This window comes from Lysinibacillus sp. TE18511 (genome assembly GCF_054062295.1).
Genome location: NZ_JBSSFD010000041.1, coordinates 1 through 42270 on the forward strand (window position 1 = coordinate 1; position 42270 = coordinate 42270).

27 protein-coding genes, 1 pseudogene and 1 riboswitch are annotated in these 42270 nt (G+C 37.7%); of the genes and pseudogenes, 19 read left to right on the plus strand and 9 right to left on the minus strand.

The features are described 5' to 3' along the window. Window positions 1–1284, plus strand: a pseudogene (locus ACVWXS_RS21220) (IS1182 family transposase); the annotation flags it as partial. 724 nt (window positions 1285–2008) lie between these two features. Next, window positions 2009–3484: a hypothetical protein gene (locus ACVWXS_RS21225; RefSeq protein WP_456960053.1), complete on the plus strand. Its 1476-nt coding sequence runs from the start codon at window positions 2009–2011 to the stop codon at window positions 3482–3484. Window positions 3485–3668: 184 nt separating this feature from the next. Here ACVWXS_RS21225 and ACVWXS_RS21230 read toward each other — a convergent pair whose 3' ends face one another. Beyond that, window positions 3669–4853 carry a CaiB/BaiF CoA transferase family protein gene (locus ACVWXS_RS21230; RefSeq protein ID WP_456960054.1) on the minus strand — a complete coding sequence of 395 codons (1185 nt, stop codon included), beginning with the start codon at window positions 4851–4853 and terminating at the stop codon, window positions 3669–3671. Window positions 4854–5234: 381 nt separating this feature from the next. Further along, a complete protein-coding gene (locus ACVWXS_RS21235; RefSeq protein WP_456960055.1) occupies window positions 5235–6137 on the minus strand; it encodes a CAP-associated domain-containing protein in 903 nt (300 codons plus the stop codon). Between the two features lie 426 nt (window positions 6138–6563). Between ACVWXS_RS21235 and ACVWXS_RS21240 the strand changes: the two genes are divergently transcribed. Together ACVWXS_RS21240 and ACVWXS_RS21245 are read left to right on the plus strand one after the other, a co-directional pair. After that, window positions 6564–8132 (plus strand): sensor domain-containing diguanylate cyclase, encoded by a 1569-nt coding sequence (locus tag ACVWXS_RS21240; RefSeq protein WP_456960056.1) that lies wholly within the window; start codon window positions 6564–6566, stop codon window positions 8130–8132. 712 nt (window positions 8133–8844) lie between these two features. After that, on the plus strand, window positions 8845–13158 hold the full coding sequence (locus ACVWXS_RS21245; protein WP_456960057.1) for an S-layer homology domain-containing protein: 4314 nt from the start codon (window positions 8845–8847) through the stop codon (window positions 13156–13158). A 356-nt stretch (window positions 13159–13514) separates the two neighbouring features. Here ACVWXS_RS21245 and ACVWXS_RS21250 read toward each other — a convergent pair whose 3' ends face one another. The 4 genes from ACVWXS_RS21250 to ACVWXS_RS21265 all read right to left on the minus strand — a co-directional run bounded on the left by ACVWXS_RS21250 (window position 13515) and on the right by ACVWXS_RS21265 (window position 17574). Continuing rightward, on the minus strand, window positions 13515–14912 hold the full coding sequence (locus tag ACVWXS_RS21250) for a nucleoside recognition domain-containing protein (protein ID WP_456960058.1): 1398 nt from the start codon (window positions 14910–14912) through the stop codon (window positions 13515–13517). Further along, window positions 14884–15609 carry a FeoB small GTPase domain-containing protein gene (locus tag ACVWXS_RS21255; protein WP_456960059.1) on the minus strand — a complete coding sequence of 242 codons (726 nt, stop codon included), beginning with the start codon at window positions 15607–15609 and terminating at the stop codon, window positions 14884–14886. Before ACVWXS_RS21255 ends, ACVWXS_RS21250 begins: the two co-directional genes overlap by 29 nt. Next, window positions 15606–15860, minus strand: a complete 255-nt coding sequence (locus ACVWXS_RS21260; RefSeq protein WP_402989379.1) for a FeoA family protein — start codon at window positions 15858–15860, stop codon at window positions 15606–15608. The genes ACVWXS_RS21255 and ACVWXS_RS21260 overlap by 4 nt, the downstream gene beginning before the upstream one ends. Window positions 15861–16269: 409 nt before the next feature. After that, entirely contained in the window at window positions 16270–17574 is a 1305-nt protein-coding gene (locus tag ACVWXS_RS21265; protein WP_456960060.1) for a hypothetical protein, read from the minus strand. A gap of 418 nt (window positions 17575–17992) precedes the next feature. On the opposite strand from ACVWXS_RS21265, the gene mntA reads away from it, so the two are divergent. After that, window positions 17993–18406: a type VII toxin-antitoxin system MntA family adenylyltransferase antitoxin gene (mntA, locus tag ACVWXS_RS21270; RefSeq protein ID WP_427498942.1), complete on the plus strand. Its 414-nt coding sequence runs from the start codon at window positions 17993–17995 to the stop codon at window positions 18404–18406. After that, a complete protein-coding gene (gene hepT / locus ACVWXS_RS21275; RefSeq protein ID WP_456960061.1) occupies window positions 18396–18803 on the plus strand; it encodes a type VII toxin-antitoxin system HepT family RNase toxin in 408 nt (135 codons plus the stop codon). The genes mntA and hepT overlap by 11 nt, the downstream gene beginning before the upstream one ends. 244 nt (window positions 18804–19047) lie before the next feature. Here hepT and ACVWXS_RS21280 read toward each other — a convergent pair whose 3' ends face one another. Further along, the gene (locus ACVWXS_RS21280) at window positions 19048–21228 is read right to left on the minus strand and encodes an S-layer protein (RefSeq protein ID WP_456960062.1); all 2181 of its coding nucleotides are present in this window, start codon (window positions 21226–21228) and stop codon (window positions 19048–19050) included. Between the two features lie 241 nt (window positions 21229–21469). On the opposite strand from ACVWXS_RS21280, the gene ACVWXS_RS21285 reads away from it, so the two are divergent. From ACVWXS_RS21285 to thiC, 4 genes are all read left to right on the plus strand, one after another. Further along, window positions 21470–23572 (plus strand): methyl-accepting chemotaxis protein, encoded by a 2103-nt coding sequence (locus ACVWXS_RS21285; RefSeq protein WP_423491106.1) that lies wholly within the window; start codon window positions 21470–21472, stop codon window positions 23570–23572. 197 nt (window positions 23573–23769) lie between these two features. Next, the gene (locus tag ACVWXS_RS21290) at window positions 23770–24699 is read left to right on the plus strand and encodes an AEC family transporter (protein WP_456960063.1); all 930 of its coding nucleotides are present in this window, start codon (window positions 23770–23772) and stop codon (window positions 24697–24699) included. Window positions 24700–24839: 140 nt separating this feature from the next. Beyond that, the gene (locus ACVWXS_RS21295; protein ID WP_456960064.1) at window positions 24840–25001 is read left to right on the plus strand and encodes a hypothetical protein; all 162 of its coding nucleotides are present in this window, start codon (window positions 24840–24842) and stop codon (window positions 24999–25001) included. A gap of 47 nt (window positions 25002–25048) precedes the next feature. Then, window positions 25049–25163, plus strand: a riboswitch (TPP riboswitch). A 140-nt stretch (window positions 25164–25303) separates the two neighbouring features. Beyond that, complete coding sequence (thiC, locus tag ACVWXS_RS21300; RefSeq protein ID WP_456960065.1) at window positions 25304–27082, plus strand: phosphomethylpyrimidine synthase ThiC; 1779 nt, start codon at window positions 25304–25306, stop codon at window positions 27080–27082. Between the two features lie 162 nt (window positions 27083–27244). On the opposite strand, the gene ACVWXS_RS21305 is transcribed toward thiC, so the two are convergent. After that, entirely contained in the window at window positions 27245–28750 is a 1506-nt protein-coding gene (locus ACVWXS_RS21305; protein WP_368638010.1) for a catalase, read from the minus strand. Between the two features lie 330 nt (window positions 28751–29080). Beyond that, window positions 29081–30535, minus strand: coding sequence for a helix-turn-helix domain-containing protein (locus ACVWXS_RS21310; RefSeq protein WP_456960066.1), 1455 nt, complete (start codon window positions 30533–30535; stop codon window positions 29081–29083). Window positions 30536–30739: 204 nt separating this feature from the next. On the opposite strand from ACVWXS_RS21310, the gene hutH reads away from it, so the two are divergent. The 9 genes from hutH to ACVWXS_RS21355 all read left to right on the plus strand — a co-directional run bounded on the left by hutH (window position 30740) and on the right by ACVWXS_RS21355 (window position 41582). Further along, window positions 30740–32254 (plus strand): histidine ammonia-lyase, encoded by a 1515-nt coding sequence (hutH, locus tag ACVWXS_RS21315; RefSeq protein ID WP_456960067.1) that lies wholly within the window; start codon window positions 30740–30742, stop codon window positions 32252–32254. Window positions 32255–32272: 18 nt separating this feature from the next. Continuing rightward, window positions 32273–33943, plus strand: a complete 1671-nt coding sequence (gene hutU / locus ACVWXS_RS21320) for a urocanate hydratase (RefSeq protein ID WP_456960068.1) — start codon at window positions 32273–32275, stop codon at window positions 33941–33943. After that, window positions 33940–35226, plus strand: coding sequence for an imidazolonepropionase (hutI, locus tag ACVWXS_RS21325; RefSeq protein ID WP_368638006.1), 1287 nt, complete (start codon window positions 33940–33942; stop codon window positions 35224–35226). The genes hutU and hutI overlap by 4 nt, the downstream gene beginning before the upstream one ends. Window positions 35227–35539: 313 nt before the next feature. After that, a complete protein-coding gene (locus ACVWXS_RS21330; protein ID WP_368638005.1) occupies window positions 35540–36340 on the plus strand; it encodes an NUDIX domain-containing protein in 801 nt (266 codons plus the stop codon). Between the two features lie 133 nt (window positions 36341–36473). Then, window positions 36474–37025, plus strand: a complete 552-nt coding sequence (locus ACVWXS_RS21335; RefSeq protein WP_374964165.1) for a cysteine hydrolase family protein — start codon at window positions 36474–36476, stop codon at window positions 37023–37025. Window positions 37026–37048: 23 nt separating this feature from the next. Continuing rightward, entirely contained in the window at window positions 37049–38506 is a 1458-nt protein-coding gene (locus ACVWXS_RS21340) for a nicotinate phosphoribosyltransferase (protein ID WP_456960069.1), read from the plus strand. A gap of 25 nt (window positions 38507–38531) precedes the next feature. Continuing rightward, a complete protein-coding gene (gene nadD, locus ACVWXS_RS21345; protein ID WP_368638002.1) occupies window positions 38532–39146 on the plus strand; it encodes a nicotinate-nucleotide adenylyltransferase in 615 nt (204 codons plus the stop codon). Between the two features lie 111 nt (window positions 39147–39257). Next, window positions 39258–39407, plus strand: coding sequence for a hypothetical protein (locus tag ACVWXS_RS21350; RefSeq protein ID WP_456960070.1), 150 nt, complete (start codon window positions 39258–39260; stop codon window positions 39405–39407). A gap of 321 nt (window positions 39408–39728) precedes the next feature. Continuing rightward, on the plus strand, window positions 39729–41582 hold the full coding sequence (locus ACVWXS_RS21355) for an SLC13 family permease (protein WP_456960071.1): 1854 nt from the start codon (window positions 39729–39731) through the stop codon (window positions 41580–41582). The last annotated feature ends 688 nt before the right edge of the window (window positions 41583–42270 follow it).

Genomic DNA, 42270 nt, shown 5'->3' on the forward strand with positions numbered 1-42270 from the left:
TATGAACCAACCTACCGCACAATCAACCGATTCCGTGTCCAACCAGAGGTGAAAGAGCTGATTCGTCAATGCTTCGTTCAATTCCGCTGCCAGCTAGTACAGGAAGAATTCATTGATCAGGAAGCTATTTTTATTGATGGAACAAAGATTGAAGCGAATGCGAACAAATTTACATTCGTGTGGAAAAAGTCGATTGAGAAATATCATAACGGACTAATTGAAAAGTCAAACCGGCTATACGATGAGCTGCTTGAAAAAGAAATCATGCCAGAAATTGAACGGGAAAATGAAAAGGAATTAGCCTTGGAAGACCTCGCTCAAATGGTCGAAAAAGTAGATGAAGTGATTTCTGAATATGATCGAAAAATTGAGGACTCATCGGATGTAGCAGAGCGAAAGGCTTTAAGAACGGAACGGAAATTCCCGAAGCAAGCTCGCAAACAATTAATCGACTATATTGAACGCAAACTAAAATATCAAAAAGGCTTCGAAATCTTTGACGAACGAAATAGTTATTCGAAAACAGACCCGGATGCGACATTTATGCGTATGAAAGATGACTATATGAAAAATGGTCAATTGAAGGCAGGTTATAACATACAAGTGGCAACAGAAGGTCAGTATGCGCTTGCCTACAGCATTTTTCCGAACCCAACGGATACACGTACATTAATCCCATTTTTAGATGAAATCGAACAACATTATTTTAAGTTACCAAAACACATCGTTGCAGATGCCGGATATGGCAGTGAACAAAATTATAATGATATCCTCTCGAATCGTAAGCGAGAAGCCTTAATCACGTACAACATGTATTTAAAAGAACAGAAGAAAAAGTATAGGCAAAACGAATTCAATACAGCGAACTGGGATTATGATGAAGAACATGATCGATACACTTGCCCAAACCAACAACAGCTTGTATTTAAATATCGTACCACGAAAACGGATAAGTATGATTTCACGCGTGAGTTTAAGGTATACGAATGTGAAGACTGTTCCGGATGCCCCCTCCGTTCATTATGTACAAAAGCAAAAGAAGGAAATAATCGTAAGTTAATGGTGAATGAGAAGTGGGAACAACAAAAAAAATATGTGCGAGCAAAGCTTTCAGAAGAAAAAACGAGTACCATTTATCGTCAACGCAAAATTGACGTGGAACCAGTTTTTGGATTCTTGAAGGCTAATTTGCGTTTCACTCGATTTTCTGTACGAGGAAAATCGAAGGTTGAAAACGAGATGGGCCTCGCATTAATGGCCGTGAATTTAAGAAAATTCACAGCCATTAGCTAAGAACTATATGGAGACAACATAAAAAAAGAGAAATCCGAATTTGAATTCATTCAAATTCGGATTTCTCACTAATTGAAGCTAGTTATGTCCCAGCCTCATTTAAAACCTTTTGCCCCTGTCGCTATGCTTTCGGGGCAGAAAAACATTTTTGCATCTGTCGCTACGCTTTCGGGGCAGAAAAACATTTTTGCATCTGCCGCTACACTTTCGATGCAGAAAAAATACGTCAAAAACTTTGACGTATTTTTTTGTAACTATTTAGATGGTCGTTCGTCTACTGTTGTGAGAATGCTTTTTTACTCGATTATATTGGTGAATAGTGCATAGTTTTTATTAGTTGTGCGTTTTATGGCGCTAGCTTTGACTAGCGTAGGCAATGAGCTATTTGTGACAATACAAATGGGCTACCAACTTATGAGTGATTGTCCAATGCTCATTTGCCGTTCTTTTTTTGGATATTTCATAGCAGCAAGCTTAATCTTTTAACCCATCTAGAAGGTATTTGTACCTTTATAGATGGCTTTTTTTATGCTGTTGTAGCCAAAATGTTGAATTTGCACAAATACTTTTGTTGTAACTTCTTAATGCATATTACGATTTTTTTAGCATATGTTGGATAAGATTTGTTATATTGAAGAAAGAGTGTTTACGGCACGTATTTTACATGATAGGGGAAGATCTTTGTTGGTAGAATTTGATAGGGGGCTTCAGTTGCATGCTGTTGGATTGTGATGAGCAGTTATTCATGACATTTAAACATAGTGGTGAAAAGGGTGCTGAAAAGTTACTTTCGAAATGGTTGGAGGCAGAGACTGACTCTCAGGTAGACCCGAAAATACTAGGTACTGCACTTTCACCAAATTTATTTTTAGTGAATGAAGAAACAGCGATGAATATTGCGTTTTCAACTGCACGAAAATATTGGGGGCGCGTCACCGGAGATATGCAAACGTTTTTTAACAAGCATGGTTTGGATACTAAATTTGTAAACGACCGTCTCGATGCTTTTTTTTATACGCAAAAAGGCAAGGAAACTTTTTTTGAGCAGCTTTTTGCACAGCATACAATGGACTTAGAACGATTGATCTGGCTAATTTTTGGGAAGCGAATGCAAATTACAATGCCAGTTAACGAGCTACAAACTATATTTTTATATAAATTTGAAAATGTATATTTGGTGCATATGATTTATAAAGAAGATGCACAATTTTGGCATTGGCTTTTCATAAAAAAAGTTTATTCACTGTTTATCCACAAACCTTTAGAACAATTCACATTTATCCATGAAATGATGGGTCATATTGAACGATCCGCACGAAAAACTTATGCACATGTGAATAACTTTGTGAATAATTACAAAAAAACTCTGGATAAGTGTATAACTTATGTGGATAACCGTAATTCTACTTGTTTAGCAAAAAAACAGCTACATCTTTACCAGATTGTCACGCACTATCGTTTATCAGAAGGGGATTATCGATGTGTTAAAGCATTAATTACTTCCTTTGAAGCGGATTGGCGTTATTCGATGTATGCATTAACGGAGAAAGAAAAGGTTCTGATTGCATATCTTCTTTTTCATATAGCGCATCAGGAGAAGAATGATGAAAGTGTTATTCAATACGGTGAGTATTTGTTAGCGGATGAACGGCTTAATAATTACGCGATAGAGATTTTGTTGGAATATAAGGAGTTATTGCCTAATCGTAAGCCAACACCACCGGCCATTATAAAAAATTATGAACTTAATTTTTTAGAAAATTTATATGCTGTATTGCTTGATCATTATGTAAGAATGGAGCGTTATCAAGAAGGGCTCCTGCTTTTAAAAGAACATGTACTAGCATCCAATAAAAAAATACATGCCACTTTAGTCCAGAAAAACTATAGTAATGAGCAATTTATCGCGATTGAGGCGTCAGTTCAGCAAGATATTGCTCTCCATGTTAATAATTCATTACAGCATATAGGTTTGTCAGTGGAAGAATGGCGCCAACATTACCATCATCCAGATACGTCTTATTATTTGGTAGCACAGAGCGCATCCTTGCATATGCTAAATATTTTAAAAGTTTTATTTGTGACGGAGCAGTATGAGGTTTTTGAAAAATTAATGGAGATTTATAAAAAATATTTACTCATTGACGATCATTTCGAAAAGCTACGAGTGTTTGTAAGTGCGTATGTTTAACTCCAGTTACTGTCGCTGCGTTAGCACTGCGCTTTCGCACAAAAAACATCTGTTGGGCTAAAGCCTCCGGACGCAATTATGCCGAGGCATAATTGATTAGAAGTCAAAAAAGAGTGTCTAATGTGTTTTCAATGACAGCATTAGACACTCTTGTTATTTATTTCGTGTTGTTGGCGTAATGGTGCTAATCTAAAACCCCTTTGTCCTTTAAGTCAGCAATTTGCTCGACACTATAGCCAAGTGAAGATAGAACTTCTGCATTATGCTCTCCAAGCTTGGCACCGACATGCTTGTACGCGGGCTTGGCACCGTCAAACTTAAAAGCAGATGCAATTTGTTTTTGTGTTGTACCATCGCTTTTTGGAATATCCACAATCATGTCACGAGCCTTAAGCTGTGGATGCTCGCATGCTTCTGGAAAAGTTAAAACTGGTTCGACACATCCCTCGAAATTCTCGTTAAACACTTCAAGCCATTCTTTGTAAGTCTTTGATAAGAACGCATCATGGACTGCCTCTTTAAAACGAATTTGTGTATAGTATGAATCATTGAAAGTATTATCAATAAGCTCAGGAATATCAAGTGCTTCACAAAGCAATTTGCGGAATTGAGGCTCAAGACTTCCTACTGAGAAAAATCGTCCATCCTTTGTTTTGTAAAAGTCATAGTAGCTTCCACCATTTAAAATTTCCTGTTCAGGCTGAGGCACACGACCACCGCCAATATAGGCAGACCCATACATAGCATTGAGTGAGAAGACAGCATCCGTCATACTTATATCAATAAATTGTCCTTCACCTGTTTTTTCACGATGTAAAGCTGCTGCGAGTACTCCAATTGCAGCGTGCATCGAGCCCCCTGCAATATCAGCGAGCTGAATACCCATTGAAACAGGTTTTTTATCTTGATGGCGTGAGTAATCAAGTAAGCCAGCTAATGATAAATAGTTATTGTCATGTCCTGGTCGATTGCTATATGGTCCAGTTTGTCCATAACCTGTAATAGCACAATAAATAACCTTTGGATTTATTTCTTTTAGTGCTTCATAGTCAATGCCAAGACGTTGCATGACGCCTGGTCGAAATCCTTCGATAATGACATCGTATTCTTTAACGAGTGACTTCACAATTTCTACAGCTTCAGGCGACTTTAAATTTAATGTTAATGATTTTTTAGAACGATTCAAATGTTGATGAATATATGCCTCATGATCATCATCGTAAGGTGGCATAATACGCGTTAAATCTACACGTTTTGATGATTCAACGTGAATAACCTCTGCGCCTAAATCAGCAAATACCATTGTCGCCATTGGCCCCGGTAGTAATGCAGAAAAATCGAGAATTTTTAGCCCCTTTAAAATACCCAAATCTCCCAACCCCTTTTTGTGTAGGCTACAATGCCATCTATATTAAGAAGGAATTGTAGCGCTTTTCTCATTATCCCCATTTTGTGAAAAGCGTGTACCATATCTGTATTAATACAGAATAACGTTGAATTTATCAGTATTATAACAGAAGAATTGATGGCTTGACTATGTTAATTTCAATTATAAATTAATTAGTCAGAAAATTATATGTCGGAATAACAATAAAAGTAAAAAAATTTTGAATAAAGATTATCTGTCAAATTTCAGATAATAATCTTCGTTTATCCGAAAATTCTGTCGCAACAAAGGTACAAAAAATCTCTATGCAATAGATTGCGCATAGAGATTTTTTTGTGCTAATGATTATTGTCGCCATTCAAATTACTTAGAATAGAAGTTCATCGTATAATAGGGTGCACCGTTATCATTAAAACAGACACCAACAAAAATATGTGTGAATTCTTTCCTTAAAATATTTGTACGATGCCCTGTCGAATTCATCAGAGCCTCATGGGCAAATATACTATTGTGCTGTCCATGAGCTAGATTTTCGCCATACCAGAAGTAATTAACGCCACTAACAGTGAGACGGTCATTGGAATGATTACCTATGTGATCCTTATGGCTAAAAAATTGATGTGAAATCATATTACTGCTATGCTGTCGAGCAATGTTATTACATTTTTTATCATAAATAAGTGGCTGTAATCCTTCTATAACTCGCTCATGGTTAATAAGTTCAACCATTAAATCTTCAAGCCCTGTTCGTAGTTCATTGGAAGGCTTGCCATAATAACCGCATTTACTTAATTCTGTTTTGGCATTAATCCAAATGATAGAACGAACCATATTATTTTTGTGTAAATCATAGAAAAAAGTAACATAGTGATGATCAATCAAATAGGTCCCATGTGTAGTACTACCTTCACAATCATTATAATCGAGCAAATAACTTGTATTTTGATAGTGTATGGCACTGAGTGGAAGACCATATTTTCTATGCACATCTGTTTGATTGGCACCGATGTGAATACCAAATACGCTATATCCAATGCGTGTTTCATATCCTCCAACCTCATTAGAATTATGTCTTCCTACGAGTGAGAATTGGGCGTAGTCTGTATTTACTCGATGCCATTTCATTTTGTATTCACTTTGAAAGCTGGATAGTGACAACGCTTTTTGTGTATTTGAATGGACTGTCTTTTTTTGATTAAGAGAAATATTAGCCCATAATGCCATACTGAAACCAAACATAATTGGAGCTGCTTTACGTAACAACATAGTTAAACCCTCTTCTGTAAATTTATAATAAAAATCTATCGAAATCTATCAAAAATATAGGAGATTCATAGATATAAAATACTATATTTTTATCCCGTTAACGATGCTAAATTTTTGGAACTATCCCTACTATATGGCTATCTCCATAACGGGGATTGATTTCAATTCCGACTGGGCGCGTCGAGACACTAGGGCCAACATTTGTTTTTTGCGCGAAAGCGGAGCGTCAGCAACAACACAATGTTGGGCACGAGGCGTTATCATAGGGTTTTAAAAACCCTATTTTGACAAATATTTTCTCTTAATATACGAAGTTATTCTTAATAAGGAATTTTTTATGCTTTAATAGATTAATAGAGAAAAAGTTAAATGGCGGTAGTTGGAAAAGTATTGATAAGAAATTACAAATTAGGGTAAAGGTAGACTATGAAATCAAAACATTTAAAGTTAAAGCATTTAATCATGGGAGTTGCGTTGGCTGCTTTTTTCTTAACGAGTATTGGTAGCATTTGGAGCGGTTACCGAATGAATGTTGCCTCCATTAAAGAAAATACGCTTGAAACAAATCGAGTATATGCGCAAAAATTAGCAACCACTGCAAGTTTGTATTTACAGGAAGCTTTTCAGATTTTAGGATATAGCGCCAACCATCTAGAGTCGAAAATGGATGATAAGAATGCATTGAATAGTGAAACAGAGCGTTTGAAAATGCAAGATAATATGTTTAACTCGGTTTTTATCACAAATGCAGAAGGTCTTGTACTATCTGTTACACCACCAGCTGAGGAGGTACAAGGTCAAGTATTGGCACAGGTTGAAACAGAAGAAGCGTTATCGAAAAAGGAGCCTTTTGTATCAAAACCTTATGAAGGGATTACAGGGCGTCTTCTTATTTTTATATCGTCTCCTATATTTTCAGAGACAAATGAATATTTAGGAATGGTAGCTGGAACAATTTATTTGAAGGAACGAAATGTTTTTAATGCGTTACTAGGGGAACATTATTATCATGATGGTTCGTATGTTTATGTAGTTGATTCAGACGGACGCGTTATCTATCATCAGGACCCAAGTCGTGTCGATGATATTGCTATGGGTAATAAGGTTGTTCAAGCGGTAGTTTCTGGAGAAAATGGAGCACAGCAAGTAGTGAATACTAGAGGAGTAGAAATGCTTGCTGGTTATAGTACCGTTCCTTTAACGGGGTGGGGAGTTGTTGCTCAGAGACCGTTAGATGTAGCATTAGAACCTTCATTTGATCGTGTACAGGATGTAATTATAAAATCTATTCCTCTTATGCTAATTTCAATTTTTATTGTACTTTGGGCGGCAGCACGTATTGCAAATCCTTTACAGCAATTAGCTACATTAACAGAGGAGAGCTTGGAAACGAAAAATGTAGAAGGGTTAAAATCTGTACGTGGTTGGTATTTTGAAGTTTATTATTTAAAGAGTGCACTTATTCGGAGTTTAACGTTTTTACAGGGACAGGTGTCCTATTTTAAGGATCAATCTACAACAGATCCATTAACAGGTGTAACGAATCGGCGTACGATGGATGCAATGCTAGCTGAATGGCTTGACAACAAGTTACCGCATGCCCTCATTTTACTTGATTTAGATCATTTTAAAAGTGTTAATGATACATATGGTCATGCGGTCGGGGACAAAGTATTACAATTTTTAGCTCAAAATATGCAAGCAGTCGCTCGTGATGGAGATGTTTGCTGTCGCTACGGTGGAGAGGAATTTGTTTTGTTACTGCCAAATACTACGGTTGAGGAAGCGGTACAAGTGGCAGAGCAACTGCGCCATAATTTGGCTCATACTATAAGTCCTTGTGGTCGCAAAGTGACATTATCTGCTGGAGTTGCTGTGTATCCACAAATGGCTGACACTGCGGAAAAGCTAATTGAAGCTGCGGATGGTGCGCTGTATCTTGCAAAACAAGCTGGACGAAATCAAGTTATGGTCGCTGGACAAGAAAATAAATAAAAAATGTATTGAAATAGGCTTATATCTTTTATTTTTTGGGTAAACGATTAATACGACAATCATTTGGGCAAGCTACTTTTAAGTCATTCCCCATATGACTTCTAAAGCATGTTCAAATGATTCGTAAACTCGGGACACATCTCTTGATCGACTTGACAAGATGTAAGGTTATCCCCCTTTCCCTTATGACATCACAAGTACGACAGATGTATGCCTATATATCGTTAAAGCCAAGCGAGCACCGATGCTCCTTGGCTTTTTTATGTGTGATATTAAAGGGATTTCATTAAAAAACGGTTAGTTAGTAGAACGGTTTGGATGACGAAGAGCGTGGAATGCCTAAACCGTTTTTTGATTCATCATTAGAAACTAGGTATAACATTTGTTAAAACGCATGCTGTAAATATAAGTTGATTGGAGTGGAGACTGGGCGACTCCTTGGGGATTAGCGTCACAGATGAGACCCTGGAGCGAGCAACGCGAGTGAAGCGGCCCATCGGACGCCCCCAGGAAAGCGCCTAGTCGGAACGGAAATCAACTCCACGTTATGGTGATGGGCCTTTAGTGTATTTACTGCTAGCCGTTATTAACGATTTTCTTCCATTATTTTAGAAATAGCTATGAAGGTTCACTGTCTACCTGTCGATATAAAGGGTATGATGAAAATGATATTTTGTACGTATCAAAATACATAATTGAAAGGAAGAGTGGGATGGATAAAACAAAAATCCAAAAAGTGAACAAAGCATTGATAGCAACTGTTTTCGCTACTAGTGGGCTTGCTGTTGTAGTGCCACTACCACAAAAGGCAGCGGCGGCTACTTCACCATTTACAGATATTGACCAATATTCAAGTCATTATGACAATATCTTGAAATTATATGCTCAAGGTGCGATTAGTGGGTATGCAGATAAAACTTTCCGACCAAATCAAAATGTAACACGTGGTCAGGCAGCAAAAATGCTGGCGACTGTTTTAAATTTAGATTTGAAAAATGTGCAAGATCCATATTTTAAAGACGTACCACAGAGCAGTGAATATTATAAGTATGTAGCCGCATTACAAAATGCAGGAATCATGTCTGGCTATTCAAACGGAACTTTTATGCCTAATGAAGTAATTACACGTGGGCAATTAGCGAAAATTTTAGTGCTAGGCTTTAAATTTGAGGTAGCATCTAATTACAACAATAGCTTCAAAGATGTAACAAGCCAAACGAGCAACGCCATCTATATTCAAACTTTAGTGGATTTAAATATTACAGCAGGAACAACGCCTGTCACATTCTCACCATTTGATGCGGTAACTCGTGGACAAATTGCATCCTTTATTGTGCGTTCACAAGAGAAAAAAAGCAATGCTACAACTTTCAAAATTACAGGTGTTGAAGACGATGTTGTCTACATAAACGGTGAACCATATTCAGTACCAGAAAGTCTTTCGCATATTTTTAATGAATATAATGCACCAGTTTTAAAAGGTGCGTTTATTGAAGGGGATCTTTCAGGCAAAACCATTCGCTCTGTCTCGAAGCTAACATTGAATGCGAGCGGGACAAGCTCAAGATTTCTAGAGTTTGATGGTGATCATGAGTCCTTCGGTGCGACAATCGTTGTTAATGGGAACTATATTGAATTTTCAAATGTTACATTGACTGGCACAATGTATGTGAACGAAACGGTACGTCCACCTTTACATATGAGTGTTTCTGACTATAATCCATTATCGATTGGCCGTATAGCAAGCAACAATTTTTCATTTATCGACTGGACTAATCCCGAAAATCCAAATGGTGAAAACCCACCCCCGTCCAAAAACGGTCCGACAACGGATTTTGAAAATTGGACAGATCAGAATTCAGACAAAAATCCTGATAAAAACAAGCCGTTTGAGAATTGGTCTAAAGATAAAGTGACGATGAAAAATGTTGAAAAACATATTGAATTTTATAACAGCACTGTATCACGCTTAGTCGTATCTCAAAGCGGTACAAAAATCGAAACAAATATGAAGTTACCACGCGTAGACATCATCAGGAATGTCCGTGAATTTGAGATTCAAGGAAATATTGGGACACTAAACCTGGATACAGAAACAAAGCTAACAATTTACGGAGATGGCAATATCGACTGGATTAACTACAATAGCTTTACAGATTTAGAGCTATATATGGACGGTCGTGTAGGTACTCTGTACGTTGATAATGTATATGGTTGGGTTGATGTTGGAGATTACACGTATATTGACAAAGTTATTATACCGAAGGGTGAGTCACCGAATAATATCTTCGATGATTTCCTAGAGGATAAAGATAATATCGGCATTATTACAGATCCAGACGGTAAACCGATTGATAAGGACGATTATGATAATCAAAAACCGACCGATAAAACGAAACCTTTAATTGACATAACGAAGGTAACAACATTAAATGGTAGCGATGCTCAGGTGGATTTTACGTCAGATGAAGTCGGCACTTACTATTATATAGTTCGTGAAAAGGGCGCTGATGCACCAACAAAGCGAGAAATGGTAGAACGTATTTCTACTGAAAATGCAGCAAGTGGAACAGGAGCAGCTGTAAAAGGCACAAATACTGTTAAAGTCACTAATCTAGGTGAGAAAAAAGAATATGTCGTTTATGTAATGGTGGTTGATGGAGCGAAAAATGCTTCAGATATTAAATCACAAGCATTCCAAATGAAGGATGGCTCACCGCCAGTCGTAAAGTCACTTACAGTAACACCACTAAATGGCGGAAAACGTGCGGAGTTAAAATTCACAGCGAGTGAACCAGGGGAGTATTACTACTATGTGCGTAAAAAGACGACTGCCGCAGATCCAACAACTGCAGACATTATTGCTAAGCCAACAGGTAAGGGCAAGGCAGTTGCGGGTAAACTTGGAATTACTGATATTTTAACAGGTTTAAACGCTGAAACAGAGTATCAACTTTATGTAGTGATGAAGGATGATTCGGGTAATAACTCGAAAGATCCAGCTGTTATGAAAGAGTTTACAACAAGTGAACTTGATAACATCTATCCGTTTGTAGAAAAGACGAAGCTAGAACCAGCAGGTCAAGAAAACCAGTTTTATGTATATCTAAATGAAGCCTTAGATCCTGAAAGCGCTCGTAATGTAAATAACTACGATTTATCAGGAACAGTTATCGTCAATACGACAGGGCAGCAAAAAATTAAACCTTCTGCTGTAGAGTATAAAGAAGGCGATAAAAAAGTATTATTAACAATTCCATCTGAAACAGGTTTTGTCTATGGTGATACATTACGTGTAACAGTATTACCTGGCGTTAAGGACTTAGCAGGCAATGAATTTGAAAATACCAATACTGTTGAACCTGGTAAAAATGCTCGAAACTATGCAGAATATGTCCATGAGAAATTTGTTAAACCAGAAATTTCTATTGAAAATGTCATTAATAAACCAGACGAATCTGATAATTTCAGACGAGTTGAAGTTGAATTCAAGCCAAATAAGGCTGGTACGTATTATTATATGGTTTTACCTGATACGATTGTAGACAATGGTGAAACAAAGACATTTAAGCAATATTTAGCCGACAAAGGGATTACAGAACGAGACTTTGTCAATGAATTTGCGAAGGATTCATCATTAAAATCGGGCTACTTCCAAATAGGCGGAAAAGATATTTATATTGAAATTGGCTCTGGTCCGGCTGATTTAGAGGCAGACACAAAAAAATTCCCTATGGCTATTTCTAAAGACAAACTTAATCCATTCTCAAGCTATTCTGTTTACATGGTCTTAAAGGACCGTGGTGGGGAAATTTCGAAAATGACATCAAAAGAAATTATTGGTGACACGAAAGCACCGTTAATTAAAGACTTAGTTGTAAAGCCTAAGGAAAAAGATGATACAAAAGCAATGATCAGCTTTAATACTGATGAGACAACTTTACTGCATTATTGGTTTGTACCGAAGAAAAATGCAGATGGGACAACGAATGATTCAGCTAATTTAAAGATTGATACACCTGCAGAGCGTAAATTCTTAGAGGACAAACTAAAAGGTAGCCCAAGTGTTAAGAAAAGTGGAAAAGGGGCATTCCCGTTAACTGAAGCACAGGGTGTAACTTTAAATCCACATACAGAGTATGTTGTATATCTAGGAGCAGAGGATACGTATGGTAATATTAGCGTCTACAAAGCTAATGATGCTGGGGATAATCATGATGAATCAAATGCTGGTTGGATGAAGCAAGATTTCTATTCCGATGGTACAGCGCCACGAGTAGAAGATCCTATCTTTAAACGAATTGATGGAAAAACATTTGAGGTTACATTCTCAGAAGCAGTCGGCGACCCAGCTAATCCAGGAAGTATTATTAAAAATGGTCAATCATTCTTTAATTTTACAAACTTAGATGGTACAACAGCGACTTTACCAAGTTATACATGGGCTTGGGAAGATGGTGCAGCTTTAAGGGAGACATGGAAACCTAGAAAAATGATTATTACGTTTAATAATCCGGTAAATCAAAGCTTTGCATTAACGGTAAATGCCGATATTACAGATAAAGGCAGTGCGATTATTGCCAATACACAAATACCGTTTGCAAATGGTAAACCTACAGCATCTTATATTTATAGAACTCTTACAACTAATATTGAAAGTGCTAAGCTTCAGGAGCCTATTTCTGTTGATAGAAGTAATAAGATTAATGCAACATTCGACTTTACCTTCTCAGATCCTTCAGTGGAACCTGGAGAAGAAGTCAACTACTATTACAAAGTATATAGTAAAACATATACACAAACAGAAATTGATAATGTTAAACCAATTGAGGTTATTGATCCAAATACTTCTGGTGCATTAACAAGTCTTAGCAATGGCAATGGCAAAACGCCGCTTAAAAACGGACGAACAGTGCAACCTATTACAAATAATACGTTCCCATTCATTGAGGGAGATTATATTGTAATTGTAATAGTTGATAAATATGGTAATAAATATCTTGTTCAAGATAAGATTTCAAAATAATAAATATGTATAAATGATAGAAATAAGGCTTTTAAATCGATAACAACCAAAAAATAACCAAGTGGATGATTTTCCACTTGGTTATTTCTCTTTCACAAAGAGCTTGAGGTCCAGCTAATTGATTCCGCATTAACGGGCAGTAATTAAATTGTACTGAAAGCGAAGCGTCAGGTACAAGACTCCCACCTCCAAATTCTGCGAAAGTAAAAAGTTAGGTGGGAGAATAATTGCTCGCAAAAAATAAATGGGGATAAAGAAAACTCCCGCTCAATAAAGTTTCACACTTTATTGAATACCTAGTTGAAACACAAATTTCGAAGAATAAAAAAGAGGGGCATTAAACAGCCCCTTCATCATCACACCCAACCAAACGCTCGAGCAATTGTTGCCGTTAGCCATGTTACGCCAATGGCAATGACAGTTGGAATCAAAAATGACATAAATGTCCATTTCGGACTTTTTGTTTCTTTATAAATGTTTACTAAAGTCGTTCCGCAAGGGAAGTGTAGAAGTGAGAATAACATCATATTTAAAGCTGTCAGCCACGTCCAGCCTTGGTCGATAAACACTTGCTTTAGCTTCGATAAATCTTCAATCTCAAGCATCGCTCCTTGAGATAAATACGCCATAATTAGGATAGGGACCACAATTTCATTAGCTGGTAACCCAAGAATAAAGGCGGCCAAAATAAAGCCATCCATACCAAGAGCCTGACCAAACGGATCTAAAAAGTTAACAAAATGCATTAAAATACTTGTATCACCAATGTAAATATTTGCGAATATCCAAGTCAAAATAGAGGCAGGCGCTGCAACGATAACCGCTCTTTTTAGTACATTCCATGCTTTATCAATACTTGCTCTTAAAATCGTATTCCAGAACTTTGGTCTACGGAATGGTGGAAGCTCTAATGTGTAATGAGTGGGTACACCCTTTAAAGCCGTTTTAGAAAGAACCCAGGATACAGTTAATGTTACAACAACACCTAACAGGACAAATCCCATTAAAATTGCTGCTGTCATAAATGTACCTGTTGCCCCTGTAAAACCCATTGTCATAAATAATGATGCTAATAAAATAAGTGTTGGCCATCTCCCGTTACAAGGGACAAAATTGTTCGTTAAAATGGCCAGCATTCGTTCACGAGGAGATTCTATTATTCTCGTAGATAGAATAGCGGCAGCATTACAGCCAAAGCCCATTGCCATTGTTAATGATTGCTTCCCGTGTCCTCCTGCTCGTTTAAATAAACGGTCCATGTTAAATGCTACGCGTGGTAGGTAACCGTAGTTTTCTAGTAAGGCGAAGATAGGGAAGAAGATAGCCATTGGCGGTAGCATAACGCTAATAACCCAACCGGTTCCTCTAAACAGCCCAAGCACTAAAATACCATGTAGCCATTCTGGTGCGTGCATTGCTTCAAAAATTATTGTTAGCTTACCCTCTAGATAGCCAAATAAATCCGCTAACATGCTTGATGGTACGTTTGCGCCAGCAATCGTAATGTAAAAGACAGTTCCAAGCAGAATAAGCATAATAGGGAATCCCCAAATACGAGATGTGAAAATTTCATCTAATTTATCGGATCTATATAGTCCCGGCTGCTGCTCCGACACTACTTTTTTACATAAAGATTTGCTTTTAGCATAAATATCACTAACGATTTCATCTCGAATATCCTCATTCGAGACTTCTTTCACTTCAGCCAATATGTCTTTTAGTAAGTTATGATTTAACACTGACTGGGGCTCCATTTGTTATCACCTCTCCTTGTCTATTATTTTTATGATTTTGTAGTTTTAAGATCAATTCCTCATCTCCATCAAGTAAACGAAGGGCAATCCATCTCGATGGATATTTACCATCAAAATAGCCTTTTATTTTCGATTCTACTTTTAAAATGGCTTCCTCTATTTCTTTCGAATAGGTCATACGATAAGGGGTCGTAACAATTTGCCCGTGCACTAGTTGATTTAATGTATCTAATAATTGATCAATTCCTTTTTTATTTCTGGCTGATATTTTTACGACTGGGACTCCCAGTTCACGAGCCAATTTCTTGTCATCAATTCGGATACCTTTTTTCTCAGCTTCATCAATTAAGTTGATACAAATGATGACATTGTTAGTCATTTCCAATACTTGGAGTGCGAGATTTAAATTTCTTTCTAATGATGTTGCATCCAGCACAACAATCGTTGCATCTGGTTGATCAAAAATAATATAATCTCTTGCGACTTCCTCATCTGCTGAATTTGAAAATAAAGAATAGGTACCGGGTAAATCCACGAGTACATATTGTTCACCGTTATGTTCAAAGGATCCTTCTGCATGGACAACTGTTTTTCCCGGCCAGTTTCCGGTATGCTGCTTCAATCCTGTTAATGTATTAAACAATGTGCTTTTACCGGTATTTGGATTACCTGCTAAAGCTATTCTATTTACGCTCACTTTATAGCCCCCCTAACGATTTCTCCTAGAATTCTAGAGCTTTCATCATTACGTAATGCAATTGTTGTATTGCTTACACGATAAGCAACAGGGTCTCCTAAAGGACTTTTACGAAGAACAGAGATTTCTGCTCCTTTCACAAAGCCTAAATCTAATAATCTTCTTCTTAAAGGACCTTCAATATTTATTTCTTTTATTAAAAAACAATCTCCAAATGAGCATTCTGAAAGTGGTCTCAATGTTTTTGTCATACGCCTTTTTTATTCCTTTCCTTAATAATCTTTCCCGTGCTTTATATTGTTTCTCTAAGGAAACTTTATTAAAGAATATGCTGGATTTATGACAGATGTCAATGATTTTAAAAATTTTTATGAAATGCGCGACAAAAGAACTAGTTAATTGAAGGGTGTGACATGGCATAAAAGGTTGCTGGACTAAGGGAAGTGGAAAAGAGGAATATGTTTAGGAAAACAAGGAAGAAGAAAGTCGTTGCTGTATTGCTAAGGCATAGTCCTCTTTATGGTATGTTAATAAGATTTTGTTACATGTGCCTAATAAAATTTTCAAGAGGGGTTTGATAATGTTAAACCCTCTGCTAATAACAAAGTATCGGCAGAGGGTTATGATTTTTTTAATCTTTACTGGAGATCATGAAGGGGATTAATTTCTAACGATCTGGAATGTACCTGGTGTAGATGTTTGAATAAAATGTTGATTTCCTTCTACAGTGTAATCAGCTGGCATCTGCTCGTTAAAGTCATAGGTACGAACGATGGAGGCATTCAGTGGTAAATTCTCGAGAATGATTTCCATATCTGCCTCAAATTCAACTGGTTTATTATTTAATGTTGCTTGGAATGTGATTCGATTCAAATTTCGTGTAATTTGAATTTCCATTACGCCAGTATCCTCATTAAGAAGAGTTCCTAGCGGTGGAATAATAACAGTCATATTGGATTTCGTTGTTAAAACAAAGCGCTCTGTACTATTTTCTGAGTCAGCAACATTAATTTTTGCTGTATAGGTATTTTTGTTTCTAGTCATAGCCGTGATTTTACCAGGTAAGGCTGCTTTGTCAGAAAAAGTCGGTGTTTTTTTCGCATTTCCTTTAGCCGGCAGATCATATTTACCATTTACATAGTCTGCTAATGTCCAGACATTTGGCACAAGCTGCTGTTGCACGGGTGTTAAAGCTTCGAAAGCTGTTTTGACTGCCTGTACATCTTGAGCAGTGGACGTTTTAGGCGATAAAGCTGCAATAGCATTTTCTACTTCCTTAGCCGCTGCTTTATCCTTCACAACAAGCTGTTCAGCATCTAATAAAATCTTTTCGACGCCAGCAGGTAATGAGACGTTTGTATGTTTGCGTAGTGCATTGAGCTCGGCTCTCGCATCAGCTACATCCTGATGGAAGCTAATACGAGAAGAGTTTAACAATTGGATTTTATTGACCACTTTATCGATAGATGTATTTGGCGTGATATAGGAATTCAGTATTCTTTGTGATTCAGCACTCACAAAGGTTTTTTGCGCTGCATTTAACGTATTGTACCAATCTTTCGTTTCTACGACGTTTTGGTAGTAATTAACAGAAGTTGACTCCACAGAGGCTAATTTCTCATCAATTTGTGCAGCAAGCTTACGATACGCTACTCTCGTTTGTTGATGATTTGATAGTGTTGAATAATTCGTGACGTATTGTTTTTCCGTTTCAGTTAACTCGTTGTAGGCTTTGAGGGCTGCCTCAAGGTTTGCTTGGAATGAGTAATAAGTATCGTTAATGTTCGAAATAAGTTGTACAACATTTGTAACGTTTGAGTTGTAGTAATAATTATTATTGTATATGTAAGCCGTTTTTGCATGTCCAGAAACATCAGCAGCCGATGCTGACGTAGTTGGTGCAGTATAGATCAGTGAAGGGACAGCAACTAGGGCGAGTAAAGCTAGTTTTCTTTTGTTTTTCATGATATGAGAAACCTCCTGTTGTTTTGAAAAGTGTAATGGTAAATCATAGGGTTTTTATCCTAGGTAAAACCTTTAATTGCCTTAAGAAACGATTAATTATTTATTTGCTGAAAAGGGTCCTGTCTAGACGGAATTATCCTAATATATGTTGATAAACCAATTTTATCATAGCTTAGGATTTTTTTATGTATATTTTGGGGAATAGGTAGATAGATTTTGCATTTTTTTTAAGATTTTGTGTCTTATGTACTTATGAGCTTACGAAATGTAAACAAGCAGATAAGTCCGTAGTCTGCTTTTTTCAATCGAGATGGATAGAACGATCAAACAAACGAACGGATAGACTCCTGGAACTGACGGATAGAACCCTCATACTAAGGATAAAGTTTTGTTATAATGATTTTAAGAAGGAGTGGGGGTGTTTTATTTGCAACGAAACTGGCAGAAGGTAGTTGTTGAAAAGTTAGCTACGGCTGTTAAACCAGCCTTTGTTATTGTTTTTGGTTCTTATGCGCGGGGTTCGGCACGTGAAGATAGTGATTTAGATATAGCGTATTTTGCAGATAAGCCTCTCTCAAGTTACGAACGTTTTCTATTAGCCGGAGAAATTGCACAGGCTTGTAATGTTGATATTGATTTAGTCGATATGAAGACGGTTGATACAGTGTTTGCAGCACAAATTTTTTCAAGTGGTATGGTCATTGATTGCCAAGATGAGAACACCTTTGTTAAAGAACGAATGAAGGCCCTATCAATGTATGTAACGTTAAATGAACAACGTGCGGAGATTTTGAGATCAATTGAAGAGAGGGGTAGTGTCTATGGTAACTAATGATGTTGTTCTAAATAAAATTGCTACAATTGAACGTTGTGTGAAGCGTGTCAACGAAGTGTATGGTAGTAATCCTGAAAATTTGCAAGATTTTACGAAGCAGGATAGTATCATTTTGAATATTCAACGTGCGTGTGAAGCTAGTATTGATTTGGCGATGCATATTGTTAGTGATTTAAAGCTTGGTTTACCTAAAACGAGTAGAGAAGCATTCAAGTTACTTGAGGAGAATAACATTATTGACCATGAATTAGCAAAAACATTAATGAATATGGTTGGGTTCCGAAATATTGCTGTGCATGATTATCAGGCTATTGAATTAAACATACTCCAAGCAATCATCGAGAATTATTTAGGCGATTTTAAAGCATATACAGCAGCAATATTGCTTGTATAACGAAAAAACAACAGGCTACGGAAATCTATTCCTGTTGTTTTTATTTTATAAACCGATAGAATGGTCGGACTGACGGATAGCCCCGATATCAATTAAAACACGTGAATGACTTGTCATAAGGGATCCTTTTGATATAAAAACTGGAAAAGGGAATATACAAAAGTTCAAATAGATGTTTTGGTCTAAGACTAGCTCAATATAAGAAATAAAAAGGACTCTCTCGGTGTAGAGTCCTTTTTATTTTCTATTTTTGATTACCGTAACTTTGGGCTTCCTTATAAATGCTGATTGCCTTGTCTAAACTGTTAATAGCATCTGTCACTTCGTACGAAGATGCATAGGAGTTACTGGCAACAGATTGAGCGTTTTGCACTGCTCTGTCTAAGTCACGTTTTGCTCTTTCTGTTGTCCACTTTTCATAATTGGGTACGTCAGTTCCATCTCCATTAGCAGAAGTCTTTACATACTGAACAGAATTAATGAGTGACGTTAGCCAAGATTTATCAACATAATTTCGATAATTTACACCGGATTTATGAGTACTTCTATACGTTGAAATAGCATTATATAAATAATTATATGCAGATGATATTTCTGACTGAGACGAGTAGCCATTATTGGCAACACTTTGAGCGTATGAAACCGCATTGACTAAAGCGTCTTTTTCGCTTTGTGTCGTCCAAGTGACATTAGAAGATAATTCAGATCCATTGACAGAAACGGTCACATATTGAACAGAGTTAATAAGTGATGAAAGGGCAGATCGATCGGCATTAGTTTGGTAAGTACCATATTTTTGTGCATTTTTATAAACAGTGATTGCGTAGTTTAAATTGCTAATAGAATTTGAGATATCAGACTGAGTTGAATAACTATTATTTGCAACAGACTGAGCGGATGAAACGGCAGAGACTAAAGCATCCTTCTCACTTTGAGTCGTCCACGGTGTATATGATGCTACATCATTACCGTTATTCCAAGAAACTGCAACATACTGAACAGAGTTAATAAGCGATAAAAGGGCAGATCGATCGGTATTAGTTTGGTAAGTACCATATTTTTGTGCATTCTTATAAACCGTGATCGCGTAGTTTAAATTGCTAATAGAATTTGTGATATCAGACTGAGTTGAATAGCTATTATTTACAACATACTGAGCAGATGAAACGGCAGAAGCTAAAGCATCCTTCTCACTTTGAGTCGTCCAAGGTACATATGAAGCTACATCATTACCATTATTCCAAGAGACCGTAACATACTGAACAGAATTGATAAGCGATTGAAGTGAAGATTTATCGCCATAAGTATATTTTGTTCCATTCTTTTGTGCGGCTTGATAAGCTACTAATGCGTTTTTATAGTGTGTAATCGCATTGCTCACTTGTTCCTGTGAGGCGTTGGGATTATTAGCTACTGCTCCTGCACTTGCTACTACGGATTCGAAAGCAGAACGCTCAGCTTGTGTTGTCCATTTTTCAGTTGTTAAAATGTCATTTCCATTATAAGAAACTGCAACATACGGAGGTGTAGACACTAATTTACTTAGCTCTGATTTATTCACGACTGGTAAAATTACAGAGGCCTTTTTATCATCCACCTGCACTTTGTTAATTTGATGTCCTGAATCTAAAGCTACCTTCGCTCCGTGTTTGACAATTACTTGCTCAATTTTACCTTCTCCATAAAGGCTAAAATCCTTTTCAACATCGATTATAAGTTTATCAACATTAGCCTTAACTTCAAATGTATTAACTTTACCTACCACATCGACTTTAGAAATAGGTTGGTCAGAAGTCACATTTATTTTAGAGCGTTCCACATTAATCTTTGAGGATTTAATATCTTTTAAAGAGACATATAACCAATTTACTTTTCTCGTCAGTAGAGGCTTGAATGTGATCGTCTCCTCAACATCTACTCCATCGATAGTAATTGCTTTCTTTACTCGGTTCGTTATGATAAATTCACCGTCAATATCAATATTTTGCACTTTAACATAATCCGCATTTACGGTTAGATTTCCTGCTATCTGTGCATCACCGCCATCAAAATACACTGTTTTTTTGTTTGTACCAGCTTTATTTAATGTTAGTGCTGTAACGCTTGTAATTTCACCGTTTTTCACTACGACTGTGGCTTCGGCATTCGTTAATGCAGTTTTATTCGATGTATTAAAGAGAGGCTTCAGCGACTGACTAATTTTAAATTGGCCATTGGATGTACTTACTTTATCTTTAGTGATATTGGTAATGGTAACGGTTTGACCTGATGGAACCTTTGTTTTGGCTGCAACTATCTGCTCATCAATTTGAATTGAGTGGTTTAAAGGTGAATCATTAGAAGCAGCGTTTGCAGTTGACGCTGGCAACACTAACGTTGCTGTAATAGCAGTTGCCATAAAAGTAGTGAACGCTTTATTCTTCATTTCAGTCACTCCGATCATTGTATTTAATGGATAATATATCATAGAATACTTTAATTTAGTATAAAAGTGGGTATATTTTGTTGTTTAGCATAATGAAGTAAAACAATAGTCCTTTTTTCGTAATACTTAATACTTTCCTGAAATTCCTCGATAAATTTATAAAATTCTACTTTATTCGCTAAATCTTTTATTGTGGTACAACATTCCATCCATTATTATGTTATAAAAAAGGGGTGTTGTGATGAAAAAATCTAAGAGTATTGCTTTAAAACTATCTTCCCTAATAATAGGGTTATTTTTAGTATTATTTATTACTTATACAACGATTACAGGCAATATTTTAAAGACTCAAAGTGTTGATGATGCGGAAAGTGCGACGCTTGAAACTGCAGAATATTCAGCAGCAAAGATGGGTGAACGTTTTGAGAAAGTAAATAATACATTACTGACAACGAAGCGGATAATTGAAAGTATGGAGAAAAATGGCGAGCTTTCTGCTAAAGGCGTCATAGATATGATGGAAAGTAATTTAGTTAATAATGAAGATTTACTTGGTGTAGGCGCTGTTTTTGAACAGAATTCCACAAAGATAGATCCGACAATTCATGCTACTTTAGTGGATTCAAAAAATCGCTTTGTCCCTTACTTAAGTAAAGATGAGAATAAAATAATAACTGCTTCTCTTGAAGGTCTAGAAGATAAGAGTGTTTCAGAGTGGTATTGGATACCGAAAGAAGAGGAGCGAGCAGTTTTAACGGAGCCTTATGATTATAATGTAAATGGAAAAACAGTACTAATGACAACGATTTCTGTTCCATTAGTCGATGCTTCAGGATCATTTTTCGGCATATTGACGGCAGATTTGGCTATTGATTATTTAACTGAATTGACAGAGTCCGTAAAGCCAGATGGTGGCTATGCTGCAATTATTACTAATAATGGGGTTTTAACTGCAAATAGCTTCGGTGAGGCTTTAAAGGGATTAAATATGCAAGATCATATGGATTGGACAAGCATTAAGCAAACTATGGATAATGGCGAGCTAAAAAGTATGTATATGGATTCGGCAGAACTTAAGGAAAATGCATTTAATGTTTTTGCTCCGATGATTTTAGATGGAATTGATGAGACGTGGACTGTACAAATAGTGCTACCTAAATCCAAAATATTAGAAACTTATAATCATGTACTTATTTTTACAATTATAGCCTCAATTATTATAGTCGTTTTAATGACCGTTGCTAGTGCACTATTTATCTATAAACTATTGAAGCCATTAAAGTTTTTACGTACTTCTATTGAAACGGCGGCAGAAGGAGATTTAACTCAAAAAGTGGATGAGAAATATATTAAGCCTGATGAGATTGGTATGGTTGCACTAGCTTATAATAATATGCTAGATCAAACGAATAGTGCCATTCAAACGGTTCTGAATTCGACGACATTGCTTAATCAATCATCCAATCATGTTCATGAAGCATTTAATGAAATAGTAGCTTCAAGTCAAGAGGTTTCTGTAGCTATTAATGAAATTGCACAAGGGGCATCAAAACAATCTGAGGATACAGAAGAAACAAATTATCGAATGATTGATCTATCCGATCAGATTGATGCCATTACATCGCTTTCGAATGAAATGGATGAGCTATCGAATAAAACGAAAGCAACTACAGATAAAGGAATGAAAGAAGTCGAAAGCTTACGTGAACGTAATGCAGAAACAAATACAATGAATGGGCGTGTTCAACAGCAAGTCGAGTCTTTGGCGTCCAATATTGCCAATATTAATCAAGTGATCTCGTCTATTCAAGGTATTACCGAGCAAACAAATTTATTAGCTTTAAATGCAAGCATAGAAGCTGCTCGAGCTGGTGAACATGGTAAAGGTTTTGCAGTTGTTGCAGAGGAAGTGCGAAAGCTAGCAGAGCAATCAAAAAATGAAACAGAGGTCATAAAGCGAACAGTAGATAGTATTCTTGTGAATTCTCAGCAAACAGTTGCTGTTATTGCTTCAAATGCGGGCTTAATAGAAGCTCAAAATGAATCAGTACAAGGCACGGAGCTTGCGTTTAAAGATAATAGTGAGCTTTCTAGTTCTATCGCAACTTCAATTAATGAATTAATGACTCAGCTTTCTCATATGTTAGAGCATAAAAATCAAGCGATTATGGCAATCCAAAGTATTTCAGCTATTTCAGAGGAGACTGCTGCATCTGCGGAACAGGTAAGTGCGTCTGCTATTGATCAGCAAGCGGAGCTACAAAAGGTTGCAGATTCCATTAATAATATGAAAGAGATTTCAAATGAATTACAAGCGGTCGTTAATCGATTTAAGCTTGCTTAATGTTAAAGGATGAATTTTAAGAAGGACTGCCTGATATTGGAGGCAGTCTTTTTTTGCGTTTTTTCCTGATAAAAAACACTGGATTAGTATTGTGCATTTCTGAAGAAAATACCTTTCATGAATGATGAGATAACATTGAGGTGCATTGACCGAGCGAAAAAACAGCACTACTATAGGAAGGGAAAGGGGGGATCACTATGATGTATCTCGGTATGATTTTCTTCCAGATTGTCGCTCCTATTTTGGTACTTCTAGTACTCGGCGCAGTTTTACAAAAGAAATTTCACTTTAATTTAAAGGCATTATCTCAGCTTATTACATATTGCTTTATGCCAGCAGCTGTTTTTGTGAATTTATATGAAACGCATATAGAGCTGCCAGTTCTTGTAGAAGTTGCATTATTTATATTACTCTTTATCGGCAGTCAAATGGTGCTTAGTCACTTTATAGCAAAGGGACTTGGTTTAGTAAAAACAGAGGCTGCGGTGTTTAAAAATAGTGTAGTCCTTATTAATTCAGGAAACTATGGTATTCCAGTCGCGCAGATGATTTTCGTGACGCAGCCGATTGGAGTAGCGATTCAGGTCATTCTCGTGATCTTTCAAAATATGACGACCTATACATATGGCTTGTACAATTTAATTTCTTCAACAAAATCAGGCATGTCTATTGTGAAAGATTTCCTCAAAATGCCTATTATTCATGCCCTTATTATTGGTGTAGCGATGAACTATTTTGATATCACTATTCCACAGTTTATAAAAATTCCGATAGACCATGTGGCAGATGGCTTTATCGCTGTAGCGTTAATAACGTTAGGGGCACAGCTATCACAGCTTGAAATCAAATCGATGTTCAATAAGACGGTATTTATTAGTTGTTTTACACGACTAATCATAGGGCCAGCTGTAGCTTTACTGATTATTTTTACACTTGGCCTAGATGGTGTCGTGGCACAATCTCTTTTTATAGCTAGTTCTTTCCCGACATCACGTAATAGCTCTAGTCTAGCATTAGAATATGGTGTGGAATCTGCAACTGCTGCACAAACTGTTTTATTCTCAACGATTGTAAGCTGTATTACCGTGACGATTGTGATTTATGTAGCGGAGCTGTTGTTTACCTAACTGCTGGATTTTATTTGGAATAAGATAGAGTGACAGCCTAGCTTGAGTAAGTGGCTATCCTTCTGATTTTTTAAAATAGGCTAATCACCAAAAAGTTAGTGATTATATTTTTTAAAACGTATGTAATGTAAATAGGTTGATTGGAGTGGAGGCTGGGCGACTCCTTGGGGATCAGCGTCACAGATGAGACCCTGGAGCGAGCAAAGCGAGTGAAGCGGCTCATCGGACGCCCCCAGGAAAGCGCCCAGCCGGAACGGAAATCAACCACACGTTTTGATGATAAGCCAAAAATTATCAAATGAAGCTTCCATCTCTTAGCAATATCTGCTACACTATCATCAAACTTAATAGCATTAACTAGGGGAGTCTGATGAGTCGGGCTGAGAGGGAAACGCATAGAGGTTTCTTGACCCTTTGGACCTGATCTGGCTCATACCAGCGTGGGAAAGTTAACCTTTATTGCAATATAAGCTCTTTGCGATAACTATACCTTTACATTCTTAGCCGGATCCAAAAAATTTTTGGATTCGGCTTTTGTTTTTTGAGGGGTGAGCTAGATTTGGTCCTTGTATAAAAATACGTAAAAACGGGAGCGAAATAGTTCATGACAACAGTTAGCGAAAAGAATATTACGATTATGTCAAATTTTGATGGAAGCAAAAAAGTGTATGTGGAAGGATCACGACCAGATATTTTAGTGCCAATGCGTGAGATTGCTTTAAGTCCAACGACAGGTAGCTTCGGTGAAGAGGAAAATGCGCCAGTTCGTGTTTATGATACGAGTGGTCCGTATACGGATCCTGCATATAAAGTAGATATTACGAAGGGATTGCCAGCTTTATGTAGTACATGGATCAGAGAACGTGGTGACGTCGAGGAATACGAAGGTCGTACAATCAAGCCAGAGGATAACGGTTTCCGTAATGCGGATGATCCACGTATTCAAGAAAATGTTTTTCCGGATTTATCTAGAAAACCTCTACGTGCTAAGAAAGGTGGTAATGTAACGCAGCTTCACTATGCGCGAAAAGGAATCATTACGCCAGAAATGGAGTTTGTAGCGATTCGCGAAAACATAGATCCTGAATTTGTGCGCTCAGAGATTGCGGCGGGTCGAGCTATTTTACCTTCTAATATTAACCACCCTGAGGCCGAGCCAATGATTATTGGACGTAACTTCCATGTGAAAATCAACGCCAATATTGGAAATTCAGCGGTGTCATCCTCTATTGCGGAAGAGGTAGAAAAAATGACGTGGGCTACACGTTGGGGTGCTGATAACATTATGGATTTATCGACTGGTAAGCATATTCATACGACGCGTGAATGGATTATCCGTAATGCCGCAGTGCCAGTAGGGACAGTACCGATTTATCAAGCGCTAGAAAAAGTAAATGGTGTGGCAGAGGATTTAACGTGGGAAGTGTATCGTGATACGTTGATTGAGCAGGCTGAGCAAGGTGTTGATTACTTCACAATTCACGCAGGGGTGTTGCTACGCTATGTACCATTAACGGCGAATCGTGTAACGGGTATAGTGTCCCGTGGCGGTTCGATTATGGCACAATGGTGTTTATATCACCACCAAGAGAGCTTCTTATATACGCATTTTGAAGAAATCTGCGAAATTATGAAAACATATGATGTTGCCTTCTCTTTAGGTGACGGTTTACGTCCAGGTTCTATCGCAGATGCTAATGATGAGGCGCAGTTTGCAGAGCTAGAAACGCTAGGGGAATTAACGCAAATTGCCTGGAAGCATGATGTACAGGTGATGGTAGAAGGACCAGGGCATGTACCAATGCATCTTATTAAAGAAAATATGGACAAGCAGTTAGAGGTGTGTAAGGAAGCTCCTTTCTATACTTTAGGGCCGTTGACAACAGATATTGCTCCTGGCTATGACCATATTACATCAGCTATTGGTGCTGCAATGATAGGCTGGTTTGGTACGGCAATGCTGTGCTATGTAACACCTAAAGAACATTTAGGGTTACCAAATCGGGAGGATGTTCGAGTAGGGGTTATTACGTATAAAATTGCTGCACACGCAGCTGATTTAGCGAAAGGGCATCTGGGAGCACAGCAGCGTGACGATGCATTATCTAAAGCACGCTTCGAATTCCGCTGGCGCGATCAATTCAACTTAGCGCTAGATCCAGAGCGAGCAGTAGAATATCATGATGAAACATTACCTGCAGAAGGGGCGAAAACAGCGCACTTCTGTTCAATGTGTGGACCTAAGTTTTGTAGTATGAGAATCTCGCAGGATATTCGTACTTATGCAAAGGATAAAGATATGAATACTACGGAAGCTATTCATAAAGGTATGCAGGAAAAGGCAGAGGAATTTAAAAAGGCGGGCAGTCAGATTTATCAATAATTCAAAGCGTAAGGCTTGTGTCTATTTTTTAGGCACAAGCCTTTCTTAATCATTAAAACGTAAAAAAACTCCATGTGAAGTTGCTCTTCGCATGGAGTAAAAAGTTGGATTTGGATATCAATAATAAGTGGAAAAAATCAATTAAGCCTAGGCTGAAATAAATTAAACGTTAGTTGGTTGTTTTACGTATGGGTTTGAAAGATCCATACCTTCTAATGAAAGACCCATCGCTTTTGCTACACCTTCACCATATGCTGGATCAGCTAAATAGCAGTGAAGGATGTGACGACGTTTGATGAACTCCTCAACTGACGCCATATCGTTAGCTGTAGTTTCGAATAGGCGTTGTTGCTCTTCTGCAGTCATTAGACGGAATAATTTACCTGGCTGCTCGAAGTAATTGTTGTCATCTTCACGGAAGTCGTGGATACCAGCATGACCGTCAATACGTAAGTCAGGTTCTTTATGATCTAAATTATGCTCCCATTCGCCGTAGCTATTTGGTTCATAGCCCAAAGTTGAACCAAGGTTGCCGTCGAAACGCATAGCACCATCGCGGTGGAATGAGCGGAATGGGCATTTTGGTGCGTTTACAGGAAGCGAGTGGTGGTTTACACCTAAGCGGTAGCGATGTGCATCAGCATATGCAAAGATACGACCTTGTAACATTTTGTCTGGAGAGAAGCTAATACCAGGAACAATGTTAGATGGTGCAAACGCTGCTTGCTCAACTTCTGCAAAGTAATTGTCTGGATTTTTGTTTAACTCGAATTCACCAACAGGAATTAGTGGGAAGTCTTTTTTATACCATACTTTTGTTAAGTCAAATGGGTTATATGGTAATTCACGAGCTTGTTCTTCTGTCATTACTTGAATGTACATTTTCCATTTAGGGAAGTCGCCTTTTTCGATTGACTCATATAGATCGCGTTGTGAAGATTCACGGTCTTTACCGATCAATTCCGCTGCCTCATCACCAGTTAAGTTTTGAATACTTTGCTCTGTACGGAAGTGGAATTTAACCCATACGCGCTCGTTTTCAGCATTAATGAAGCTATAAGTGTGAGAACCGAAACCATGCATATGGCGGTAGCCAGCTGGGATACCACGGTCAGACATAACTATTGTTACTTGGTGAAGCGCTTCCGGTAATAAAGTCCAGAAATCCCAGTTTGAATTTGCGTTTTTCATATTTGTACGTGGATCACGTTTTACCACGTGGTTTAAATCAGTAAAGTGTAATGGATCACGGAAGAAGAAGACAGGTGTATTATTACCAACTAAATCCCAGTTACCCTCTTCTGTATAGAATTTAAGCGCAAATCCACGAATATCACGCTCAGCATCTGCTGCACCGCGCTCACCCGCAACAGTTGAGAAGCGTGCGAACATTTCTGTTTTTTTCCCAACCTCTGAGAAGATTTTAGCTTTTGTATATTTAGTAATATCATGAGTTACAGTGAAAGTACCGAATGCACCTGAGCCTTTAGCGTGCATACGACGTTCAGGAATCACTTCACGGTTGAAGTTTGCTAATTTTTCAACTAACCATACATCTTGAAGTAATAGAGGACCACGAGGACCTGCTGACATTGAGTCATGGTTGCTTACTACGGGTGCACCACCTGCTGTTGTGAAGCGGCGGCTACGATCATTTGCATTTGTCATATTAGTTTACCTCCTGAAAAAAAGATGAGAGTTGAACTCTTCATGAATTACTATAACAAATATAAAATAGAATTGCTAGTAAATTATAATGATTATTGTTAAAGAATTTTTACATTAAGATATAAACTTTAAATTTATGTGTAAAATTATTAATATATGCATAGATTTTTGTGATATTTAAGCTTTTCTAAAACGTTATGAAGAAATAAGAAGATAAATGCTTCTATATTATGACGACTAAAGGTAAATAGAAATAATGAGAATCCTTGTGTTAAATCCTTTCAAATTGAAAAAAATTATGCTAATTGAAAAATTCTAGCGTACTTCTTTTCAAGCTTTACGATAACGGTTAGGAGTAATTCCTATTTGCTGTTTAAAAATTTTAATGAAGTAATTTGAATCATCAAAACCATTTAGTTGGGCAATTTCGCTAATAGCAAAATCGGTTTCTAAAAGCATTTTTGTAGCATTATGAATACGAACTTGCTGTAGATAGCGCTTAAAAGGCAATCCTTGTTTCTTTGAAAAGATGGTACTTAAATAATTGGGGCTAATCCCTAATTTATGGGCAACGAATGGTAAAGATAACCCGCTATCCTGAAATTGTTGATCGATAATTTCTATTGCCAGTTCTACATAGTCAGCTCGTTTTTCTAATCGTGCCTCACGAGCCAATTCAATAAGTCTTTGAGTAAACGAAATAATGCTATTTAGAATGGTATAAAATATCGGATGCTCGATGATTAAATGAAAAAGCTGGCGATAATTTTGCTCAATTGCAGCTTTCTCATGTAATTTATATTTCAGCATAAAGCGGCGAATTTGTGCCAATACACTCGTTAGATGAATACGTAAGTCATCTTGCTCATAATAAATTCCTTCATTAGATAGTCGATATAAAAATGCTTTGACGGTTTCAAGATTTCCGACCTCTAAACTACTTATTAGTAATTGTTGCTCCTCTGGTGTTAACAAAGGATCGAGAGGCTGCGTTTCAAACTGTTTGCTCGCATAGAAAATGTGTCCAAAGCCTTCATAAAAACTTTGATGAAGGGCACGCTCTGTTAATGTATACATATTCTTTATCGTTGTAGGTTCTCCATCATAAATCCCGATATTTAAAGAGCTATTGTGTGACAGCCACCATTCCTTCATTAATGTCCGAACATCCTTTTCAACAATTTTTAAATCATCCGTTTGAAATAAGCAGACGATTCTATCTGATAAAGGATAAATCTTCATATGATAAAAAATAGGTGTTTGCTGGAGCCAGTTGAACAGCTTGTTAAACATTTCTGAATGCTCAGGCTCGATCATGGTGAAATGTATATTTGTTTCTATTGAACTTGTCTTACTATCTAAAAATAATCGATAGTAAAAAGATTCATCAGAAGTTTCTTGATAAGCTACCTTTGGCTTTGGTGTACGAAGAGAAATAGCAGTGAGTTTTTGCTTTAATATTTCTAAATCAATTGGTTTAACAAAAAGATGTGCGACCTGTAAATCAATTGCCCTCAATGCATTTTTAAATAATGGCTCCGTCGTCATAGCTAGAATAGTTCCCGATTGTTTTTGCAAAACACGGTAAAGTGCAGTTAAACGATTATTTGAAATTAGGTCGATGTTCAGCAGTATTACCTCAGGCTCGAATTGCTGGATACTTTGAGGCGCCTCATTTATAGCTGTACACATTTCAATCGTTACATCTCCAGGAAAATACGTATGTAAAAACCAACGAATACCTGTAAGTTCAGTAGGATCTCGATCAATTAATAACACCCTCATGACAATTAATCTCCTTAAAACAATCTAGTTTCGTAAAAAAATACGATTATATTATTAAAAATAACAAAAAATCTGAAATAAATCATGTTTTTTCTTTTAAAATTCTCTATTTTCTGAAAAAGGTAGTTAGTACAATGTAAATAGAGTAATCGCTATTATAAAAAGCATTTTTTACATAGCACAGAAGGAATGGGAGGATATCATATGAAGTCGATCATTGAGCTGGATGGCAATACATTAACGAGACAACGAATAGAAGAAATTGTAAAAGGTCGTGCTACGGTTGCACTATCTACAGAAAGTGTGGAGCGTATTTGCTTAAGTAGAGAACGAATAGAAAAGCGTTTAGCTGAAGGGCAAACAATTTATGGTGTGAATACAGGGTTTGGAAAATTAAGTAATATAAAAATTAAAGAGGAAGACATTGAGCTTTTACAACTAAACTTATTGCGCTCAGATGCAACAGGTGTTGGTGCTCCATTTCCAACAGATGTTGTGCGTGCAATGATGGTTTTACGTGCCAATGCTTTAGCGCGTGGTTTTTCAGGGATTCGTCAGGAAACAGTGCAACTACTAGTGGATTTTATAAATAAGGGAGTGCACCCGATTGTACCATCTCAAGGCTCGGTTGGAGCAAGTGGGGATTTAGCGCCGTTATCACATTTGGCTTTAGTGCTAGTAGGTGAAGGTAAGGCCGAGTTTAACGGAGAGGTTATGAGCGGTAGTTCGGCTTTAGAGCAAGCAGGGCTAACGCCGGTTCGACTCCAGGCTAAGGAAGGGCTAGCGCTTGTTAACGGTACACAAGCAATGACAGGTATTGGTGTTTTAACGGTGAACGAAGCAGAGCGTATTGGGCTTGCGGCAGATATGGCAGCGAGTTTAACGCTTGAGGCGCTAAAAGGGATTACATCAGCGTTTGACCCAGCACTTTTAGCAGTAAGACCACATCCGGAATTAGAGCTTGTAGGCGGGCGAATTCGTAAGTGGCTTGAGGGAAGTAAACGTGTGACGAAGCAAGGTGAGATACGGATGCAGGATGCCTATTCATTACGTTGTATTCCGCAAGTGCATGGTGCTTCCTGGCAGTCATTTTTCTATGCACAGGACCGCGTGCAAACTGAGATGAATGCAACGACAGATAATCCGATTGTTTTAGAAAATGGAGAAGTGTTATCAGGAGGGCATTTCCACGGTCAGCCGATTGCATTAGCGATGGACTTCTTAAAAGTTGGTGTAAGTGAGTGGGCTAATATTTCAGAGCGACGTACAGAGCGAATGGTTAATCCGTATCTTAATGAAGGTTTGCCGCCATTTTTAGCGACAAATCCTGGTATTGAATGTGGACTAATGATTGCACAATATACAGCGGCATCTATTGTTTCTGAAAATAAAGTGTTGGCACATCCTTCTAGTGTGGATTCTATACCGACGTCAGGCAACCAAGAGGATCATGTAAGCATGGGTACGACATCTGCTCGACAAGTGCGTCAAATCGTCCACAATGCTGCTCGTGTCATAGCGATAGAGATGATTTGTGCATCACAGGCTATTCATCTAGATAAGGCAGAAGAGCAACTATCACCAACAACATATAAGTATTTGAAAAAGGTACGAGAATTTTGCCCACCGCTTTTATCGGATCAGCCGATTGGAGATGAAATTGAAGCATTAGCGGAATATTTATTAGAAAGTGATGATTTAGTGGAATTATCAAATTAAAACAAAGGGGATGGCAATATGAAAACAACAACTACAATTCATGCGCCAAGGGGAACGGTGCTTTCGTGTAAAGGATGGACACAGGAAGCTGCGATGCGTATGTTAATGAATAATTTAGATCCTGAAGTAGCTGAAAATCCTGATGAGCTGATTGTCTACGGTGGAATCGGTAAAGCGGCACGTAATTGGGAGAGCTATGAGCAAATTATTAAGTCATTAAAAGAATTAGAGAATGATGAAACACTTCTAATTCAATCAGGAAAGCCAGTTGCTGTATTCCGTACACATGAACATGCACCACGTGTATTAATCGCGAATTCTAATTTAGTGCCGGCGTGGGCAAATTGGGAGCATTTTTATGAGCTAGAGGAACGCGATTTAATGATGTACGGTCAAATGACTGCTGGTAGCTGGATTTATATTGGTGCACAGGGAATTTTACAAGGAACGTATCTATCATTCGTAGAGGCAGGCAAAAAAGTATTTGGCACAGCTGACTTACGCGGCAAATTCATCCTTACAGGTGGTATGGGGGGGATGAGCGGTGCACAGCCTCTAGCTGGGAAAATGGCTGGTGCTGTCATTTTAGTAGTCGAAGTGGAGCGTGCTCGAATTGAACGAAAAATAAAAGAGGGCTACTGTGATTATATTGTAGAGACAGTTGATGAAGCGATTGAATTAGTCAATAAACTCCGTGACAAAAAAGAGCCTGCATCCATCGGTCTTGTTGGCAACTGTGCAGATGTTAATCGTGAGCTATTGAACCGAGGTATTATTCCTGATTTTGTAACAGATCAAACATCTGCCCATGATCCGATAAATGGCTATGTACCGAATGGTATGACGTTTGAAGAAGCGCTAGAACTTCGTAAAAAAGATGTAAAAACATATGAGCGAAGAGCAAAAGAAACAATGGCTGAACATGTTCGTACAATGCTTGAATTCCAACAAGCAGGCGCAGAAGTATTTGATTACGGAAATAATATTCGCGCTTATGCCAAAGAGATGGGTGTAACAAATGCCTTTGATTTCCCAGGCTTTGTTCCAGCGTATATTCGTCCGTTATTCTGTGAGGGGAAAGGGCCATTCCGCTGGGCTGCACTTTCCGGTGACCCTGAGGACATTTATAAAACAGATGCACTTGCAAAAGAAATGTTTGCCCATGATGAAGGTCTAGTAAATTGGATTGATATGGCGCAAAAGATGGTGAAATGGCAAGGTTTACCGGCTCGTATATGCTGGTTAGGTTATGGTGACCGTCATCGTTTTGCACTGAAGGTTAACGAGATGGTTGCTAATGGTGAGCTATCAGCACCGATTGTTTTTGGGCGAGATCATTTAGATTCTGGCTCTGTTGCATCACCAAACCGTGAAACGGAGGGTATGCTTGATGGCTCTGATGCAGTATCAGACTGGCCAATTCTAAATGCACTTGTCAATACAGCAAGTGGTGCAAGTTGGGTAAGTGTTCATCACGGTGGTGGTGTAGGTATGGGTTACTCTCAGCATGCAGGTCAAGTGTTAGTAGCGGATGGATCAAAGCTAGCTGCTGAGAAAATTGCACGAGTGTTAGTTTCGGATCCGGGAATGGGTGTTGCACGTCACGCGGACGCTGGCTATGAAATTGCCATTAATACAGCCAAGAATAAAGGTGTGCATATACCAATGCTAAAGGATGATGCTAAGTGACGATTTTAATTAAAAATGCGAATGAAGTGGTTACGCTAAAAAGTACTGTACAAGGTCCTCGTATAAAAGAACAAATGCGTCAAATTGCAGTAGTGGAAAAAGGCAGCGTATTAATAGAAGGAAATCGCATTGTAGCAGTTGGGGCTTATGAACAGCTAGAAGCGGATTTCCCTGATTTAGTTAGGGTAGCAGAGGTTATTGATGCTTCCGGTAAAATTGTTATGCCGGGTCTCGTAGATTGTCATACGCATTTAGTTCATGGAGGTACACGTGAGCAAGAATTTAATATGCGGCTCAATGGTTCCACATATATGGAAATCATGAATGCAGGTGGTGGGATTCATGCCACGACAAAGCGAACACGAGAAACTAGCTTTGAGGATCTATATGAAAAAACGATGCATCACTTAGACGTGTTTTTAAAGCATGGTGTCACAACAGTTGAAGCAAAATCTGGCTACGGCTTGGATTGGGAAACAGAAAAGAAGCAGCTCGAGGTAGCAAAAAAATTGCAAGCTACACATGACATTGATGTCGTTAGTACCTTTATGGGGGCTCATGCAGTGCCCCGTGACTATAAAGGACGTGAGGATGAGTTTGTAGATGTAGTGATTCATGACATGCTGCCGCAAGTGGCCAAGTTAGAGCTTGCAGAATTTAATGATGTTTTTTGTGAAAAAGGTGTATTTACTCCAGAACAGTCGCAACGTATTTTAGAGGCTGGAAAAGCGCATGGATTAACAGCGAAAATTCATGCTGATGAAATTGAGCCCTATAAGGGAGCGGAGCTTGCTGCGGAAGTAGGGGCGATTTCAGCTGAGCATTTGCTAGTTGCTTCTGATGAAGGTATACAGAAAATGGCGGAAGCTGGCACGATTGCCGTGTTGTTACCTGGAACAGCATTCTTCTTACGAGCTCCATTTGCAAGGGGGCGTCTAATGATTGATGAAGGGGTACCTGTAGCTATTTCAACTGACTTTAATCCTGGCTCATCTCCAACGATGAGTCTGCCCTTTATCATGAATTTAGCTTGTATGCATATGGGTATGACACTAGAAGAAGTGTTAACAGCGACAACCATTAATGCAGCATACGCACTGAACCGAGGCCATCAAATTGGGTCACTTGAAACGGGCAAACAAGCTGACATCATTATATTGGATGTTGCCAATTACAAGCAGCTACAATATTTCTATGGCATGAACCATACGAATACAGTTATTAAAGATGGGCGAGTTGTTGTACAAGATGGTATTCTCTTGAAAAATCAACTAGTAAATTAAATAATCCAAGGCATAAATAAGGCAGTAAATGCTTTTATTTATGCTTTTTTTAATTCAATTACACTTCTCAAAATTTTTTTTATTAAAAGAGTTGAAATGATTGGAAGGAACAGTTATCATACTAATAAATAGTAATTCTTGAATTACAAATTACTTAAACGATTTAAATTAATGCAAGGATAGATGAAATGCGCGCCGGGAGAATATCCGCGGAAGTGAAGCAAATACCCGCGCGTTCCCAGAGAGTCATTATGCTTCATATGCATCTTGATCATTAATTTTGCAAAATATTGTTTCAAAGGAGTTACATTCAATGACAAAATATCGTTCACAAGAAGAAGTTCTTGCGAATTATGATTCTTCTAAATATCTAACACCTGATGGCTATACGTCAGATATTGCGATTTTTACAATAACATCTGAAAAAGTAGAAGAAAAAGCACCGCCGATGATGACGCTTAAAATCATGTTGATTAAACGAGCGGATAAAGATAATGAGGGGAACCCTAATATCGAAGGAGGAAAATGGGCGCTTCCAGGAGGATTTGTAGATGCGACTCGAAAGGAAACTGCATATATCGCTGCTAAAAGAGAGTTAAAAGAAGAAACCAATGTAGAGGGGTTACATGTTAAACACTTTGGTGTCTACGATGAAATAGATCGCGATCCTCGTGGTTGGATGATTTCAAACGCCTTTTATGCGATTGTTCCGGAAGTTTATATCGATCAACGTCAAGCAAACGATGATGCAGCGGAGGTAGAACTGTTCGATTTAAATGAAGTGTTTAAACTCGAGTTAGCTTTTGATCATCGAAAGATTATTACCGATGCGTTAGATTTTATTAAGAAAGATATGATTCAAACAACGGTTGCTAAAAATTTTTTGCCAGAAGAATTTACTTTATCTGAATTACAAAGAGTTTTGTTGACAGTGGGAGATGATCCGCGCATTTCAAATGATTCTGTGTTCTTCACAAAAGCACCTAAATTGCCTTTTATTGATAAAGTAGTAGATGAAGAAGGAAAACCAAAGAAAACGAAAAGAAATTCATATAGACCGTCACAATTATATACTTTCAATAACTTTGAAATTGTAGAGTCGATTTATCATTAGGAAAGCACCTGTCTTTCCTGATAATTTTTAACTTCTTTCAGTAGGTGGCGAACGCAATTATGCCGAGGCATAATTGATATAAAAGTAATTTGTAATTTTTTAATTACTAATTAATGAAGTGGAGTGTTGGAATATGCCGAAACGTGCATTGATTAATATTGATTATACAGTGGATTTTGTAGCATCAGATGGAGCTCTAACTTGCGGAAAACCGGGGCAACTATTGGAAGAAGTAAATACACAATTAACAAAGGAATTTATCTCAAAAGACGATTTTGTGGTTTTTGCCATTGATGTTCACGAAAAAGATGATTGCTATCACCCAGAAACAAAGCTTTTTCCTCCTCATAATATTAGAGATACAAAGGGGCGAGAACTATATGGCTCCTTAAAAGAATTATATGAAGAAAATAAACATTTAAATCATGTCTACTATTTGGATAAAACAAGATATTCTGCTTTTGCTGGGACGGATTTAGAGATTAAATTGCGTGAAAGAGGAATTACTGAATTGCATTTAATCGGTGTATGTACAGACATTTGTGTTCTTCATACAGCTGTGGATGCTTATAACAAAGGATTTAACATCGTTATTCATGAAAATGCTGTTGCGTCTTTTAACCAAGCTGGACATGAATGGGCGCTAGGACATTTCAAACATTCACTCGGAGCCACTATTATTTGATTTTATGAATGGGGGAAAAGGGAATGAAATATACAGACGATAGCTTCATGTTACACACGGATTTATATCAAATTAATATGGTCGAAACGTACTGGCGAGATGGTATCCAAAATCGCACAGCGGTGTTTGAACTGTATTTTCGAAAGCTTCCGTTCGGTAATGGCTATGCGATATTCGCAGGCTTACAAAAGATCATGGAGTTTATTAAAAGCTTTGGGTTTTCGGATAGTGATATTCAATATTTACGTGAGGAAGGAAAATATTCAGAGGAATTTCTTAAATATCTTCAAAACCTCAAATTTACGGGTACCATTTCTGCTATGAAGGAAGGTGAATTGGTATTTGCGAATGAGCCCATTTTACGAATTGAGGCATCATTAGCGGAAGCTCAATTAATTGAAACACCTATACTAAATATCGTGAATTACCAAACCCTTATTGCAACGAAGGCTTCACGTATTAAACAAGTGATTGGAAAGGATACGGCGATGGAATTTGGTACACGTCGTGCTCATGAATTTGATGCAGCTATTTGGGGAACTCGTGCTGCTTATATTGGTGGATTTTCTGCTACAAGTAATGTAAGAGCTGGGAAGTTATTTGGCATCCCTGTGTCAGGTACTCATGCACATGCGATGATACAGGCTTACCGTGATGAATATACGGCATTTACAAAGTATGCAAGTACACATAAAGATTGTGTTTTCTTAGTAGATACGTATGATACATTGCGTTCGGGTGTTCCTACCGCTATTCGTGTAGCAAAGGAATTTGGAGATAAAATCAATTTTGTAGGAATCCGTTTGGACAGTGGAGACTTAGCGTATCTCTCAAAAAAGGCAAGGGAAATGCTAGATGAAGCTGGCTTCACGGAAGCGAAAATTATAGCATCTAATGATTTGGATGAATATACCATTATGAATTTAAAGTCTCAAGGAGCTGAAATTGATGCTTGGGGGATCGGAACAAAGCTCATTACTGCTTACGATCAAGCTGCACTTGGTGGGGTATACAAATTAGTATCGATTGAAAATGAAGACGGTGAAATGGTAGATACTATTAAAATTTCTGCAAATCCCGAAAAAGTAACAACACCAGGACGTAAACGTGTCTATCGAATCATTAACAAAGGGAATGGTCATGCTGAAGGAGATTATATAGCGTTAGACTATGAAAATCCTCAACAAGAAGAACGCTTGAAAATGTTTCACCCTGTTCATACTTATATCAGCAAATTTGTTACGAATTTTGCAGCTAAAGAATTACATGAAGACATTGTAGTGGATGGCTCTATCCTTTACAAGGAACCAACGCTTAGGGAAATACAAGCATATGTAGAGGAAAATTTACATCTACTATGGAGTGAGTACAAACGGACGATGAATCCAGAAGAGTACCCTGTAGATTTAAGTCAAGCGTGCTGGGATAACAAAATGAAAAGCATTAAGGAAATTAAAGAAAAAATCACAAAGTCTGTATGAGGGAAGTTAAGGGGAGGGTTATATAATGGCGAGAATAGGTATTTATGGTTCGTCTTTTGATCCAATTACAAATGTTCATCTTTGGACGGCAAGCACAGTGGCACACCGTTGCAAATTAGATAAGGTCATTTTTTTACCTTGCTCCAATAAACGTAAGGATAAAGAGATAAAAACAAAGGATGCTCATCGGTGGAATATGCTACAGCTGGCTATTGCTAAGGATAAGCGTTTTGTTGCAGATTCATATGAGATGGAGCAAGAAGGTTGGAATATTTACACATATGACACGATGAAATATTTTAGAGAACAGCACCCCAATGATGAAATTCATTTTATTATGGGAGCGGATTTATTAGTTGATATTGGGGCAGGGTTGTGGAAACAGGGAGAATCGTTAGTAGCTGAAAATAAATTTATTGTAATGGCGAGGCATGGCATTGATATGTTATCAACGATCAGCCGTTCCCCTATTTTGAGGAATAATGATGATGGAAGATTTCATTTAATCGACAAAGGCTTAGCAATGGAAATTAGCTCTACCTATATTCGAGAAGAATTCGCAATGGGCGGCGAGCCGAAATATCTATTGCCTAGCGCTTGTTATGACTACATTAAAGAGCATAACCTTTATCAAAAATAATCATATAGATTCAATTCATGACAATAGATACCATTTAGAGTGTGGGTTAATTACCACACTTATTTTTATTTAGTTCGTTACCAAAAAACGTATGCCATGTATATAGTTTGATTGAAGCGGCTCATCGGACGCCCCCAGGAAGCTTTGCTCTGTGCGAAAGCGAAGCGTCAGCAACAAAGCGCCCAGTCGGAACGGAAATCACCCCCTCGTTATGTGATAAGTCTTTTATTTCGAAAAGACGGTGAACTTTCTCATATGTAGCTCTTGGTAAGATATAATAAGAATAAGTGATATAGCAAACAAGCAAGATGTTACAAGTACAAAAGGTTTGATTTTCATCAGGCGTGTTGATTAGGAAAAAATAGGTTTATTATTGAGCGATAAAAGGATTTTTTTGCTATCATATTCCCATTTTTACTGATTGTAGTGTAGGGCTACTCGACTCCCTCGGGAAAGCGAGTAGCCCGTAGCGAAAATCAGAGCCTTCTCATTAATTCTCATGGATAAAAATGGTTAAACAACACACCTGATTTTGTATATCACCTTCAGTAAAGCATAATGATTAATGTTAGAAAGGAATTCTTGGATGTGCAGCTTACATTAACATTTCTTATTTTAGGAGCGACAATTTTTGCGTTTGTGACCAATAAAGTACGAGCAGACCTCGTTGCGATTGTGTCACTCCTAGCATTTGTTATTACGGATATTTTAACACCCGCAGAGGCACTAGCTGGTTTTTCAAACTCTGTAGTATTAATGATCGCGGGGTTATTTGTCGTGGGTGCAGGGATTTTACGCACAGGGCTTGCCGGGATGGCAGGTCAATTATTACTGAAATGGTCAGGCAATAGTGAGCTGAAATTATTTGTATTACTACTCATTATTGTAGGTTCTGTCGGTGCATTTATGAGTAATACAGGTACTGTAGCTTTGATGATGCCAATAGTCGTTAGTATTGCGATTAGTATGAAGGTAAGCCCGTCAAAATTCTTACTCCCACTCTCATACGTTGCAAGTCTTTCTGGGCTTATGACACTTATTGCTTCTCCGACAAATTTAATTGTTAGTCAGCTATTGGTCGATCGCGGCTACAATAAACTAGGCTTTTTCGAAGTGACACCTATTGGTATTGTAGGGATGATCACTGGTATTACCTATTTAGTACTCGTACGAAATATACTATTACCAAATGATAAAAACCGTACACAAACTAATGCTGGTTATAAACTTTCTCCAAAGAAAATTATTAAGCAATATGATTTGAACAATCGTTTGTTCAAAATATTTGTACCGGAGGATTCCCCGATTATTGACACCACATTGGCAGAGTTAAAACTTCCAGCCACATATGCGCTCTGTATGATGAAAATTCATCGGAAAGCACAGGAGGGCATCAACTTATTGCCTATGACATATCAAGAAATGGCAGGACCGACAAGTGTCATACATGGCAAGGACGAACTATATATCCAAGGTGAGGAAGAGGATGTTCGTCGCTTTACTACAGATTATCATCTACAGATGCAGGAGTTAGCTGAAGGAGAGGCTGATGAATTGGTATCGAAGCATCTTGGCATTGCAGAGGTATTATTAACACCAAATTCTAGCTTTATTAATGAAACCGTTAGCTCTCTTGGATTCCGAGAAAAATATAATCTAAACATTATCGGCATTAATCGCAGAGGTGGCTATAAACTTCAAGATATGATTACACATAAATTGAAATTCGGAGATGCCATTTTAGTGCAGGGAGCATGGGATGAAATTCTATTACTAGCAAGGGAGACGCAGGATGTCGTTGTTGTTGGTCAGCCGAAGGAGCATGCGAGTGTTGCAGCAGCCACTGGTAAAGCCGGTATTGCTGGTGCTATTATGCTTTTAATGATTTTGTTAATGGCTTTTGAAGTTTTTCCTGCAGTTATATCCGTTATGATTGGTGCTGTACTTATGATCTTGACAGGATGTTTACGTAACATGGAGGATGCATACAGCAATATGAATTTTGAAAGTATTGTACTTGTAGCAGCAATGCTCCCTATGGCGACAGCATTAGAGAAAACAGGTGGAATGGCTATCTTATCTGATGGTATTATCAATGCGCTCGGTGACTATGGACCTTATGGGGTATTAATTGGAGTTTATATTTTAACAGTTATCTTTGGTCAGTTCATTAGTAATACGGCCACTGCTGTATTATTTGCACCAATCGCTATGAATGCAGCGATTGCAATGGAAGTTAGTCCGACGACATTCATGATTGCTGTTGCTGTGGCCGCGAGTATGGCGTTTGTCACACCGATTGCTTCCCCAACGAATGCACTTGTGATGACAGCTGGTGGTTATAAATTTATGGATTTTGTAAAGATCGGAATACCATTGCAAATTGTCATGTTTATTGTCATGATGTTAGCAATTCCATTTTTCTTTCCGTTTTAAAAACTCGGTTTCTATACCGAGTTTTTTTGTTCAATTTTTTTAATATCTATTATTTTTCTTATTAAGGTTATGATAGAATTCTAGTTTAGGCAGGAATTTAAAATTGAGTTTGCTTGAGATGAAGAGTTTAACTTCTTTCAGCAAATGTCGTTTGTAGCGAAAGCAAAGAGTCAGCTACAGAAGTCTCCCACCTCTATAGGTGGTGAGATGAATGCGATTTTAAGTCGCTTTTCAGCGGGTGTCCAAACATCCGCTGAAAGAAGTTAAAGCTTCCGGCCGATTCCGGACGCAATTATGCCGAGGCATAATTGATTACTATAGTTTTTTTGCGAGCATTATATAGGAAGCTTTTCGATGAAGTGAAAAAGTATAAAGTTTTTTTGGAAAAAGTGTTGACCTTTTAAAAATAAGGGTGTAGTATTATACAAGTCGTTAAGACAACTACTGAAAAACAATTAAGTTAAATAAATTAGTTGTTGACATCTAGTTGATAACGTGATATTATATAAGAGTTGCTGCTGAAATAACGGCAACGAAATGAACCTTGAAAACTGAACAAGCAAAACGTAATCAATAAAGTTTTTAGTAGCTAGCCTTGAGTTAGTGAACGAAACAAAATTTTGGACATCAAACATGATGCCAGCAAAACAATTTGAGCTAATCAAATTTCTTTTTATGGAGAGTTTGA

What these genes read in the sequence shown, in the direction of transcription:
- nadD (WP_368638002.1), top strand. Translation starts at nt 38,532, where the DNA reads ATGGCGAGAATAGGTATTTATGGTTCGTCTTTTGATCCAATTACAAAT.
- ACVWXS_RS21260 (WP_402989379.1), bottom strand. Translation starts at nt 15,860, where the DNA reads ATGACAAAAACATTGAGACCACTTTCAGAATGCTCATTTGGAGATTGT.
- hutU (WP_456960068.1), top strand. Translation starts at nt 32,273, where the DNA reads ATGAAAACAACAACTACAATTCATGCGCCAAGGGGAACGGTGCTTTCG.
- ACVWXS_RS21245 (WP_456960057.1), top strand. Translation starts at nt 8,845, where the DNA reads ATGGATAAAACAAAAATCCAAAAAGTGAACAAAGCATTGATAGCAACT.
- ACVWXS_RS21310 (WP_456960066.1), bottom strand. Translation starts at nt 30,535, where the DNA reads ATGAGGGTGTTATTAATTGATCGAGATCCTACTGAACTTACAGGTATT.
- ACVWXS_RS21250 (WP_456960058.1), bottom strand. Translation starts at nt 14,912, where the DNA reads ATGGAGCCCCAGTCAGTGTTAAATCATAACTTACTAAAAGACATATTG.
- hutH (WP_456960067.1), top strand. Translation starts at nt 30,740, where the DNA reads ATGAAGTCGATCATTGAGCTGGATGGCAATACATTAACGAGACAACGA.
- ACVWXS_RS21290 (WP_456960063.1), top strand. Translation starts at nt 23,770, where the DNA reads ATGATGTATCTCGGTATGATTTTCTTCCAGATTGTCGCTCCTATTTTG.
- thiC (WP_456960065.1), top strand. Translation starts at nt 25,304, where the DNA reads ATGACAACAGTTAGCGAAAAGAATATTACGATTATGTCAAATTTTGAT.
- ACVWXS_RS21265 (WP_456960060.1), bottom strand. Translation starts at nt 17,574, where the DNA reads ATGAAAAACAAAAGAAAACTAGCTTTACTCGCCCTAGTTGCTGTCCCT.
- hepT (WP_456960061.1), top strand. Translation starts at nt 18,396, where the DNA reads ATGGTAACTAATGATGTTGTTCTAAATAAAATTGCTACAATTGAACGT.
- ACVWXS_RS21330 (WP_368638005.1), top strand. Translation starts at nt 35,540, where the DNA reads ATGACAAAATATCGTTCACAAGAAGAAGTTCTTGCGAATTATGATTCT.
- ACVWXS_RS21240 (WP_456960056.1), top strand. Translation starts at nt 6,564, where the DNA reads ATGAAATCAAAACATTTAAAGTTAAAGCATTTAATCATGGGAGTTGCG.
- ACVWXS_RS21285 (WP_423491106.1), top strand. Translation starts at nt 21,470, where the DNA reads ATGAAAAAATCTAAGAGTATTGCTTTAAAACTATCTTCCCTAATAATA.
- ACVWXS_RS21340 (WP_456960069.1), top strand. Translation starts at nt 37,049, where the DNA reads ATGAAATATACAGACGATAGCTTCATGTTACACACGGATTTATATCAA.
- ACVWXS_RS21280 (WP_456960062.1), bottom strand. Translation starts at nt 21,228, where the DNA reads ATGAAGAATAAAGCGTTCACTACTTTTATGGCAACTGCTATTACAGCA.
- ACVWXS_RS21335 (WP_374964165.1), top strand. Translation starts at nt 36,474, where the DNA reads ATGCCGAAACGTGCATTGATTAATATTGATTATACAGTGGATTTTGTA.
- ACVWXS_RS21235 (WP_456960055.1), bottom strand. Translation starts at nt 6,137, where the DNA reads ATGTTGTTACGTAAAGCAGCTCCAATTATGTTTGGTTTCAGTATGGCA.
- ACVWXS_RS21305 (WP_368638010.1), bottom strand. Translation starts at nt 28,750, where the DNA reads ATGACAAATGCAAATGATCGTAGCCGCCGCTTCACAACAGCAGGTGGT.
- ACVWXS_RS21225 (WP_456960053.1), top strand. Translation starts at nt 2,009, where the DNA reads ATGCTGTTGGATTGTGATGAGCAGTTATTCATGACATTTAAACATAGT.